Origin of the sequence: Pseudacidovorax intermedius, from assembly GCF_003350475.1 — a bacterium.
Lineage (GTDB): Bacteria > Pseudomonadota > Gammaproteobacteria > Burkholderiales > Burkholderiaceae_C > Xenophilus > Xenophilus intermedius.
In genome coordinates this window covers 57,159-112,671 of the sequence record NZ_QQAV01000003.1, presented here as the reverse complement: position 1 = coordinate 112,671, position 55,513 = coordinate 57,159, and the positions used below count along the sequence as shown (strand labels likewise).

The window sequence follows — 55,513 nt, the reverse complement described above, 5'->3', positions numbered from 1 at the left end:
GGGTGAAGGTGCGCTCCGGCTGGGCCGACGACGAAGCCCGTGTGAAAAGCTTCGGCTACGAGTGACGTGGCGACCAGCCGCCGGGTCGCGCATGAACCCGCCTTCGTGCTGCATCGCTACGACTGGAGCGAGTCCAGCCTGATCCTGGAGGTGTTCACGCGCCATCACGGGCGCATCGCGCTGGTGGCCAAGGGAGCCAAGCGGCCGAGTTCCAACTTCCGGCCGGTGCTGCTGCCGCTGCAGCCGCTGCAGCTTGCCTTCGGCGGCGATGCCGAGGTGCGCACGCTCAAGTCCGCCGAATGGATGGGCGGGCACGTCATGCCCACCGGCGATGCGCTGATGTCGGGCTACTACCTCAACGAGCTTCTGCTGCGCCTGCTGGCGCGCGAGGATGCGCACCCGGCGCTGTTCGACGCCTATGCGGCCGTGGTCCAGGTGCTGGGCACGCCGCACGATCCGGCCTCGCAGCAGGCGGTACAGGCCTCGGCCCTGCGAGCCTTCGAGCTGCTGCTGCTGCGCGAGATCGGCTTCCTGCCCGACCTCGATGTCCAGACCCTCACCCTGAGTCCGCTCACGCCGGGCGGCCGCTATCTGCTGGTGCCCGAGGCCGGGCTGCGCGAGGCCGACGAGGACGAGCCCGCCGCGCTCGCCGCCGAAGGCTGGCAATCGCTGCAGCGGGCACTGGCCGATCCGGCCCCCTTCACCCGCACGCTGCGTGCCGTGGCCGAGCTGTCGGCCGGCGCCAGCGGGGCGTTACGCGGCCAGCTGCGTCAACTGCTCCACTACCATTGCGGCGTCGCCCAGCTGCGCACCCGGCAGATGATGCGCGACCTGCAGGATCTGTGAAGCGCGCCCGGCCCAGGGTCGACGCACCCGCTTCGCAGGCCAAGCCGAAGGTCCATCCGTGAACACCGCCACTTCCTCCCGCACGGCACTGTCCGTCAACGTCAACAAGGTCGCGCTGCTGCGCAACACCCGCCACCTGGGCATTCCCAGCGTCACCCGCGCCGCCACACTGTGCCTGCAGGCCGGCGCGCACGGCATCACCGTGCATCCGCGGCCGGACGCCCGCCACATCCGCGCCGACGACGTGCACGAACTGCACGCGCTGCTGAAGCAGGACTGGCCAGGCGTGGAGTTCAACATCGAAGGCAACCCCTTCCACAACCTGATGGATTTCGTGCGCGAGCTGCGCCCGCACCAGGCCACCTTCGTGCCCGACAGCGAGGACCAGTTCACCAGCGACCACGGCTGGACCTTCCCGCAGGACGCCGAGCGCCTGCGCCCGCTGATCGCCGAGGCGAAAGCCCTCGGCGTGCGCGTGAGCCTGTTCATGGACCCGGTGCCCGAGATGATGGCTGCGGCCCGCGCCGTGGGAGCCGACCGTATCGAGCTCTACACCGAAGGCTATGCGGCCTCCCGCGGCCGGCCCGATGCCGACGCGGTGCTCGCCCGCTACGCCGCCGCCGCGCAGGCTGCGCAGGCCGCTGGCCTCGAGGTGAATGCCGGCCACGACCTGAGCCAGGACAACCTCGCCGACTTCCTGCGCGCCGTGCCGCAGGTCAAGGAGGTGTCCATCGGCCATGCCTTCGTCGCCGACGCGCTCGAAGCCGGTTACGACGCCACCACGCGCGCCTACCTGCGCTGCATCGACGCGGCTGCCTCGTGATCCACGGCATCGGCACCGACCTGTGCGACATCCGTCGCATCGAAGCCACCGTCGGCCGGCAGGGCGACCGTTTCGCCGAGCGCGTGCTGGGCGATGCCGAGCTCGCGATCTGGCGCCAGCGCAGCAGCCGCTGGCCGGCGCGCGGCATGCGTTACCTGGCCACCCGCTTCTCGGCCAAGGAAGCGTTCAGCAAGGCCATCGGGCTGGGCATGCGCATGCCCATGAGCTGGCGGCTGTGCGAAATCCTCAATGACCGCAGCGGCAAGCCGTACATCGCGCTGCATGACCCGCTCAAGAGCTGGTTCGAGGCCCAGGGCCTGAGCGCGCATGTGACCGTCACCGACGAGGCCGACTATGCGGCCAGCTTCGTGGTGGTCGAGAAGCGCGACTGAGCAGGCGTTGCGCGCTCCCGTGATCGGCGCCCGCCCGGCAGTCTGAAAGCGCCTGCCCGTCGCCCCGCCGTCTGTTCTCTGGGCATCGTGCCCGACCTGGACCCCATGACCGATTCCCCACTCATCATCGACGTCGCCGGCACCGCCCTTACGGCCGACGACCGGCGCCGCCTGCAACATCCGCTTGTGGGCGGCTGCATCTACTTCAGCCGCAACTTCGAGAGCCGGGCGCAGATCACGGCGCTCTCGGCCGAGATCCAGGCACTGCGGCCCGATTTGCTGATCGCGGTGGACCATGAGGGCGGCCGCGTGCAGCGCTTCCGCACGGATGGCTTCACGGCGCTGCCGTCGATGCGGTCGCTGGGCATGCAGTGGCAGTCGGGGGGAGACGGCCCGCAGCGCGCACTGAACGCGGCGGTCGCCCTCGGCCAGGTGCTGGCAGCGGAGCTGCGCGCCTGCGGCATCGGCTTCTCCTTCGCGCCGGTGCTGGACCTGGACCATGCCGACGCGGCGGCGGGCGATGCGCCGGCCTCGCGTAGCGCCGTCATCGGCAACCGCAGCTTCCACCGCGACCCCGCCGTCGTCGCAGCGCTCGCCCGGGCGGTGATGCACGGCCTGCGCGATGCCGGCATGGCGCATTGCGGCAAGCATTTCCCCGGTCACGGCTTCGCGGCGGCTGATTCGCACGTGGCCGTGCCGGTCGATCCGCGTGGCCTGGAGGAGATCCTGGCCGACGACGCCGCACCCTATCGCTGGCTCAGTGCGAGCCTGGCGGCGGTGATGCCGGCGCATGTCGTCTATCCCGCCGTCGATGCGCGGCCCGCGGGCTTCTCTTCCCGGTGGCTGCAGGAGGTGCTGCGCCAGCGCCTGGGCTTCACCGGCGCGGTTATCAGCGACGACCTCAGCATGGAAGGTGCTCGCCACCTCGAAGGCCGGCTGTTGACGCCCGCCCAGGCGGCGCTGCAGGCCCTGAAGGCCGGCTGCGACCTGGCGCTGCTGTGCAACCAGAGCCTGAACGGCGGCGCGGTGCTGGACGAATTCCTGGATGCGATGACGCAGGCGCGCGCGAGTGGCGAACTCGCGCCGTCGCCCGAACGCGAAGCTCGCCGTCGGGCCCTGCTGCCGCGCGGGGAGGCACTGGGCTGGGACGCGCTGATGGCCGATCCGGCCTACCGCCACGCCCGCGCGCTGCTGCCCGCCACCGTCTGAGAACGCGGCCCATGGCGACCACCATGCTGCAGGTGAAGGTCAAGCCCAACGCCCGGGCGAGCACGCTGGTGCAGCAGGAAGACGGCACTTGGCTGGCCCAGCTCAAGTCGCCGCCGGTGGACGGCAAGGCCAATGCCGAGCTGATCGCCCTGGTGGCGAAACAACTGGGCGTGGCCAAGGCTGCCGTCGACATCCACGCCGGCGCGGGTGGGCGGATGAAGCTGGTGAAGGTTGCCCGCACCTGACACGCCGGTTCGGCAGGACGCGATTCCGAGCCTAGGCACAAATTCCTGATTCTGGCTTTTAGTTTCGGAGGGAGTGCGAATCGCCGCACGGCACTGCTAGGCTCTTGCGCAGCCGTCGCGGGCATCCGGACTGCTAGTTTACATAGGACTGCAGTCCAGAACAAAAAGGGAGTGACAGTGAACGCAAGAGCCTGGTTGGCCGGGTGGGCCGTTGCCGCCGCATTGATGGCATGCGGAGGGGGTGGAAGCCAAGGAGGTGGTGGGGCCTTCATGCCTGTTTCAGGATCGAGCCCCGGCACTTCGGCCGATCCAGCCGGCGGCGACACGCCGCAGGCAACGGCCACTTTTCAGGTTCGCGGTCGGCTTGATGGCTGGGTCCCGCCTGGGCTGGTGCTGCAACTGAACGGCGCGGAAGAAGTGGTGCCCGAAGCGGACGGCACCTTTGCCTTCTCGACGGCGCTCCCCCGGGGAGGCCGCTATTCGGTTTCCGTCAAATCGCCGCCTGTCGATCCTGCGCGTCAATGCACGGTCGACGCTGGCACGGCGGCCGGCGAGGCGGGTCCGGAAGATCCCCGCACCACCGTGATCTGCAGCGGAATGGTCGCCCGCTTTGCTTACGTGGCGGTAAGCCACCAGAACGAATACCTGCTGCCGCAAAACGTCCAGGTGCGAAGTCATCCGATTGATCCGGCCACAGGCGCCTTAGGCACGGCCCCTGTCGCCGTCAACCTTGCAAGTCCCTTGGACGACGAGGCGGTCGATCCGGAGATCGCCGTACCTCATCCCGGTGGCCGCTGGGCTTACGTGATCCGCGGGGGCACCGTGACAAGCCAGGGCGGGGTTACGAGCACGGGCATCTCCGACGTATACCGGCGTGCGCTGCGGCAGGACGGCAGCATCTCTGAGCGTTCTGCGTCGTTGGTCCAATGGCGCGATGGCGCTGCGCCGTTCGTGGCCCGCAGGCTCATGATGCATCCTTCCGGTCGCTTTCTCTACAGCGCCGGTTACAGGCAGACCAATGCACCAGGAGCTGTTCCAACCTGGGCTGCGCTGCCGTTGCGGTTGTTGCGAGTGGACGCCAGCAATGGCGCAGTGAGCGAGGTCGACTCGACAACGATGCCTGCTGTGGCTGAACTCCGTTTTGATCCCAGTGGCCGCTTCGCCTTTGCCTTCTCGTCATTGGACCGATCCGTCCCCAGCTCGGCGTCACCCTTGTCGGTTACCGTCTACGCCGTCGATCTTCAGACCGGTTTACTTCGACGGACCGGGCGTTTCGACCTGGATTCCGACGCATTCGTATCTTTCACGCCGGACGGGCGATTCGCATACGGCACTACTGCGATGGCGACTGGGGGGAGCAATCCAACGACCACTTATGCGCTCAAGAGCTTCCGGGTGGACCCTGCGACAGGGGCGATCAGCGAGGTGAGTTCAGCGCGCCGTGCCTTGCCCACATTCAGCCGGCTGGCGGTCCATCCGCATGCGCACGTACTCTATGTTGGGCAGTTCGAAAACGTCGGTACGCCTGCGGCCGCTCCGGTCACACAGCGCTACGCGGTTGACCCCATCAATGGAACCTTAAGCCTGTTGGGGGCACCGCTCCCGCATGCGGTCCCGACGTTCGATGCATCGGGCCGGTTCGGCTATCTGTCCGACATCGACACGCGTACGCTGGGGCAGAGCTTGCGCGCCTATCTTGTCAACGCGACCACCGGGGCCACGTCATTGATGTCGGTGTTGCAAGTGGGTGGTCTCCCGGTTTCCGGGCAACAGTACCCCAATGGGCTTGACACCATGGGCGGCTTCTCGTTGGGCTACTGACGCGGGACTGGAAGAGGGCCGCCCGCGACCGCTCCGACGGGCTGGCTTGCCGCCACGCTCAGCCCTCGCGCCGCAGTGCCGGGAACAGGATCACGTCGCGGATGCTGGGCGAGTCGGTCAGCAGCATCATGAAGCGGTCGATGCCGATGCCGCAGCCGCCGGTGGGGGGCATGCCGTACTCCAGCGCGCGCACGAAGTCGTGGTCGAAATACATCGCCTCGTCGTCGCCGCTGTCCTTGGCGGCCACCTGGGCGTTGAAGCGGGCGGCCTGGTCCTCGGCGTCGTTCAGCTCCGAGAAGCCGTTGCCGAACTCGCGGCCGGTGATGTAGAGCTCGAAGCGCTCGGTCACCTCGGGCCGCTCGTCGTTGGCGCGGGCCAGGGGCGAGATTTCGGTCGGGTGCTCCATGATGAAGGTCGGCTGCCAGAGCTTTTCTTCGACCACTTCCTCGAAGTACAGCACCTGTAGGCTGGCCAGGGTGCGGCCGCTCAGGCGGTCCTTCTCCTCGCTCATGCCCAGCTTGCGCAGCGCGGCGATCAGCCAGTCGCGGCTGTCCACGTTGTCGCTTGCCTCGGTGTGCTTGACGATGGCTTCGCGGATGGTGAGGCGCTCGAAGGGCGCGGCCAGGTCCACCGGCTTGCCCTGGTAGGTCAGCTGCAGCGTGCCCACGGCCTTGGTGGCGGCGTCGCGGATCAGCGCTTCGGTGAAGTCCATCAGGTCGCGGTAGTTCCAGTAGGCCGCGTAGAACTCCATCATCGTGAACTCGGGGTTGTGACGGACCGAGATGCCTTCGTTGCGGAAGTTGCGGTTGATCTCGAACACGCGCTCGAAGCCGCCCACGATCAGGCGCTTGAGGTAGAGCTCCGGCGCGATGCGCAGGTACATCTCCTGGTCGAGCGCGTTGTGGTGCGTGACGAAGGGCTTGGCATTGGCACCGCCGGGAATGGGATGGAGCATGGGCGTCTCCACTTCCAGGAAGCCATGGCTCACCATGAATTCGCGGATGCCGCTCACGGCCTTGCTGCGGGCCGCGAAGCGCGTGCGGGCGGCCTCGTCGGTGATCAGATCGACGTAGCGCTGGCGGTACTTCTGCTCCTGGTCGCTCATGCCGTGGAACTTGTCGGGCAGCGGACGCAGGCTCTTGGTCAGCAGGCGCAGGCGGCTGACCTTGATCGACAGCTCGCCGGTCTTGGTCTTCATCAGCGTGCCTTCGGCGCCGACGATGTCGCCCAGGTCCCACTTCTTGAAGTCGGCGTAGGCCTCTTCGCCCAGGGCGTCGCGGGTGACGTAGAGCTGGATGCGGCCGGTGGCGTCCTGCAGGGTGGCGAAGCTGGCCTTGCCCATCACGCGCTTGAGCATCATGCGGCCGCCCACGCTGGCGGCCACGGGCGTGGCTTCGAGCGTCTCGGCGGGCGTCTCGCCATGGGCGGCGAGCAGGGCGTCGGCGCGGTCGGCGGGCTTGAAGTCGTTGGGGAAGGCGACGCCGCGGCCCTCGGCCTGGCCGGCCCGCAGCGCCTTCAGTTTCTCGCGTCGTTCGGCGATCAGCTGGTTGTCGTCAACGGAAGGGGCGGCAGCGGCCGGCGTGGTGTGGTCGGACATGGAGGGCGTCGTGCAGTTGGAGGCCGCCGCCGGGCGCGGGGGCGACCGGGGGGAGGGCGGCTGTCAGGGGAAGGGCGCCAGGGTCGCCGGGCCGGGGGCCCGGTGCAGCGCGGCCGGCGATTTTAGCGGGGCCGCGCTGCGCAACGCGGTGCGTGCGCCGCGGGAACGCAGCCTGCGTGCTCGCAGTGTGATGACGGGGGGATGCGGTCCGCGCCGTTCGCTCAGCGCTGGCCCGAGATGCGCGTCTGCGCCAGCAGGTCGCTCACCAGCTCCAGGCGAACCAGCGGACTGTCCAGGGCCAGCAGGCGCTGCCGCATCTCGGAGGGCAAGGGCAGCAGCTCGCACCAGCGGTTGGCCACCCAGGCGCAGTCGTCGTAGTCCGGCGGCTCGGCCAGGGGCAGCGGCCCGCCGCGCTGGCGCAGGGTCTCGGCGAACTGGCGCAGCCCATCGGCCACGCCGAGCAGGTCGTCCGGCACGGGCACGCGGGCTTCGGGCGGCAACACTTCGGTGCGCGCCGTCCACAGGCCGTTGGGTTGCTGCCGGCGCTCCAGGATGCGGAAGCGCTCGGTGCCCACGCATTCGATGACCAGCAGGCCGGACTGGGGCGACTCCAGGTGGCGGATGGTGGCCAGCGTGCCCAGGTCCGCGAAGACCTCGGGCGCCGCTGCGGCGGCTCGCACTTCCGCGCCCCGCATCAGCCCGACCACGCCGAAGGGCGTGCCGGCCTTGTGGCACTCGCCGATCATCTGCAGGTAGCGCAGCTCGAAGATCCGCAGCGGCAGCAGCCCGCCCGGAAAGAGCACGGTTCCGAGGGGGAAAAGCGGCAGGAAGGGGTTGGCTTCGGACATGATGGGCGCAGAAGTGCGTGGCTATCATCGCACTCCCTCCTTGCCCCCTGCGGCGTCTTTCTCTTCCTGACGATGCTCTACCAGATCCCTTCGTTCCTGCTGGACGTCATCGCCGGCCTGCTGGGCGGCGCCTGCCTGCTGCGCCTGTACATGCAGCTGCACCGCGTGCCCTTCGGCAATCCGCTGGGGCGTTTCGTCTTTGCATTGACCGACTGGATCGTGCTGCCCCTGCGCCGCATCTTGCCCGCAGCGGGCCGCTGGGACCTCGCCAGCCTGGTGGCGGCTTGGCTGATCGTCATGCTCAAGTACCTGCTGCTGATGCTGCTGGCCGGCGGGCTGCGGCCGGTGGCGCTGCCGCTGCTGTCGCTGTTCGGGCTGCTGCAGCTGGCGGTGTCGGGGCTGACGGCGCTGCTGATCGTCTATGCGGTGCTGTCATGGATCCCCGGCGCATCCCCCGTGCTGCACGACCTGGTGCAGCGCCTGGCCGAGCCGCTGGTGCGGCCCATCCGCCGCGTGGTGCCGTTGATCGGCGGCGTGGACCTGTCGCCGCTCGTGGCCATCGTGCTGCTGCAGATCGTGGCGATGGTGCTGGGCAATCTGCTGGTGGGCATCTACGGCATCGGGCGCTGAGGCACGGAGCCGGCGCCGAACCCCACAGGGCGGGCGCCGGGCAACTGCGCCTGAAGCCGCTCAGTAGACGTCGCGGCGCAGCCTGCCTTCCATGAGCAGTGCTTCTACCGCCGCGGAACCGAGCAGCTCGCGCAACGCGGCATCCACGCCCTGCGCCATGCCCGCCAGGCTGCCGCAGACATAGAGCACGGCGCCGTCGTCCACCCAGCGGCGCAACGCGTCGCCTGCATCCTTGAGTGCGTCCTGCACATGGCGGCCGGTGGGTGCCACGCGCGACCAGGCCAGGTCCACCCGCGGGAGCAGGCCGCGGGCCTGCCAGGCCTGCACGTCGTCGGCGAAGAAGGCGTCGTGGTCCGGATGCCGCTCGCCGAAGATAAGCCAGTTGCGCCCATGGCCGCGCCGCGCCCGCTCGCGCAGATGTCCGCGCAGGCCCGCAAAGCCCGAGCCGTTGCCGATGAAGATGCAGGGGCGGTCGTCGTCGATCAGCCGGAAGCCCGGGTTGTCGACCAGCCGCAGACGCAGCGGTGCGCTGGGCAGAGTCTGCACCGTGAGCCAGCTGGACATGAGGCCGAGGCGCCCGTCGTCCAGCACGCGCTGGCGCACCAGCAGGCTGAGGGTGCCGTCGTCCGGGATCGAGGCGACGGAATAGCGCCGGGGTGGCTCGCCGGCCGTAGGCGCTTCGATCTCCACCAGTGCGCCTGGCTGCCAGTCGGTCTCGGGGGGCAGGGCGATCTGTAGCTCGAACAGCGGCGAGCCGGCGCTCCCAGGATTCAGGTGCGTGCGCCGGCCCAACTCGGCCTCCAGCCAGCGGGGTGCGGCCAGGGCCGGGTCCGGCGTTGCGTCCTCGTCCAGCACGACGCCGAAGGCGGCGCCCACTTCGGCGCGCCAGCGCACGATGGCGGAGGCGTCCGCCTCGTCCATTTCCACCAGCGGGAACAGTGGTCGCGCGCCCAGGCGGCGCAGGTGGCTATCCAGCGCATGGCCGAAGCCGCAGAAGGTGCCGTATTGGCGGTTGCCCAGCGCCAGCAGGCCGAAGGCGGGGGCGGGCGCCAGCGGGGCGTTCATGATGGCCAGCCGCCGGGCGAAGGCGCGGGCCGCGTCGGGCGGCTCGCCATCGCCGTAGCTGCTGGCCACGACCAGCACGCGCGGGTGGCGGGCCAGATCAGCCGGGGCCAGCGCCTGCAGCGGCCTGACGGTGGCCGGCACGCCAGCGGCACCCAGGGCGGCCGCGGTCTGCCAGGCGAGCCGTTCGGCATGGCCCGTCTGGGTGGCGAAGGCGACCAGCAGCCCGCCGGCCTCGGGCGTGGCGCCGCCACCCGCCGCCGCCAGCGAGGCCCGCCGCGCCCGCCGTGCCGCCGCTGCCTCGCGCCGGCGGCGCAGGTACAGCAGCCAGCCGGTGATGGCGAAGAGCAGGAGCCCGGCGCTGGCCAGCACCATCACCACCCGGCCGAGCGGGCCCCAGAAACTGCCCATGTGCAGCGGATAGATGCTGTTGACCAGCCGCGCCGGCGCGCTCAGTTCCGCATAGCGGCGATGCTCGATGGGCTCGCCAGTGGCGGCGTCCAGGTAGAGCCGGTTGCGGGCGCGCTCGTGCTCGGCGTCGCGGCGCAGGTAGGTGGCTTCGACGCGTGGATTGGCCCGTGCCGGCAGCCGCAGCGTCACCAGCTGCCAATTGCCGTTCGATGCGCGCAGGAAGCCCTGCCAGAGCCGGTCCAGATCGGGCGCGGCGCGGGGTGGCGCGGGCGTGGGGCCCGGCGCGGACGCCGCGCCGCCAGCCGCGCCCATGGCACGGCCGGCCGGGTTGCCGCCGCTGCGCTGCATGCGCGCCGCCTGTCCTTCGCCCACGGCGCCGTCCACCGCCGCACGCACGGCATCGAAGCCCCAGTAGACGCCCGTCAGCCCCGACACCAGGTAGCACAGCAGCGCCAGCGTGCCCGCCACCGCATGCAGGTTCCACAGCAGCGCGCGGCCGCGCAGGCGCAGGTCCACGCGCAGCCAGGCGCGCCAGTCCAGCGTCCGACGCGGCCAGCGCAGCACCAGGCCCGAGATGGCCAGCAACAACAGCGAGGCCGCGAGCACGCCCGTCACCGGCTTGCCGATGTCGCGCGGCAGCAGCAGCCAGCGGTGTAGCGATTCGACGGTCTCAAAGAATTCGTCGCCCCGCGGCTCGGGCAGCGGCTCGGCGGTCCACGGGTCCAGCCAGTGCTGGGCGCCGCGGCGCTGGCCGGGCGCCGGCGCGAAGCCGATGCGCACGGGCCAACCGGTCTGCTTGCGCAGGGTGAGTGTCTGCACCTGCACCTTCGGGTCACGCGCCTGCACGGCGGCGACCAGTGCTGCGGGGGTGAGCGGGGCCGCGCCGGGCGTGGGCGGCTGGCGCTGGAACAGCGCGGGGTTCAGCGCTTCAACAATCTCCGCCCGGTAGGCCAGCAGCGCGCCGCTGCTGCCGATGACCGCCAACACCGTGCCGGCCGTGATGCCGGCCAGCCAGTGGAGCTGGAACAGGGCTTGGCGCCAGGTCCAGGGCATGTCAGCCTCTCACCGCGCTCACAGGTCGACCTTCATCGAGGCCTTCACGGTGCGCGGCGTGCCGACGGCCAGACGCGTGCCGGCTGCGGACCAATAGCGCCTGTCGCCGGCGTTCTCCACGTTCAGCTGGAACTGGGTGCGCCTGCCGAAGAGCTGGGTCACATAGCGCGCGCCGACGTCGAACAGCGTGTAGCCGCCGATGAAGCCCTGGTTCAGGTCGTCGATGGGCCGGCGGCCCGTGTAGTAGGCGCCGCCATTGATCGAGAGGCCGGGCACGCCGGCGATGTCGTACGACAGGAACAGGCTGGCCGTCTTGCGTGCCGTGTTCTCGGGCAACTTGCCGTTGTACTGGGCGTTGATGTCGCGGAAGGCCGCGTTCAGCCATTGGCCGGAGGCCTGCCAGGCCAACTGCTTCGTGAGCTGACCCTGGGCCGACAGCTCCAGGCCCCGGTAGACCTGCCGTCCGTCGCCCACGAACGTGTTGGCACTGTTCGTGTAGCTGCCGGGCCGGTCGATGTCGAACACGGCGGCCGAGAACATCGTGCCGTTGGGCGCCTGCCAGCGCAGGCCCAGTTCCTTCTGCTTGCTCACGCCGGGGGCGAGGCGCTGGTTCTGGTTGGCGGTACCGGCGGGGGCAGTGTCGCCTTCCTCCACGCCCTGGGAATAGGAGCCGTAGATGGCCAGGTCGGGCGTGAACTTGTAGGTCAGTGCCAATAGCGGCGAGGTCTCGTCCACGTCGTAGCTGGTCACCGGCAGCGTGGTGCTGGCGCCCTGCACGCTCTGGTAGCGGGTATGGCGCACGCCGGCCACCAACTGCCACTCGGGCGAGAGCACGATGCGGTCCAGCGCGTACAGGCCCAGGTCGCTGCTGTCCTGGAAGCCGGTCGTGGGCACCACCGTGCGGTTGCTGAGCGCGAGCGGTCCGATCGGCACCGGGTTGTACAGGTTCTGCACCGTGTTGGCGTTGCCATAGTTGCGGCTATAGATCGGCGCCTGGCTCTTGTCGGCGCGGGCGACGCCCAGCGTCAGTTCGTGCTGGACGTCACCGGTCTGGAAGGTGCCGAAGAGTTCGGTGCGCAGCAGCTGCGAGGTCTGCTCGAGGTGCTGCACGTTGCCGGTGATGCGCCCGCGGCCGGTGCTGACGTTGTAGTTGCTGACGGTGCCGAGCCCGCGGTCGCGCTCGGCGTCCGAGCGGCCCGCTTCCACCATCAGCGCCCAGTCGCTGTTGATCGAATAGTCGGCGCGCAGCTGCTGGTTGGTGACTTCGGCGACGAAGGGCGCGAAGGTCGGGCCGAGCAGCTTGGTGGGGTCCGGTAGCGCGGGCAGCGTGATCACGCCATTCACCGCTGCCGGCCGGCCGATGCCGGCCTGCTCGACGACGCGCTTCTGGTAGTGCTCGACGTCGGCCTTGATCGTCAGCTGCGAGTTCACGCGCCAGTCGAAGGCGAGCGACTGCATCTGCCGGTTGCCGTCCACGCCGCCGATGGCCGAGCCGAGGCTGCCGCCTGCGGCATTGATGCGCACGCCGAACTGATCGCCTTCGCCGAAGCGGCGGCCGATGTCCACGAGGCCCTGCGCCTCGCCGTGGTTGTCGAGGCGCACGCCCACGCTCGTCACCGGCGTGGCCCCGGCCCGCTTGGTCACGAAGTTGACGATGCCAGCCGGCGAGGTGAAGCCGTAGTACAGCGCCGAGGCGCCCTTGAGCACCTCGACCCGCTCCTTGTTCTCCATCGGGATCTCGGAGATGTTGGGAATGGCCAGCGAGCCGTTGAGCCGGTAGTTGGTGCGGTTCTCGACCCCGATCCCGCGGATCACCAGCTGGTCGAAGGTGTCGCCGCCGTTCTGCTGGCGCGTGACGCCGGCGGTGTTGCGCAGCACGTCGTAGACGCTGTCGGCCGCCTGCAGCTCGATGACGGCGCTGGTGACGGCATTCACGGTGGCCGGAACGTCCATCAGCTGTCCGCCGCGGAAGGTGCCGGCCTCCACCGTGTTGGCGACGAAGCCGTTGCTGCGGTCGGCGCGCACGTCCACGGTGTCCAGGGTGGTCTGGGCCACGGCGCAGGGCAGCGGCAGCGCCAGGGCGGCGGCGACAGGGAGCAGTCTTCTCATGAGCAGGCGTGCCGGCGAGCGGCCACAAAAAAGCGCGCCGATGCGCGCTGTTGGCGAACTGGTGAAAACCCTATTCTGCCTTGCTAATGAGAACTTTTCTCATATTCGTGGTGGTTGTGGCAACCGCACCACGGCCCGGCCGCTCCGGGCCGGGCGCCCGAGGGCGATCAGCCGACCGCGTCGGCCGGCTGGCGCGTGAGCATGGCCAGCACGCTGGCGATGGTCTTGCGCAGTTCGCGGCGGTCGCTGATGAAGTCGACGGCGCCCTTTTCCTGCAGGAACTCGGCGCGCTGGAAGCCCGCGGGCAGCTTCACTCGCACGGTGGACTCGATCACGCGCGGGCCGGCGAAGCCGATCAGCGCCTTGGGCTCGGCGATCACCACGTCGCCCACGAAGGCGAAGCCGGCCGAGACGCCGCCCATGGTCGGGTCGGTCAGCACGCTGATGTACGGTAGCCCCTTCTTGGCCAGGCGCGTGAGCGCCGCATTGGTCTTGGCCATCTGCATCAGCGACAGCAGGCCTTCCTGCATGCGGGCGCCGCCGGTGGCGGTGAAGCAGATGAAGGGCACCTTCTGCTCGATGGCGGTCTCGACGCCGCGCACGAAGCGCTCGCCGACCACCGAGCCCATGGAGCCGCCCATGAACTCGAACTCGAAGCAGGCGGCGACCACGCCGATGTTGAGCACCGAGCCGCCCATCACCACCAGGGCGTCGGTCTCGCCGGTGGACTCCAGCGCTTCCTTCAGGCGCTCGGGGTACTTGCGGCTGTCCTTGAACTTGAGGGCATCGACCGGCAGTACTTCCTGGCCCAGCTCGTAGCGGCCCTCGGCATCGAGGAAGGCGTCGAGCCGCGCGCGGGCGCCGATGCGGTGGTGGTGGCTGCAACTGGGGCAGACGTTCTGGTTCTGCTCCAGGTCGGTCTTGTAGAGCACCGTCTCGCAGCTCGGGCACTTGATCCACAGGCCCTCGGGCATCTGGCGCCGTGCACCGGGGTCGGTGGGCGCGATCTTGGGGGGGAGGAGTTTTTCGAGCCAGCTCATGGTGTGCGTCCGAGTTCTGTGCAAGGAGGCGGACGGGGCGGCCAAGCCGCCTGTCCGCGGCGCCTGCCGGGCGCGGTGGCCGGGCAGGGCGGGGAACGAGGGGACGGATTATCCCGCTTTCGGCCCGGGGGCCGGCAGCGCATCCAGTGCGGCGCGGATGCCGCGCAGGAAATCGCCGGCCGCGGCCAGTGCCGCTTCGCGCGGCTGGCCTTCCAGCAGTTGGATGATCCGCGTGCCGATCACCACCGCGTCGGCCGTGCGGCCCACGGCCTGTGCCGTCTGCGCGTCGCGGATGCCGAAGCCCACGCCCACCGGCACCGTCACGTGCTGGCGGATGCGCGGCAGCATCTGCTCGACGGCACTAGTGTCCAGGTGGCCGGCACCGGTCACGCCCTTGAGCGAGACGTAGTAGACATAGCCGCTGGCCACCCGCGCCACCTGCGCCATGCGGGCGTCGGTGCTGGTGGGGGCCAGCAGGAAGATCAGGTCCAGCCCGTGCGCGCGCAGGTCGGCGGCGAAGGCCTCGCACTCTTCTGGCGGGTAATCGACGATCAGCACGCCGTCCACGCCCGCCGCCGCCGCGTCGCGCACGAAGGCGCCGGCGCCATGCTTGAGGTCGTAGCGCTCCACCGGGTTGGCATAGCCCATCAGCACGACGGGCGTCGTCGTGTCCTGGCCGCGGAACTCGGCCACCATGGCCAGCACCTGCGCCATGCCGACGCCGATGGCCAGTGCGGCCTCGCCGGCCTTCTGGATCACGGGGCCGTCGGCCATGGGGTCGGAGAAGGGCACGCCCAGCTCGATCACGTCGGCGCCAGCGGCGACCATGGCGTGCATCAGCGCGGGCGTGATGTCGGCCTGCGGGAAGCCGGCGGTCACATAAGGAATCAGCGCCTTGCGGCCTTCGCCCGCCAGACGCGTGAAGGTGGATGCGATGCGGCGGCTGTCCGGCGTGGTGTTCGCGGCGCTCATGGCTTGCCCCCCTTGACCGACAGGCCGCGCATGGAGGGCCGGTCGTAGAAGTCGACGCCTGCCAGGTCGGCCACGGTGCCGATGTCCTTGTCGCCCCTGCCGGAGAGGTTGACCAGGATGGACTGGTCGGGCCGCATGGTCTTGGCGAGCTTCATGGCGTAGGCCACCGCGTGGCTCGATTCGAGCGCCGGGATGATGCCCTCGGTGCGGCACAGGTGGTGGAAGGCGGCCAGCGCCTCGCCGTCGGTCACGCCCACGTATTCGGCGCGGCGGATGTCGGCCAGGTAGGCATGCTCGGGGCCCACGCCGGGGTAGTCCAGGCCGGCGCTGACGCTGTGCGTCTCGGTGATCTGGCCGTCCTCGTTCTGCAGGATGTAGGTGCGGTTGCCGTGCAGCACGCCCGGGCTGCCGCGCTGGATCGAGGCCGAATGCTTGCCGCTGTCCAGGCCCTCGCCAGCGGCTTCCACGCCCACCAGCTTCACCTGCCCGTAGGGGATGTAGGGATGGAAGATGCCCATGGCATTGCTGCCGCCGCCCACGCAGGCCACCACCACATCGGGCTGGCTGCCTTCGCCAGGGAGCATCGACGGCATCTGCTCGATGCATTCCTTGCCGATCACGCTCTGGAAGTCGCGCACCATGGCCGGATAGGGATGTGGGCCCGCCACCGTGCCGATGATGTAGAAGGTGTTCTCCACGTTCGTCACCCAGTCGCGCATAGCCTCGTTGAGCGCGTCCTTGAGCGTGCGGCTGCCGGATTCGACCGGCACTACCGTGGCGCCCAGCAGGTTCATGCGGTAGACGTTGGGGCTCTGGCGCTTGACGTCCTCGCTGCCCATGTAGACCACGCATTCCAGCCCGTAGCGGGCACAGATGGTGGCCGTGGCCACGCCGTGCTGGCCGGCGCCGGTCTCGGCGATGACGCGCGGTTTGCCCATGCGGCGTGCCAGCATGGCCTGGCCGATCACGTTGTTGATCTTGTGTGCGCCGGTGTGGTTGAGGTCTTCGCGCTTGAGATAGATCTGCGCGCCGCCCAGCTCGCGGCTGGTGCGGGCGGCGTGGTAGATGGGGGAGGGCCGCCCGACGAAGTGCTTCAGCTCGTAGGCGAACTCGGCCAGGAACTCCGGGTCTTCGCGGTAGCGGTCGTAGGCCTCGCGCAGTTCGGCGATGGCATGGGTCAGCGTCTCGCTGACGAAGCTGCCGCCATAGGGGCCGAAGTGGCCGGCGGCGTCGGGCAGGGCATAGGTGTGTGTGTTCATGGCGATCGTGATGATGGCGCCGGTGCACAGGTGGGCACCGGCAGAACGAGGAGGTCTTCTTGGCAGCCGTCAGGACGCGCAGTGTCCTGGGGGTGCAGCCGGCGGGCCCGAAGGCCCCGGCTCAGCGGGCGAGTAGCGCGTCGGCCGCGCGGACGGCGGCGACGAACTCGCGGATCTTGTCGCCGTCCTTGATGCCCTTGGCCGTCTCGACGCCCGAGCTCACATCAACCGACAGCGACCGGCAGCGCGGGCGCAGCAGCGCAATGCCATCGCCCACGTTTGCAGGTGCGAGCCCACCACTCAAGACGAGGTGAGCGTCGACGGCGGTTGGAAGGAGTGACCAATCGAAGACCTTGCCGGCACCGCCATAGCCGTCGACATGGGCGTCGAGCAGGATGGCGCTGGCCTGGGAATAGGAAGCCGCGTAGTTTAAGAGGTCGAAGCCGGCCCCTGCCGCGCCCAGGGGGATGCGGGCGGCGCGCAGCCAGCGGTGGCCTCCCTCGGCGGTGGACTGTCCGCACAGTTCGGGTGTCTCGTCGCCATGGAACTGGGCCATGGAACCTGGCACCGCCACCAGCCCGGCCTGCACCCGATCCGGCGCTTCATTGACGAAGAGCAGCACCGGCACCACGAAAGGCGGCAGCCGGCGCGCCAACTCGGCGGCGCGCTCCACGGTCACGGCCCGCGGGCTTTTGGCGTAGAGCACGAAGCCCACCGCATCGGCGCCCGCGTCCACGGCCGCATCCACGTCCTGCTCGCGCGTGAGGCCGCATATCTTGATGCGGGTGCGGAAGGTGGCGGACGAAGGGGTCATGGCGTGTGCAGACAGAGGAACAGGGCGCGTGACGGGGCGAGAGGGCGGGGACTGCCTGACGCTGTTCAGGGCAGGGCCTCGCAGGCACCAGGCTCCACGCCCATGGTGACCTCGGGCGGAAGTCCCCATGCGGCGTCGTAGAGGGGGCCGAGGAAGTACAGCCCGTCGGCCGCGAAGGTGGGCGCCGCTGCCTGCCGGCTGCGCGCGTCGCGTACCTCGCGCAGCCAGTCGGGTGTGGCATGGCCCTGGCCCACGCGCACCAGGCAGCCCATGATGTTGCGGATCATGTGGTGCAGGAAGGCGTCGGCCTCGAAGTCGAAATGCCAGCGGCAGCGCTCGGCCGCGCCGACCCGCGTGATGGCGATGCGCCGGACGGTCTTGACCGGCGACTTGGCCTGGCAGGCCGAGGCGCGGAAGGAACTGAAGTCGTGCTCGCCCAGCAGGTGCGCGGCGGCGGTGCGCATGGCCTCGCCATCCAGCGCATGCATCGACCAGCCCACCTTGCCCGCGTCCAGGCTGGGTCGCACCGGTGACTGGGACACCACATAACGGTAGCGCCGCCCCCGCGCCGCGGCGCGGCAGTGGAAGCTGTCGGGCACCGGCTGCGCCCACTGCACGGCGATGTCCTCCGGCAGAAAGCGGTTGGGCCCGCGCACCCAGGAGAAGGGCACGCGCTCGACGTCGGTGTCGAAGTGCACCACCTGCATCCAGCCATGCACGCCCGCGTCGGTGCGGCCGGCGCACAGCGTGCCGATGCGCTGCTGCGCAAAGCGTTCGAGCGCCCGTTCGAGCTGGTCCTGCACCGTGCGGCCGGAAGGCTGGCTTTGCCAGCCGTCGTAGGCGCGGCCATCGTAGCGGACGCCGAGCGCGAGCCTCATGCGCGCGACGCGCCTGCAGCGGGCAGGCAGGCGAGGAAGATCGGAGGACAGGACGGCAGCGCGGACATGGCAGAAAAAGGAAGGCCGGACCGGCCCCCTGGCTGGGTGGCACGGCGCGTGCCCTGGAGTATCAGCGCAGTTCGGCCAGCAGGCGGCGTGCGTCGTCCTGCAGGGCGCCGTCGCTTTCGGCGATCAACTCCTCCAGCAGCATGCGGGCGCCTTCCGGATCGCCCAGCGCGTGCAACTCGCGCGCGAGCGACAGCTTGACGGCGTCGGCGCTTTCCCCGGGGCCAGGGTCGATGCCCGTGGGAATGTGAAGCGGCAGGTCCATGGGCTGCGTGTCGGCCGTGTTGAGCGCGGCATGGAAGTCGCGGCTGAAGATGTCCGAGCCTTCCATGGACAGCGGCGCATGCAGCGTGGCAGGCTGGGTGCGCACCTCGTCGCCGACATGGCGGAACCCTGCCATCGGCTCCAGTTCGGCCGGGGCGGTGTCGAAGTCGTTGCCCAGATCGCCGACCGGGGCCGAACGCAGGGGCGCCGGAATGGTGGGCTCGTCCGCCGCACCGCGAAGTCCCGAGGCCGGCCCGCCGGGGACCGGACGCGGGTCATCGGCCAGCGCCGACGGGAACAGCGACGACACCGAGGGCGTCGTGGGCGCCGGGGCGGCCGCCGGCGCGCGTGCGGGCGGCAGGTCCAGATTCAGGTCGAAATCCAGAGGCGCGACCGAAGGCACGAACGCCTGGGGCTTCGGCTCCTCCGGGGAGGCGGACATGGCGCCGGCCGCGCTGGTGGATGCGGCGATGCCGGCGGCGCTCATGGCAGGCGTCAGGCCTGCAGGCATGGCTGCTGCGGGCGCGTCGGCCGCATGGGCGCTCTGGTAGAGCGCGTTGGACGGGTCGAGGCTGCGGCCCAATTCCTGCGCGCGATGCCAGTCGGACCCCATGCCGCCCGTCCGCGCCTGCAACTCGAGCGCCAGTTGCTCGAAAGCGCGGGCGTCGCGGCGGCGGGCGTAGATCTCCAGCAGCTTGAGCTGGATGCTGGTGCGTTCCGGCGACGTGCGCAGCGCTTCCTTGAGGATCTCCTCGGCCTGGAGGTCGCGTCCGTAGGCGAGGTACACGTCGGCCTCCGCCACCGGGTCCACATCGCCTGCATCGAGCTGGCTGGGCGAATAGTTGAGCGAGGAGGCGCCGCTGTGGTCCTCCCTGGTGTCGACCGTCGCGCCACCGGAGCCGCCGAAGTAGGAGTCCTTCTGCAGGCTTTCGGGGAACAGGCTCTCGGCCGCGTCCTTCTTCTGCTGCTGGCGCCGGCGAGCCAGCAGGGCGAGCAGCAACAGCAGCAGGACGATGCCGCCACCCGCCAGCATCAGCGGATTGGCCAGCAGCGAATCCAACAGGCCTTGTTCTTCCTGCGCGGCGGAGGGGGCAGGCGGGACCGGTGCGGGAGATGCCGTTGCGGAGGCCGGTGCCGCGGGCAGCGCCACGGCGGCCCCGCCGGACGCGGCGGCTTGCGGCGCCGGCGCTGCGGGCGTCGACGAGGCGGCCCCTGTGGTGGAAGGCGCCGTCACGCCTGGTGCGCCTGTACCGCCCGCCGTTCCCTCGGAGGGCGCCGCGGTCCGAGGGGCGGAGGGCCCGGCAGGTGCGGCCTGTGCGGGTGCCGCCGTGCCTGCGGACGCGCCGCCCGATGCGCCTTGCAGCCGGTTGAGCTCCTCGATGTTGCGGGAGAGTTCGGCGACCCGGCTGCTGGCTTCCTTCGCCTGGCGCTGCTGTGCCAGGCGCTCCTCGGCCGAGGCCTGGCCCGGCGCCGCGCCCCGCGAGATGGTCAGCCGGTCTGCGGATGCGCCCGCGGCCGATCGGTCCTGCACGCGCGCCTGGAGGCCGCCCGACGCCTGCCGGTCCGCCCCTTCCACGTTCATCGACGGCGCGTTGGTGGCCAGGCGCTGCCGGTAGCTGTTGAAGTCGCGGCTCTGGGCCACGATGGTGCGGCGGGCCTCTTCCGGCGGTGTGGCCCGGGCCGCGTCGGCCGAAGGCATCTGCAGCACGGCGCCGGCGCGCAGCCGGTTGACGTTGCCGTTGATGAAGGCGCTGGGGTTGGCGCGCAGCATGGCCAGCAGCATCTGGTCGAGCGAGACATCGGCCGGCTTGGCGGCCGCGGCCAGGCGGCCGGCGGTGTCGCCCGCGCGCACGGTGATGGCGCTTGCAGCCCCTGGCGGGGCCGCTGCCGGAGCGGGCGCTGCCACGGCTTCCACCGGGGTGGCTGCCGGCCGTTCGGCCTTTGCGGCCCGGGGGGTGGGTGCGGGCGTGATCGGGCGGTCGATGGCCACGCCGGACGATGGCGCGGGCGCCCGGCCCTGCGGCGGATCGATCAGGGCGGTGTAGTCCCGGACCAGTCGCCCGCTGGGCGAATTGGCTTCGATCAGGATGTCCACGAACGGGTCGTTCATTGGACGGACACCCTCCAGGCGGACTACGTAGCCGCCGTCCGCGCGCCGCTGGAGCGTCGTGCGCACGCCCTGGAGCGTATCGGCGAACGTCAAGCCGGCATTCTGGAAAGTCTGAGGTGCAGCCAGGCGGACCTGCAGGTTCGTCGCCTCGGCCTGGGTGACATCGGTGACCTGGACTTCGGCCCGAAGGGGCTCGCCCAGCGCCGACAGCACATTCAACGCGCCCAGCGTCAGCGCCTGCGACTGGGTCGACCACAAGCCGAACGCCGCCACCACGGCCCAGCCCAGTGGAGAAATGCGGAAACGGCGAACGGCCGCCGAAGCGGCCGTGTCGCGGCCGGCGGCCTGCGCAGGCGGCGAGAGTCTGGTCATGCTGTCGCGGGCCATGCCCGAAAAATGTAAGTAGACGTTAACACCCGCGCTGCCCAAAAACAAGGCGAAGGGCACCGCTCGGTTGGGGCGCCGGCCGTCTCATCCAGATCATGCGTTGCCCCGGGGCAACGCATGATGAGGAGTGTTAAGCGTCCAGCAGGATGCGCAGCATGCGGCGCAACGGTTCCGCCGCGCCCCAGAGCAGCTGGTCGCCGATGGTAAAGGCGCCCAGGTACTCGGGCCCCATGGCCATCTTGCGCAGCCGGCCGACCGGGATCGTCATGGTGCCGGTCACGGCCACGGGCGTCAGGTCCTTGAGGGTGGCTTCGCGCGTGTTGGGCACCACCTTCACCCAGGCGTTGTCGGCAGCGATCATGGCCTCGATGTCGGCCAGCGGCACGTCCTTCTTGAGCTTGAAGGTCAGCGCCTGGCTGTGGCAGCGCATGGCGCCCACGCGCACGCAGAAGCCGTCGACCGGCACGGCGGGGCTGCCGAAGCCCTCGCCCTGGCCGAGGATCTTGTTCGTCTCGGCCATGCCCTTCCATTCTTCCTTGGACATGCCGTTGCCCAGGTCCTTGTCGATCCAGGGGATCAGCGAGCCGCCCAGGGGCACGCCGAAGTTGGCCGTCTCTTCGCCCGACAGGCTGCGCTGCTTGGCGATGACCTGGCGGTCGATCTCGAGGATGGCGCTCTTGGGGTCGTCCAGCAGGGCCTTCACTTCCGAGTAGAGCGTGCCGTACTGCGTGAGCAGCTCGCGCATGTGCTGCGCACCGCCGCCCGATGCGGCCTGGTAGGTCTGCGTGCTCATCCACTCGACCAAACCGGCCTTGTAGAGCGCGCCCACGCCCATCAGCATGCAGCTGACGGTGCAGTTGCCGCCGATCCAGTTGCGGCCACCGTCGGACAGCGCGTTCTTGATGACCGGCATGTTGACCGGATCAAGCACGATGACGGCGTCGTCCTTCATGCGCAGGGTGGAGGCGGCGTCGATCCAGTGGCCGTTCCAGCCGGCGGCGCGCAGCTTGGGGAAGACTTCGGTGGTGTAGTCGCCGCCCTGGGCCGTGATGATGATCTCGCAGCGCTTGAGCTGCGCGATATCGAAGGCGTCCTGCAGCGTGGTCTCGTTCTTGGCCATGGCGGGCGCCTTGCCGCCGGCGTTCGAGGTGGAGAAGAACAGCGGCTCGATCAGGTCGAAATCGTTCTCGGCCACCATGCGGTCCATCAGGACCGAGCCGACCATGCCGCGCCAGCCGACCAAACCTACCAACTTGCTCATGTCAAAAGCCCTTTCAGAGTCATACAAAGAAGACCGCGGCGAAGGGGCTGGCCCGCCTGGCTCGTCCGGGGCCAGGGGGAAGGCACGCGCGACGAACCAGGCTGGGTCAGCCCTTAATGGTCGTCGTGGTTTTGGTGATGGATGCGCGCGCGGTGCTGGCCAGGGCGGCAGGCACGGTGTTCAGGGCGAACGGGCGGGCGACAAACATGGAGAGCGATTGTAGCGCGCATCGGTATCCTCCTACATGCAAAACGGCCCAATAGGGCCGTTTTGCAGGGGATGTCCCGTGCGCCCGAGGGCGCGGCGATCAGGTCAGCGCCTTCAGCACGGCATCGCCCATTTCCCGGGTGCCGACCTTGGTCGTGCCTTCGCTCCAGATGTCGGGCGTGCGCAGGCCCTGCGCCAGCACGGCCTTGACGGCGGCCTCGATGCGCTGAGCGGCCTCTTCCTGGTTGAGGGAGAAGCGCAGCATCATCGCGGCGCTCAGGATGGTGGCCAGCGGATTGGCCACGCCCTTGCCGGCAATGTCGGGGGCGCTGCCGTGGCTGGGTTCGTACAGGCCCTGGTTGCTGTCATTCAGGCTGGCCGAGGGCAGCATGCCGATGGAGCCGGTCAGCATCGAGGCCTCGTCCGAAAGGATGTCGCCGAACATATTGCCGGTCACGATCACGTCGAAGGCCTTGGGCTTCTTCACGAGCTGCATGGCCGCATTGTCGACGTACATGTGCTCCAGCTCGATGTCGGGGTAGTCCTTGTGCACCTCGGTGACCACGTCCTTCCAGAATTGGAAGGTCTCCAGCACGTTGGCCTTGTCCACGCTGGTCACGCGCTTGTTGCGCTTGCGGGCGGCCTCGAAGGCCACGCGGGCGATGCGCTCGATCTCCGGGCGCGAGTAGCGCATGGTGTCGAAGGCCTCGTCAGCGCCGGGAAAGTGCCCGTCGGTGGCGACGCGCTTGCCGCGCGGCTGGCCGAAGTAGATGTCGCCGGTCAGCTCGCGGATGATCAGGATGTCCAGGCCCGCGACCAGCTCGGGCTTGAGGCTGGAGGCATGCGTCAGCTGCTCGTAGCAGATGGCGGGGCGGAAGTTGGCGAACAGGCCCAGGTTCTTGCGCAGGCCCAGGATGGCCTGCTCGGGACGCAGCGGGCGGTCCAGCTTGTCGTACTTCCAGTCGCCGACGGCGCCGAAGAGCACGGCATCGGCCTCCTTGGCCAGCTTGAGCGTGGCCTCGGGCAGCGGATGGCCGTGGGCCTCGTAGGCGGCGCCGCCGACCAGGGCGGTCTCCATCTCCAACGTCAGGTCCAGCGCGTCCAGGACGCGCACGGCCTCCGCGACGATTTCGGTGCCGATGCCGTCGCCGGGCAGAACTGCGATCTTCATAAGTGGTGCTTCTGTTGGGGTGAAAAGGTCAGGCCAGCATTTGATGTGCAAGCCAGGGCTTGGCCGCCAGCCGCTCGGCCTCGAAGGCCTTGATCTTGTCCTTGTGGCGCAGCGTCAGGCCGATGTCGTCCAGGCCGTTCATCAGGCAGTAGCGGCGGAAGGGCTGGACCTCGAAGGGCAGCTCTTCGCCATCGGGCTTGACGACGACCTGGCGGTCCAGGTCCACGGTCAGCTCATAACCCGGAAAGGCGAACACCTCGTCGAAGAGCTTGGCCACGGTCACCTCGGGCAGCACGAGGGGCAGCAGGCCGTTCTTGAAGCTGTTGTTGAAGAAGATGTCGGCGAAGCTCGGCGCGATGATGGCGCGGAAGCCGTACTGGTCCAGCGCCCAGGGCGCATGCTCGCGGCTGGAGCCGCAGCCGAAGTTCTTGCGGGCCAGCAGCACGGAGGCGCCCTGATAGCGCGGCTGATTCAGCACGAAGTCGGGGTTGGGCTTGCGGCTGGCCGGGTCCATGCCGGGCTCGCCATGGTCCAGGTAGCGCCATTCGTCGAACAGGTTGGGGCCGAAGCCGGTGCGTTTGATCGACTTGAGGAACTGCTTGGGGATGATGGCGTCGGTGTCGACGTTCTCGCGGTCCATCGGGGCGACGAGGCCCTGGTGCACGGTGAATTTCTGCATGGTGTCTGCTCCCTGGCTCAGGCGATGGTGCGGATGTCGACGAAGTGGCCGCGGATGGCGGCGGCGGCGGCCATGGCCGGGCTCACGAGGTGGGTGCGTCCGCCCGCGCCCTGACGGCCTTCGAAGTTGCGGTTGCTGGTGGAGGCACAGCGCTCGCCCGGCTCCAGCCGGTCGGCGTTCATGGCCAGGCACATCGAGCAGCCGGGCTCGCGCCATTCGAAACCCGCGGCCTTGAACACCTCGTGCAGGCCTTCGCGCTCGGCCTGTTCCTTCACCAGGCCGGAGCCGGGCACCACCATGGCCACCTTGATGTTCTTGGCGACTTTCTGGCCCAGCTTCCTGACCACGGTGGCGGCCTCGCGCATGTCCTCGATGCGGCTGTTGGTGCAGCTGCCGATGAAAACCTTGTCGACGAAGATGTCGTTCATCGCCTTGTTGGGCTCCAGGCCCATGTAGGCCAGCGCGCGCTCGATGGCGCCGCGCTTGTTGGCGTCCTTTTCCTTGTCCGGGTCGGGCACGCGGCCGTCGATGGGCAGCACCATCTCGGGCGAGGTACCCCAGGTGACCTGCGGCTTGATCTCGGCGGCATCGAGTTCGACCACGGTGTCGAACTTCGCGTCGGGGTCGGAATGCAGCGTCTTCCAGTAGGCGACGGCCTGGTCCCACTCCACGCCGGTGGGCGCGAGCGGGCGGTTCTTCACGTAGTCGATGGTCTTCTGGTCCACCGCCACCAGGCCGGCGCGCGCGCCGCCTTCGATGGCCATGTTGCAGACCGTCATGCGGCCTTCCATCGACAGGTCGCGGATGGCGGAGCCGGCGAACTCGATGGTGTAGCCCGTGCCGCCAGCCGTACCGATCTTGCCGATGATGGCCAGCACGATGTCCTTGGCCGTACAGCCCAGGGGCAGCTTGCCCTCGACCTTCACCAGCATGTTCCTGGCCTTCTTGGCCAGCAGGGTCTGCGTGGCCATCACATGCTCGACCTCGCTGGTGCCGATGCCGTGGGCCAGCGCGCCGAAGGCGCCGTGGGTGGAGGTGTGGCTGTCGCCGCAGACCACCGTCATGCCCGGCAGCGTGGCGCCGTTCTCGGGGCCGATCACGTGCACGATGCCCTGGCGCTTGGACAGGAAGGGGAAGAACGCTGCGGCCCCGAATTCCTCGATGTTGGTGTTCAGCGTGGTGACCTGTTCCTTGCTGATCGGATCGGCGATGCCGTCGTAGCCGCGCTCCCAGCCGGTGGTGGGCGTGTTGTGGTCGGCCGTGGCCACCACCGAGCTCACGCGCCACAGCTTGCGGCCGGTCTGGCGCAGGCCTTCGAAGGCCTGCGGGCTGGTCACTTCGTGCACCAGGTGACGGTCGATGTAGAGGACGGCGGTGCCGTCTTCCTCGGTGTGGACGACGTGCTCGTCCCAGATCTTGTCGTAGAGCGTGCGGGCCATGGGTCTCGTCTTTCGTGGGAAATCGTTGAAGCGGTTCGGGTTCAGGTCGCAGTAGAAGCGGTCTGGGTTTCGGCGGGGGCGGGTGGCTGCAGGTGCTGCACCAGGGTGCGGGCGGCCACCGGCAGCGTGGAAAAGTCGCGGGCCACCAGGCGGATCTCGCGGTGAGCCCAGTCGTCGCTGAGGTCCACGGCTGCCAGCCGGCTGCCGATGCCGGCGTGCATCAGCTCGAAGGCGCGACGCGGCATCACGCCCACGCCCAGGCCGTTGTCGATCATGCGGCACATGGCGTCCAGCCCGGTGACGTGGATGCGCAGGCGAACGCTGCGGCCTTCCGCCGTGGCCGCCTGGTGCATCGCCCGGTAGATGGAGCTGTGGGTGTGCAGGCCCACATGGTCCTCGTTGAGCGTCTCGGCGAAGGCGACCGACGCCTGCGCGGCCAGCGGGTGGTGCCGAGGCAGCACCAAGGCCAGCTGGTCGCGGCGGTAGGGCAGGGTCTGCAGGTCGAGGGCGTCGTCCTCGGACACATGGCAGATGCCCAGGTCCGCCGCGCCAGCCTGCACGGCGCGCACCACCTCGTGGCTCAGGTGTTCCTCGAGGTCGATCTTGATGCCGTCGTGCAGGCGGCTGAAGGCGCCCAGGTCTTCGGGCAGGTACTGCACGATGGCGGAGATGTTGGCATGCACCCGCACATGGCCGCGCACGCCTTCGGCGTACTCGGAGAGCTCGCCCTGCATCTTCTCCAGGCTGTAGAGCATGGCGCGGGCGTGGTGCAGCAGGCTCTCGCCCGCGGGCGTCAGGTCCACGCCGCGGGCATGGCGGTAGAGCAGGCTGATGCCGAGCGTGGATTCGAGGTCGGACAGCCGCTTGCTGATGGCCGACGCGGCGATGAACTCGCGCTCGGCGGCGCGGCCGATGCTGCCCAGTTCGCACACGGCCACGAACAGCTGCAGCGACGTCAGGTCGATGCGGCGCGCAAAACTGCGTTCAAGGGTGAGCGGGGCAGGCGAGGTCATCACGATCCACGAGGGGAGGCGTGATTTTCCCTGGATTTCCTCGGTTGGACCATCGTGGATCGCGACGGCTCGGCTGGCCGTTGGCGAGCACACGGCCGGCAAGGCTCGGCCCCAACGAGAAACGGCCCGGAATGGGCCGTCTGTCGTGGAAGAGCGGCGGACGCCGCCCTAAATCACTGACGCTTCTTTGCAGAGTCTTCGATCTTTTCGCCCGCCTTCTGGACGTCCTGGCCCGCACCCTTGAAGGTGTTGCAGCCGGCCAGCGGCACGGAGACGGCGAAAGTGATGGCGAGCAGGGCAGCGAGTTTCTTCATGGGACGTTTCCTTCCTCTTCGTGGACGATGTGGATGTCGGAGGTCACCCTCCGCAGCGCAATGTGACGACGAAGAAGTCAGTCGGATGTCAGTCAAGACGCAAAAAGGCCGCCCGAAGGCGGCCTTTGCACTGCAGGCGGGCGCCTTGCGGCGCGTGCATGCGGACAGCGATCAACGTTGGGCGATGGGCTTTACGTCGCGCTTGTCGGAGCCGCTGAACAGCTGGCGGGGACGGCCGATCTTGTACTCGGGGTCGCTGATCATCTCGTTCAGCTGGGCGATCCAGCCCACGGTGCGGGCCAGCGCGAAGATGCCGGTGAACAGGTTGACCGGGATGCCGATGGCGCGCTGCACGATGCCGGAGTAGAAGTCGACGTTCGGGTAGAGCTTGCGCTGCACGAAGTAGTCGTCTTCCAGGGCGATCTTTTCCAGCTGCTTGGCCAGGGCGAACAGCGGGTCCTTCTCCAGGCCGAGCTCGGACAGGACCTCGTTGCAGGTTTCTTGCATCAGCTTGGCGCGCGGGTCGTAGTTCTTGTACACGCGGTGGCCGAAGCCCATCAGCTTGACGCCGGAGTTCTTGTCCTTGACCTTCTCCATGAACTCGCCGACCTTGGAGACGCCGCCATTGCGCTGGATGTCTTCCAGCATGTTCAGGCAGGCCTCGTTGGCCCCGCCGTGGGCAGGGCCCCACAGGCAGGCCACGCCGGCCGCGATGGCGGCGAACGGGTTGGTGCCCGAACTGCCGCACAGGCGCACGGTGGAGGTCGACGCGTTCTGCTCGTGGTCCGCGTGCAGGATGAAGATGCGGTCGATGGCGCGCTCGATGACCGGGTTGACCTTGTACTCTTCGCACGGCGTGCCAAACATCATGCGCAGGAAGTTGCCCGAGTAGCTCAGGTCGTTCTTCGGATACATGTACGGCTGGCCGGTGCCGTACTTGTAGGCCATGGCGACCAGCGTGGGCATCTTGGCGATCAGGCGGATGGCCGCGATCTCGCGATGCTCGGGGTTATTGATGTCGGTGCTGTCGTGATAGAAGGCCGACAGGGCGCCCACCAGACCGGTCAGCACGGCCATCGGGTGCGCGTCGCGGCGGAAGCCACGCAGGAAGAACTGCATCTGCTCGTTCACCATCGTGTGGTGCGTGACCGTGTTCGTGAACTCGGTCTTCTGGGCTTCGTTGGGCAGTTCGCCGTTGAGCAGCAGGTAGCAGGTTTCCAGGAAGTCGCAGTTCACGGCGAGCTGCTCGATGGGGTAGCCGCGGTACAGCAGCTCGCCCTTGTCGCCGTCGATGTACGTGATGGCCGACTGGCACGACGCCGTGGACAGGAAGCCCGGGTCGTAGGTGAACATGCCTGTCTGCGCGTACAGCTTGCGGATGTCGATGACGTCCGGACCGACCGTGCCCTTGTAGATCGGCAGATCGATGGCTTGGCCGCCATTGCTGAACGCGAGCGTGGCCTTGATGTCGGAGGCTTTCATGTCGACTTTCTCTTGAGAAGGTGGAGGAAATGGGAGAGGGGTGGCGAAGGATCGGATGGAGCGGCTCAGGCCGCGAGCCGGTCGCCGGGGGGGCGCATCAGCTCCAGCACCGCCGCCACCTCGGCCCCGGCCCATGCGGGCTCGGGCTCCTTTCGGCGCAGCAGAAGGTCGAGCAGGTCGTTGTCCGCCAGGTCCATCAGGGTTTCGATCGCCTGGGCCTGCGCCCGGGTCAGGCCAGCGCCATGCCGCTCGAAGAAGCGGGTGATGAAGATGTCGTTCTCCAGCAACCCGCGTCGGCAACGCCACTGCAGCCGGGCCAGGGCGCGCTCGTCGAGTCGTTCGTCGGATGCGCCCGGGGCTGGCTGCAGTTGCGGCATGGCGTGTCGTCTCCGTTGCTTCGTTCGGCCAGGATCAGATGGCGCGGCGCACCATCAGCTCCTTGATCTTGCCGATGGCCTTGGTGGGGTTCAGGTGCTTGGGGCACACGTCCACGCAGTTCATGATCGTGTGGCAGCGGAACAGGCGGTACGGATCTTCGAGGTTGTCGAGCCGCTCGCCAGTGGCTTCGTCACGGCTGTCGGCGATGAAGCGGTAGGCCTGCAGCAGGCCGGCCGGGCCGACGAACTTGTCGGGGTTCCACCAGAAGCTCGGGCAGCTGGTGGAGCAGCTCGCGCACAGGATGCACTCGTAGAGGCCGTTGAGCTCTTCACGCTCCTCGGGCGACTGCAGCCGCTCGCGCTCGGGGGCCAGGCCCTCGGTGATCAGGTACGGCTTGATCGAGTGGTACTGCTTGAAGAACTGGGTCATGTCCACGATCAGGTCGCGGATGACCGGCAGGCCCGGCAGCGGCTTGAGCACGATGGTGCCCTTGAGCGTGTTCATGTTGGTCAGACACGCCAGGCCGTTCTTGCCGTTGATGTTCATCGCATCCGAGCCGCAGACGCCTTCGCGGCAGGAGCGGCGGAAGGCGATGCTCGGATCCTGGGCCTTGAGCTTCACCAGGGCGTCCAGCAGCATGCGCTCGTGGCCGTCGAGCTCGATCTCGACGGTCTGCATGTAGGGCTTGGCGTCCTTGTCCGGGTCGTAGCGGTAGATCTGGAATGTGCGCTTCATGTCGGTGTCTCGTGGGGTTGCGGCGATGTCAGAACGTGCGGACCTTCGGCGGCACGCTGTCGACGGTCAGCGGCTTGAGGTTGACCGGCTTGTAGGTCAGGTTGTTGCCCGCGCTGTGCCACAGCGTGTGCTTCATCCATTCCTTGTCGTTGCGGCCCAGCGGGAACTCCGGATGGTCGGCCGGGTGCTCGTAGTCGTCCACCGTATGGGCGCCGCGGCATTCCTTGCGGGCAGCGGCCGAGACCATCGTGGCCTGGGCCACTTCGATCAGGTTGTCGACTTCAAGTGCTTCCATGCGCGCGGTGTTCCACACCATGGACTTGTCCTTCAGCGTCACCGAAGGCACACGGCTGCGCAGGTCGGCCACCTTGACCACGCCTTCGTCCATGCTGGCCTGGGTGCGGAACACGCCGGCGTGCTGCTGCATGGTGGCGCGGATGTCGTTGGCGATGTCCTGCGCATAGATGCCGTCATTCGAATCCTGCAGCTGGTTCAGGCGGGCCAGGGTGCGGTCGGCGCCGTCTGCGGGCAGCGGCTTGTGCTCGCCGCTGTTCTTGACGAAGTCGACGATGTGCTTGCCGGCCGACTTGCCGAAGACCAGCAGGTCCAGCAGGGAGTTGGTGCCCAGGCGGTTGGCGCCGTGCACCGACACGCAGGAGCATTCGCCCACGGCGTACAGGCCACCCACGACCTGGTTGTGCACGTCGCCGTTCTGCACCACCACCTGGCCATTGATGTTGGTCGGGATGCCGCCCATCTGGTAGTGGATGGTGGGCACGACCGGGATGGGCTCCTTGGTGATGTCCACGTTGGCGAAGTTGTGGCCGATCTCTTCCACCGAGGGCAGGCGCTTGCGGATGGTGTCGGCGCCCAGGTGGTCGAGCTTCATCAGGATGTAGTCCTTGTTGGGACCGCAACCGCGACCTTCCTTGATTTCCTGGTCCATCGAGCGCGAGACGAAGTCGCGCGGGGCCAGGTCCTTCAGGGTGGGCGCATAGCGCTCCATGAAGCGCTCGCCATTGCTGTTGAGCAGGATCGCGCCTTCACCGCGGCAGCCTTCGGTCAGCAGCACGCCCGCGCCGGCCACGCCGGTGGGGTGGAACTGCCAGAATTCCATGTCCTGCAGCGGGATGCCGGCGCGTGCCGCCATGCCCAGGCCGTCACCGGTGTTGATGAAGGCATTGGTGGAGGCCGCGAAGATGCGGCCCGCGCCGCCGGTGGCCAGCAGCACGGCCTTGGCCTGCAGCACGAACAGGTCGCCGGTTTCGAGCTCGATGGCCGTGACGCCCACCACGTCGCCGTCGGCGTCGCGGATCAGGTCCAGGGCCATCCATTCGACGAAGAAGTTCGTCTTGGCCTTCACGTTCTGCTGGTACAGCGTGTGCAGCATGGCGTGGCCGGTGCGGTCGGCCGCGGCGCAGGCGCGCTGCACGGGCTTCTCGCCGTAGTTGGCGGTGTGGCCGCCGAAGGGGCGCTGGTAGATCGTGCCGTCCGGGTTGCGGTCGAAGGGCATGCCGAAGTGCTCGAGCTCGATCACGACCTTCGGTGCTTCACGGCACATGAACTCGATGGCGTCCTGGTCGCCCAGCCAGTCGGAGCCCTTGATGGTGTCGTAGAAGTGATAGTGCCAGTTGTCCTCGGACATGTTGCCGAGCGACGCCGACACGCCGCCCTGCGCCGCCACGGTGTGCGAGCGGGTCGGGAAGACCTTGGACAGCGAGGCCACGTTCAGGCCGGCGCGCGAGAGTTCGAGCGCGGCACGCATGCCGGAGCCGCCGGCGCCGACGATGACGACGTCGAACTTGCGCGTCGCGATTTTTGCTTTGGTGTACGACATGGGCTCAGATCCTCCAGAGCACTTGAATCGCCCAGCCGGCACAACCCACGAGCCAGACGATGGTGAAGATTTGCATGAACAGACGGATGCCGACGGGCTGGACGTAGTCCATCCACACGTCGCGCATGCCCACCCATACGTGCCAGAGGAGCGCGGCGATCACTGCGAAGGTCAGGACCTTCATCCATTGAGGGGCAAAGATGCCTGCCCACTGGTCGTAGCCGACGGGGCCGCGGGTGAGGAGAACCTGCGCCAGGACGACGATGGTGAAGACCGCCATCAGCGCGCCGGTGACGCGTTGCGAGAGCCAGTCGCGCAGGCCGTAGTGCGCGCCGACGACGGTGCGCTTGGAGCCGTAATTCACTGCCATGGTGTTGTGTGCCTTCTTCTTGTGATCAGTACAGGCCGAACAGCTTGGCGCCGAGCGCCAGCGTCAGGAGGATGCTGATGGCCAGGACGACGATGGCGGAGGTCTTGCCGAACTCCTTGGTCACGGCCTCATGGCTCACGTCCATCCACAGGTGTCGCAGGCCGGCGCAGAAGTGGTGCAGGTAGCCCCAGATCAGGGCCAGGGCCACCAGCTTCAGGAACCACCCCGGCAAAAAACCAAGGCCGCTGTCGAAGGCGGCCTTGAAGCGGGCATAGGAGATTTCCGAAGAGACGGAGGTGTCGAACATCCAGATGATGAACGGCATCAACAGGAACATCAGCACGCCGCTGACACGGTGGAGGATGGACACGATGCCCGCCGGCGGAAGCCGGTAGCCCGTGAGATCCGTGACCACGTTGATGTTGCGGAATTCGCGGCGCGGCGGCCTGGTCTTGGAAGCTAGCTCTGTCATGGGGAGGTTCTTTCTGGGAGGTCGATAGGGCGACTCGTGTCAGGACGTTTATGCAGGCAACTCAAAATTCTATTGCAATGCACCATGTTGCATGGGCTGTCTCTGAAGCTTTCTGTCGCCTTGCTTCGTTGCTATATTTTTTGAAGCAACATCGTTTCTGCCCATCAGTGTCGGAGGGGGCCGCCGGCTAGCCGAGGTCATTGCGATAGTGGTGCGTGTCGGTGCGGTACAGGCCGCGGCGCAGCTCCATCGGCGCATCGTGATACGTGTGGGCGATGCGTTCCACCGAGAGCAGCGGCGTCTGCAGTGTCACCTGAAGCAGCGAAGCCTGCTCCGCATCGGGGAGAACGGCGCGCAGCTTTTCCTCTGCCCGCACCATGCGGACGCCGAACTCGGTCTCGAACATCTCGTACATGGGGCCGCGCCACTCGGCCAGGCGTTCCGCCGTGAGCCCCTTGAAGGGCGTGCCGGGCAGCCAGAGGTCTTCGAGGATCGTGGGAACGCCGGCATAGGCCAGCACCCGGCGCACCTGCAGCGCGGCGTCTCCCGCGCGCAAGGCCAGCGCCCGCGCCACCTCGGCGCTCGCGCGCACCCTTCGGCAGTCCACGATGGTGCGTTCGGCAGGCCCCTCGCTGGTGGGGCTGCCCTGGTCGGGCACCAGCTTGAGGAAGCGGTATTGCACCTGCTGCTCTGCATGAGTGGCGACGAAGGTGCCCTTGCCCTGCCGGCGGACCAGCAGGTTGTCGGCCGCCAGTTCGTCGATGGCCTTGCGCACCGTGCCCTGGCTCACGCGAAAGCGGGCGGCGAGTTCGATCTCGCTGGGGATGGGCTCGCCCGGCTTCCATTCCCCGGCCTGCAGACTCTGCAGGATCAATGCCCGGATCTGCTGGTACAGCGGGCTGAAGGAGGGGGTGCCGGCGTCCGCGGCGGGTGGGGAGGACATGAATGGGGTGGGCAGGGCGGCATCGCGAAGCGTGCCAAGTCCCACATCTTATATAAGACATAAGACGTGCGCCATGGAATCGGCCTAGAATGCGCGGTTGTTTCCTGCCCCGGGTCGATTGGCGGTGCCGGTCGACGTGCAGATGCCTGCAGGCAGGGCTCGCACGGCACGTTCCGTTTCCTTTCTCTTCGTCTGGAGTCTTCCCATGAGCAAAAAGCCCGTTCGCGTCGCCGTCACCGGCGCCGCCGGCCAAATCGGTTACGCCCTCCTGTTCCGCATCGCCTCGGGCGAGATGCTCGGCAAGGACCAGCCGGTCATCCTGCAGCTGCTGGAGATCCCCGACGAGAAGGCCCAGAAGGCGCTCAAGGGCGTGATCATGGAACTGGAAGACTGTGCCTTCCCGCTGCTGGCTGGCGTGATCCCCACCGGCGATCCGGAAGTCGCCTTCAAGGACGCCGACTACGCCCTGCTGGTGGGTGCGCGCCCCCGCGGTCCTGGCATGGAGCGCGCCGACCTGCTGGCCGCCAACGCCCAGATCTTCACCGCCCAAGGCAAGGCCCTGGACAAGGTCGCCAGCCGCGACGTCAAGGTGCTGGTGGTCGGCAACCCCGCCAACACCAACGCCTACATCGCCATGAAGAGCGCGCCCAGCCTGCCGCGCGAGAACTTCACCGCCATGCTGCGCCTGGACCACAACCGCGCCGCCAGCCAGATCGCCGCCAAGACCGGCGGCCAGGTCGGCGAGATCGAGAAGCTGACCGTGTGGGGCAACCATTCGCCCACCATGTACGCCGACTACCGTTTCGCCACCATCGGCGGCAAGTCGGTCAAGGACGCCATCAACGACCAGGTCTGGAACGCCGACGTGTTCCTGCCCACCGTGGGCAAGCGCGGCGCCGCCATCATCGATGCGCGCGGTCTGTCGTCGGCCGCCTCGGCCGCCAACGCCGCCATCGACCACATGCGCGACTGGGCCCTGGGCTCGCAGGGCAAGTGGGTCACCATGGGCGTGCCCTCCAACGGCGAATACGGCATTCCCAAGGACGTGATCTTCGGCTTCCCGGTCACCACCGAGAACGGCAAGTACAAGATCGTCGAAGGCCTCGAAATCGACGCTTTCTCGCAGGAGCGCATCAACAAGACCCTGGCCGAACTGCAGGGCGAGCAGGACGGCGTCAAGCACCTGCTCTGAGGCCTTCCGAGGCCACGCGCGTTCCGGCCGGCTCGGCCGGGCGCGCGGCGGGAAGGGGTTCCAGTCGCCTCGCGAACCTTCTTTCCGACGGCCCGGGAACGCGGGGCCCGTTTTCCAACTCTTTCTCAGACATCATGGATTGGGATCCCGCGCTGTACCGCCGCTACGAGGATGAGCGGACCCGCCCGGCCGCCGAGTTGCTGGCCCGGGTGCCATTGGCGTCGGCGCGGCGGGTGGTCGACCTGGGCTGCGGGCCGGGCAATTCCACCGAGCTGCTGGTGCGGCGCTTCCCGGCTGCCGAGGTGATCGGCGTCGACAACGCCGAGGCCATGATCGTCGCCGCGCGCCAGCGCTTGCCGCAGTCCCGCTTCGAACTGGGTGACATCGGCACTTGGCAGCCTGCAGGCGATGCCCCCGATCTCATCTATGCCAATGCCGCCCTGCAGTGGGTGCCGGGCCACGAGGAGCTGCTGCCGCGGCTCTTTTCGTTGCTGGCACCGGGCGGCGTGCTGGCCATCCAGATGCCCGACAACCGCCAGGAGCCCACGCATCGTCTGATGCGCGAGCTGGCCGGTCGTGCGCCCTGGGCCGCGCACATCGGCGATGCCGACCGTGTGAGAACCGAATTGCTGACGATCGGCGGCTACTACGACCTGCTCGCGCCCGGGGCGGCCGACGTGGACGTCTGGCACACGGTCTATCAGCACCGCATGGCTTCGGCGGGCGCCATCGTCGAATGGGTCAGCGGCACCGGACTGCGGCCGTTTCTCGATCCGCTTCCGGCAGAGCTGCGTGCCAGCTACCTGAAGGCCTACGAGCAGGGCGTCGACGCCGCCTATCCGGTGCGCTCCGACGGCCGCCGTCTGCTGGCTTTCCCGCGCATGTTCATCGTGGCGCGCCGTCCCGCATGAGTGCCGATTCCATCGCCGTACGACGCTCGGCCCACCCGGCGGAGGTGCTGCTCGGCGCCCAGGCCGGCGCCGTCGCGCTGCCGGTGTGCGACCACTACAGCGGCGTCGAGGCCCGCATGCGTAAGAGCCTGGCGCTGCAGGCCGAGATGGCGGCCGAGTTCGGGGCCTGCGTCTTCGACGTCACGCTCGACTGCGAGGACGGCGCTCCCGTCGGTGGCGAAGCGGACCATGCCCGGCTCGTCGTCGAATTGGCCCGCAACGCAGCTGAGGGCATGCGCGTGGGCGCTCGGGTTCATCCGGTCGACCACCCCGCGTTCGAGGCCGATGTCGACACCATTGCCGGCCAGGCCGGCGATCGCCTGGCCTACCTGATGGTCCCGAAGGTGGAGCGGCCGGCCGACGTGGTGCGCGCCGTGGCCGCTCTGGATGCAACCGGCGCCACCAGCTTGCCCCTGCACGTGCTCATCGAGTCGCCGCTGGCGGTGCACCATGCCTTCGACATCGCGGCGCATCCTCGGGTGCAGTCGCTCAGTTTCGGCCTGATGGACTTCGTCTCGGCCCATGCCGGTGCCATCCCGGCGGAGGGCATGGGCGCGCAGGGCCAGTTCTCGCACCCGCTGGTCGTCCGCGCCAAGCTGGCCATCGCGAGTGCCGCGCACGCCTTTGGCAAGGTCCCGTCCCATTGCGTCGTGACCGAGTTCAACGATGCGCAGGCCATGAAGAGCGCCGCGCGCCGGGCGGCGCGGGAGTTCGGCTACACGCGGATGTGGAGCATCCATCCGAACCAGATCCGTCCCATCCTCGAGGCCTTCGCGCCGGACCAGGATCAGATTCAAATTGCTACACAAATAATAGCTTCAGCACAAGAAGCAGATTGGGCGCCCATCAGCTTTGATGGCACATTGCACGACCGCGCGAGCTACCGCCACTTCTGGCAGGTGCTGATGCGCGCACACGCCACCGGACGCACGTTGCCGGACCAAGCCGCCGGCTGGTTTGCGACGGACGACGCGTCCACCTGAACTCCGCCATCCAAGGAAGGTTCCTCTCACCATGAACAAGACCCTCGCGTTCATCACCGCTGCTGCGCTCGCGCTGCCGCTTTCCGCGCTGGCCCAGACCAGCGGTACCGCCGACAAGGCCGCCACCAAGGCCAAGCCTGCCGCCAAGGCCGCGTCCAAGGACAAGGTCGTGCACGTCAAGGGCAAACAGCACCTCAAGGCCAGCGCCGTCAAGGCGGTGGAAGAGACCACGCCCGTCGCCGACGATGCGGTGCTCACCGACAACGACATCGAAGTCGCCAAGCGCGTCTTCACCGGCAAGATCCAGTGCGAACTGGGTGCCGACGTGACCGTCACGGCCGACGAAGCCAAGCCCGGCTTCTTCACCGTCAGCACCAAGGGCGCCAAGTACCGCATGCACCCGGTCGAAAGCCGCACCGGCGCCATCCGCCTGGAAGACAGCCGCGCGGGCGCCATGTGGCTGCAGCTGGGCAACAAGTCCATGCTGATGAACCAGAAGCAGGGCGTGCGCATGGCCGATGAATGCCAGGCGGCCGCGCAGGTGGCCTTTGCCGAAGAGATGAAGAAGAACCCGCCCAAGGCGCTGTTCGAAGGCGCCGACGCGCCCAAGAAATAACCCACAGCCTGACTGGCCACCGGCGCGGCTCTTGCTTGAAGCCCAGCGCCGTGGCCACCGTCGGCGCGCAGGCCCTGGGAGGGCTCGAACCCCTGCGGCTGCCGGCGTTAATGGATGCTGTCCGAACGTTTTCCGGAGAAAAGAAAGATGTTGCAAGCCTACGTTGACCATGTCGCCGAGCGCGCCGCGCTGGGCATCCCCCCGCTTCCCCTGTCGGCCAAGCAGACCAGCGAAGTCATCGAACTTCTGAAGTCCGCCACCGCCAAGGATGGCGAATTCCTTCTGAACCTGCTGACCTATCGCGTGCCTGCCGGCGTGGACGACGCGGCCAAGGTCAAGGCCAGCTACCTCGCGGCTATCGCCCATGGCACCGAGAAGAACGCGCTCATCGGTCGTGCGCACGCCACCGAGCTGCTGGGCACCATGCTGGGCGGCTACAACATCGGCCCGCTGATCGACCTGCTCAAGGACGCCGAAGTCGGCGCCGTGGCGGCCGAAGGCCTCAAGAAGACGCTGCTGATGTTCGACCAGTTTCACGACGTCAAGGAACTGGCCGATGCCGGCAACGCCAACGCCAAGGCGGTGCTGCAGAGCTGGGCCGACGCGGAGTGGTTCACCAGCCGCCCGGAAGTGCCCCAGAGCATCACCTTCACGGTCTTCAAGGTGCCCGGCGAGACCAACACCGACGACCTGTCGCCGGCCCCCGACGCCACCACCCGCCCCGACATTCCGATGCACGCCCTGGCGATGCTGAAGAACAAGCGCGAGGGCGCGCCCTTCGAGCCCGAGGAAGACGGCAAGCGCGGCCCGGTCAAGTTCATCCAGGACCTGGTGGCCCGCGGCCTGCCCGTGGCCTATGTGGGTGACGTGGTCGGCACCGGTTCGTCGCGCAAGTCGGCGACCAACAGCGTGCTGTGGTGGACCGGCGAGGACATCCCCTACATCCCGAACAAGAAGTTCGGCGGCATCTGCCTGGGCACGAAGATCGCCCCGATCTTCTACAACACCATGGAAGACGCCGGCTCCCTGCCCATCGAGCTGGACGTGAGCCAGATGAACATGGGCGACACCGTCGAACTGCGCCCCTACGAAGGCAAGGCGCTGAAGGACGGTCAGGTCATCGCCGAGTTCCAGGTCAAGAGCGACGTGCTGTTCGACGAAGTGCGCGCTGGTGGCCGCATTCCGCTGATCATCGGCCGAGGCCTGACGGCCAAGGCGCGCGAGGCCCTGGGCCTGCCGACCTCTACGCTGTTCCGCCTGCCCAAGGCACCGGTCGACACCGGCAAGGGCTTCTCGCTGGCCCAGAAGATGGTCGGCCGCGCCTGCGGCCTGCCCGAAGGCCAGGGCATCCGCCCGGGCACCTACTGCGAGCCCAAGATGACTTCGGTCGGCTCCCAGGACACGACCGGCCCGATGACCCGCGACGAGCTGAAGGACCTGGCCTGCTTGGGCTTCTCGGCCGACCTGGTCATGCAGTCCTTCTGCCACACGGCCGCCTACCCCAAGAAGGTGGACGTGAAGATGCACCACGAACTGCCGGACTTCATCAGCACCCGCGGCGGCATCTCGCTGCGCCCGGGCGACGGCGTGATCCACAGCTGGCTCAATCGCCTGCTGACGCCCGATACCGTCGGCACCGGCGGCGATTCGCACACGCGCTTCCCGATCGGCATCAGCTTCCCGGCCGGCTCCGGCCTGGTCGCCTTCGCGGCCGCCACCGGCGTGATGCCGCTGGACATGCCCGAGTCGGTGCTGGTGCGCTTCAAGGGCAAGATGCAGCCCGGCGTCACGCTGCGCGACCTGGTCAACGCCATTCCGCTCTACGCCATCAAACAGGGCCTGCTGACGGTCGAGAAGAAGGGCAAGAAGAACATCTTCTCCGGCCGCATCCTCGAAATCGAGGGCCTGCCCGAGCTGAAGGTGGAGCAGGCCTTCGAGCTGTCCGACGCCAGCGCCGAGCGCTCGGCCGCCGGTTGCACGGTGCACCTGAACAAGGAACCGATCATCGAGTACATCAACAGCAACATCACGCTGATGAAGTGGATGATTGCCGAGGGCTACCAGGACGCCCGCACGCTGCAGCGCCGCATCGATGCGCAGGAAGCCTGGCTGAAGGATCCGCAGCTGCTCAAGGCCGATGCCGATGCCGAGTACGCCGCCGTGATCGAGATCGACCTGGCCGACATCCACGAGCCCATCGTGGCCTGCCCGAACGACCCGGACGACGTGAAGACGCTGTCCGACGTCGCCGGCGCCAAGATCGATGAGGTGTTCATCGGCTCGTGCATGACCAACATCGGCCACTTCCGCGCGGCTTCCAAGCTGCTGGAAGGCAAGCGCGACATCCCGGTCAAGCTGTGGATCGCACCGCCGACCAAGATGGACGCGCAGCAGCTGACGGAGGAAGGTCACTACGGCGTGTTCGGCAATGCCGGTGCACGCACCGAAATGCCGGGCTGCTCGTTGTGCATGGGTAACCAGGCGCAGGTGCGCGAAGGCGCGACGGTGATGTCCACCAGCACCCGCAACTTCCCCAACCGGCTGGGCAAGAACACCAACGTGTACCTGGGTTCGGCGGAACTGGCCTCCATCTGCTCCAAACTCGGCCGCATCCCGACCAAGGACGAGTACATGGCGGACATTGGCGTCATCAACCAGAACGGCGACAAGATCTACCAGTACCTGAACTTCGACAAGATCGAGGACTACAAGGAAGTGGCCGACGGCGTCGCTGCCTGATACTGATCGCCGGCTTTACTTAGCCGGCGCATCGCCAATGCAAGGGCCCGCCTTTCGGCGGGCCCTTTTTCGTTCGGCCGGGGGGCCGCGCAACTGCAGCATCGCGGTCGTTCCGTCAAAGCCCCGGTGCGCCGCGCAGAGGCGCGGTAGTGGGATCAGAGGTCCAGCTTCTTGTGCTCGCCCATCGACGGCGGCGCCTTGCCTCCCATGGCAGCGCGCGCGATCTTGAGCAGCTGCGTGACCTTGCTCTCGGTCACATCCCAGTACTCGGCTGCTTCGATGCCCACGGCCAGCAGGCCCAGGTTGGGATCGTCGACGCCCTTGGGGAACCAGGCCTCGGCGACCTTGTTGAAGAGCTCGCGCTTCATGGTCTCGTCATTCGAGAGCACGGCCCGGCCGGCCACCGACACATAGCTGTCGTCGTCCGGATTGGCGTAGGCCACGTTCACGACCGGATCGTTGGCGACATGGCGGGCAATCTCGCCATCGAGCGGGATGAAGAAGTACAGCGTGGCGTTCTCGTCCACCGAGCGGTTCTGCGTGGTCAGCGGGTGGCTGTGCAGCAGGCCATCGCCGTGGCGGTGCGTGAGCATGCCGAAACGCGTGTCCTTGATCAGCTCCCAGAGCTTGGCATGGTCGTCGGTGTGAGTCATGGCGAACTTCCTTTTCCTTCTGATGGGTGGGTGAGGCGGCGCGTCATGTGAACGCGTGCCAAGCACCGTAGAAGCCCTCCTTGGGGGCGCCTGACGCCTGCAGGCGCGTCCGCCTGTCAGCGCATGCCGACCCCGTTCGACGGCGATGCGTCGGTGGCCAGGGCGGCGAGCGCCGCCGAGGTGGCCGCGTCGGCCGGGAAGAAGGATTCGACGGCCAGGTCCTGAAGCGTGATGTCCACTGGTGTACCGAAGACGGTGGTGGTGCTGATGAGATTGAGCACCGCCCCGCCGTGGCGAAGGCACAAGGGGACGGCGATACCGGCGAGATCGCCATCGGTCGCGGCCCCATCGCGGGTCGCCGGCAGGGCGTAGCCGGACAAATCCTGGTGCAGCGCCTGCAGCACCGGATCGCCGGTGGCACCGATCTGCTGGGCCAGGCGCTCCAGCAGGTGCGCCCGCCAGGCGCGCAGGTTGGTGATGCGCGGCGCCAGGCCCTGGGGATGCAGGCTCAGGCGCAGCACGTTGACCGGCGCTGCCAGCAGAAAGGGCGCGACGCCTTTGAGCAGCCGCGGTACGAGCGCATTGGCCGCGACCAGTTGCCAGTGGCGGTCCACGGCCAGTGCGGGGTAGGGCTCGTGGGCCTGCAGCAGACGGTCGACGGCCTGGCGGGCCATGGCCAGGGCGGGGTCGTCGATGGGCCGTTCGCGGTACATCGGCGCATAGCCGGCGGACACCAGCCATCGGTTGCGTTCGCGCAGGGGCACTGAGAGCCGCTCGGCCAGCCGCAGCACCATGTCGCGGCTGGGCAGGGCGCGGCCGGTTTCGACACAGCTGAGGTGGCGCGTGGAGATGTCGGCGTCGTGGGCCAGGTCGAGCTGGCTCATTCGCCTCTGCTGGCGCCAGTGGCGCAGATGGGCGCCGAAGGACGCGTCGCTGCCCGGCGGCGGGGAGGAGTCGGGGTGGGGACTGGCGGACATGCGGCCATTCTGGCGGTCCCCTGCGCGGCCGGACCATGACCCGCCAGGTCATGGCCGCGGTGCAGCGGCGGCGGGAGGATGCGTTCGACGGGGTGCCCCCGGCCCCCGTCGATTCCATCCACCCTGCAAGGAGTTGCCATGTCCCCGATCCTGACCTCGCCCCGTTTTCTTTCCCGCGTGATGGCGCTGGATGCCGCGTCCTGCCTGCTCACGGGCGCCATCCAGTGCGCAGCGACCGCGCCGCTGTCCGCGCTGACCGGCCTGCCTTCGGCGCTGCTTGGCTACAGCGGCCTGTTCCTGCTGGTCTATGCCGCCGCGGCGGCGTGGATGGCCAGCCGCGCTGTGTCGCCCCGCGTCCTCATTGCCCTGGTGGCCATCGGCAATCTTGGCTGGGCCCTGGGATGCCTGGTCCTGCTTGCCGGGGGCCGCCTGCAGCCTACGGCGCTCGGCGCGGCCTGGTTGGGGTTGCAGGCCGTGGTGGTGCTGGCACTGGCTGCTGCGCAATGGGCCGGCCTGCGCGCCACGTCGCCCCGCTGCCGGCCCGTGATGCAAGCCTGAGCGCCTCGGTAGGAGGGGCACCCCGCTGACGTCCAGTGCCTTCAAAGCCTGCTATCTTGCTCGTTGGTTCGAACAAGAAGGATGCTTTCCATGGCCGACGCTGCTCCTGCCCACGTCTTTGCTTCCGCCCTCAAGACCTTCAAGACGGCCTCTGGCCGACAAGGCAAATATTGGTCGCTGCCCGAGCTGACCAAGAGATTCCCCAATATCGCCAAGCTGCCGGTGTCGATCCGCATCGTGCTGGAGTCGGTGCTGCGCAACTGCGATGGCCAGAAGGTCGCCGCGGAGCATGTGGAGCAACTGGCCAACTGGCAGCCCACTGCCGAGCGCACGGAGGAGATTCCCTTCGTCGTGACGCGTGTGGTGCTGCAGGACTTCACCGGCGTGCCGCTGTTGGCCGACCTGGCCGCCATGCGCAGCACCGCCAAGCGCCTCGACAAGTCGCCCAAGACCATCGAGCCGCTGGTTCCCGTGGACCTGGTGGTCGACCACTCGGTGATGGTGGACCATTACGGCACGCCTCAGGCGCTGGACCTGAACATGAAGCTGGAGTTCTCCCGCAATAAGGAGCGCTACCAGTTCATGAAATGGGGCATGCAGGCCTTCGACACCTTCGGCGTCACGCCGCCGGGCTTCGGCATCGTGCACCAGGTGAATCTGGAGTACCTGGCGCGGGGCGTCTACAAGGCGGCCGACGACAAGGCCGACGTCCCCACCTGGTACCCGGATTCGCTGGTGGGCACCGACAGCCACACGACCATGATCAACGGCGTGGGCGTGGTCGGATGGGGCGTGGGCGGCATCGAGGCCGAGGCTGCCATGCTGGGCCAGCCCGTGTACTTCCTGACGCCCGACGTGGTGGGCTTCGAGCTCACCGGCCAGCTGCGCGAAGGCGTCACGGCCACCGACCTGGTGCTCTACGTCACGCAGATCCTGCGGCAGGAGAAGGTGGTCGGCAAGTTCGTCGAATTCTTCGGCCCGGGCGCCGCGTCCATCCCGGTGCCGGACCGCGCGACGATCGGCAACATGGCGCCCGAATACGGCGCCACCATGGGCTTCTTCCCGGTGGACGAGAAGACCATCGCCTACTTCCGCGGCACCGGCCGCACGGACGAGGAAATCGAGCGCCTGGAGGCCTACTACAAGGCCCAGGGCCTGTTCGGCATGCCCGCCCCGGGCGCGCTGAACTACACCAAGACCGTCAAGCTGGACCTGTCGACCGTCACGCCCAGCCTGGCCGGCCCCAAGCGCCCGCAGGACCGCATCGACCTGGGCCACCTGTCCGGCCGCTTCACCGAGCTCTACAGCAAGCCCAACGAGGCCAACGGCTTCAACCAGCCGGCCGACAAGCTGGCGGTGCGCCACGACATCGCGCTCGACGGCAAGAAGGTCTCCATCGGCAACGGCGACGTGCTGATCGCCGCCATCACCTCCTGCACCAACACCTCCAACCCTAGCGTGCTGCTGGCGGCCGGCCTGCTGGCCAAGAAGGCGGTGGAGGCGGGCCTGACGGTCAAGCCGCACGTCAAGACCTCGCTGGCGCCCGGCTCGCGCATCGTGACCGACTACCTGCAGAAGACGAAGCTGCTGCCCTATCTGGAGAAGCTGGGCTTCTACCTGGCCGGCTACGGCTGCACCACCTGCATCGGCAATGCCGGCGACCTGGCGCCGGAGATCAACGACGTCATCACCGGCAACGACCTGGTGTGCGCGGCCGTGCTGTCGGGCAACCGCAATTTCGAGGCGCGCATCCACCCGAACCTGAAGGCCAATTTCCTGGCCTCGCCGCCGCTGGTGGTGGCCTTCGCCATCGCCGGCAATGTGACGGTGGACCTGATGACCCAGCCCGTGGGCAAGGGCACGGGCGGCAAGGACGTGTACCTGGGCGACATCTGGCCCAGCGCCTCCGAGGTGGACGAGCTGCTGCGCTTCGCCATGGACGCGCAGGCCTTCCGCCGCAACTACGAGCAGATCGCCGCCAACCCGGGCGAGCTGTGGAACAGCATCAAGGGCGTGCAGGGCGAGGTCTACGACTGGCCGACGTCCACCTATATCGCCGAGCCCCCCTTCTTCGAGGGCTTCGGCATGCAGCCGAAGGCGACGGAGGCGGGCGTGACCGGCGCGCGCGTGATGGCGCTCTTCGGCGACTCGATCACCACCGACCACATCTCGCCGGCCGGTTCCATCAAGGAAAGCTCGCCCGCCGGCCAGTGGCTCAAGGCGCACGGCGTGGGCAAGGCCGACTTCAACAGCTACGGCTCGCGCCGCGGCAACCACGAGGTGATGATGCGCGGCACCTTCGCCAACGTACGCATCAAGAACCTGATGCTGCCGGCCGGCGCCGACGGCTCGCGGGAGGAGGGCGGCCTGACGCTGTTCCAGCCGGGCGGCGAAAAGATGTACATCTACGACGCCGCAATGAAGTACATCGAACAGGGCGTGCCGACGGTGATCTTCGCCGGCGAGGAATACGGCACCGGCTCCAGCCGCGACTGGGCCGCCAAGGGCACGCAGCTGCTGGGCATCAAGGCCGTGGTGGCCCGCAGCTTCGAGCGCATCCACCGCGCCAACCTGGTCGGCATGGGCGTGCTGCCGCTGCAGTTCCTGGGCAGCGATTCCTGGCAGGGGCTCAACCTCAAGGGTGACGAGAAGATCGACGTGGTCATCCCTGGCGAACTCAAGCCCCAGCGCGAGGACGTCAAGCTGGTGATCGAGCGCGCCAACGGGAGCCGCCAGGAAGTGACCGTGCGCCTGCGCATCGACACGCCCATCGAGGTCGAGTACTACAAGCACGGCGGCATCCTGCCCTTCGTGCTGCGGCAACTGCTGCAGGGCTGAAGCGCCCGGCCGCTGCGTCCGATTGGACGCGGTCCCGGTGCCAGCAAGGCCGCGGAACGGTGAGCGCCGGTCCGCGGCCTTTGTTTTGCGCGGCCGGCTTCGGCCAGCATTGCCGAATGGCAACACGGTTTCTGATCTCGGGGGTCCTGCTTGCAATTGAAAATTGTTAGCATCTAGCTTTTGCCAGAGAGAGCTTCGCCTTGCGGCGGGGCCCATTGCTTCCGTGTCCACCTCTGCCTCGCGCGCACCGGCCGCCTTTCTGCCGCTCGACCAACTGCCCGACCGCCAATGGGCGACCGTGATGGATGTTGCTCGCGGCGAAGCCGCGGACGACCGCGACCTGGCGCTGCGCCTGACCGAAATCGGCTTCGTCCCCGGCGAGCGCGTCTGCGTGGTGGCCAGTGGTCACCCCGGCCGTGAGCCGCTGGCCGTGCGCCTGGGTCACACCACCTTCGCCCTGCGTCGCTATGAGGCCGCACTGATCCACGTCGTACCCGCGGAGGCCGCCCATGGCTGAGGCGAGCATCGCGTTCCAGTCGCCGAACCCGCCGCGCCGCGTCGCGCTGCTGGGCAATCCCAACTGCGGCAAGACGGCCCTGTTCAATCTGTTGACGGGCAGCCGCCAGAAGGTGGCCAACTATGCCGGCGTGACCGTCGAGCGCAAGGAAGGCGAACTGCGCACCCCCGGTGGCCGCCACGTGGCGGTGCTCGACCTGCCGGGTGCCTACAGCCTCAATGCCCTGTCGGCCGACGAGGCGGTGACGCGCGACGTGGTCACGGGCCGTCGCGACCAACTGCCCGACCTGCTGGTCTGCGTGACCGACGCCACCAACCTGCGGCTGAACCTGCGGCTGGTGCTTGAAGCCAAGCGCCTGGGCGTGCCGATGGTGGTGGCGCTGAACATGACCGACATGGCCGAGCGCCAGGGCATCCGGGTGGACACCGACATCCTGTCGCGCGAGCTGGGCATCCCGGTGATCCGCACCGTGGGCGTGCGCCGGCACGGCGCCACCGAGCTGCTGGCTGCGCTCGACGCGCCGGTGCCGGCCGCGTCGCCGCTGCCCTGGGAAGCACCGTCCATGGACGACGTGCTGGCCTCGCACAGGGAGGTGCGCCGCATCCTCGACCTCGCGGTGCAGACGCCGCAGGGCAGCCTGGCCACCAGCGACCGCATCGACCGCGTGGTGCTGCATCCTGTGTGGGGCATGCTGGTGCTGGCCGTGACGCTGTTCCTGATGTTCCAGGCGGTGTTCAGCTGGGCGGCGGTGCCCATGGACGCCATCAAGGCCGGCACCGACGCAATCGGTGGCTGGGTGCAAGAAGTGATGGCCGAAGGCCCGCTGCGCAGCCTTCTGGTCGATGGCGTGGTGGCGGGCGTGGGCGGCGTGCTGGTCTTCCTGCCGCAGATCCTGATCCTGTTCCTCTTCATCCTGGCGCTGGAGGACTCGGGCTACCTGCCGCGTGCGGCCTTCCTGCTGGACCGGGTGATGGGCACCGTGGGCCTGTCGGGCCGCTCCTTCATTCCGCTGCTGTCCAGCTTCGCCTGCGCCATCCCCGGCATCATGGCCACGCGCACCATCAGCAACTGGCGCGACCGGCTGACCACCATCCTGATCGCGCCGCTGATGACCTGCTCGGCCCGGCTGCCGGTGTATGCGCTGCTGATCGGCGCCTTCATCCCGCAGCGCGAGGTGCTGGGCATCTTCAACCTGCAGGGCGTGGTGCTGTTCCTGCTGTATGTCTTCGGCATCGTCTCGGCCATGGCCGTGGCCTGGGTGCTCAAGCGCCTGCGCACGCAGCAGGGCCATTCGCCGCTGCTGATGGAACTGCCGGCCTACCGCTGGCCCAACCTGCGCAACCTGTTGCTGGGCCTGTGGGAGCGGGCATGGATCTTCCTGCGCCGCGTGGGCACCATCATCCTCACGCTGACCATCCTGCTGTGGTTCCTGTCGAGCTATCCGGCGCCGCCCGCTGGCGCCACAGGCCCGGCCATCGAGTACAGCTTCGCCGGCCGGCTGGGCCAGTTGCTGGAGTACATCTTTGCGCCCATCGGCTTCAACTGGCAGATCTCCATCGCCCTCGTGCCCGGCATGGCCGCCCGCGAGGTGGCGGTGGGGGCGCTGGGCACGGTGTACGCGCTCTCGGCTTCCGGCGAAGAGGTGGCGGGCGCGTTGGAGCCGCTGATCGCCGGCAGCTGGTCGCTGGCGACCGCCCTGTCGTTGCTGGTGTGGTTCGTGTTCGCGCCGCAGTGCATCTCGACGCTGGCCACCGTGAAGCGCGAGACCAACAGCTGGAAGCAGGTCTTCATCATGACCGGCTATCTGTTCGGGCTGGCCTACGTGGCCTGCTTCATCACCTACCGCGTCGCGCTGGCCCTGGGGGCCGGCTGACGCTCCTTTGTTGCGGAGATCGCTGCCATGCAAAACGCCGTCGTTGCCCTGATCGTCCTCGTGGCCGCCGTCTATGCCGCCTGGCACTGGATGCCGGCCGGCTGGCGGCGCTCGCTCGCGCCGCGCATGGCGCGCTGGATGGCGCGCAGCGGCCTAGTGCGCGAGGAGCGCGAGGCGAAGGTGGCCCGCTCTCTGGGCCAGGCGGGCGGCTGCGGTTCCTGCGACAGCTGCGGCACCTGCGGCCCGACGCCGGTCGGGGGCCGCGACGGCGCCTCGTCCTCGGCACGCCGCTGATCCAGCGCAGCCCGGCCGGCGCGGTCGGGCCGAGAATCGTGGACTTTTTGGGATCCACGAGCGCATGCGCATCCATTCCCTCATCGTCGGCGGAGGCATCGGCGGCCTGGCCGCCGCCCTGGCCCTGGCGCGGGCCGGCCGCACGGCAGACCTGATGGAGCAGGCGCCCGCCTTCAGCGAGGTGGGCGCGGGCATCCAGCTGGGACCGAACGTCGTCCGGAGGCTGCGCGCTCTGGGGCTGGGCGAGGCATTGAATGGCATCGTGGCCCATCCCGAGCGGCTGTGCGTGTCATCTGCGCTGAACGGCGGCCGCATCGCCACCATGCCCCTTGCAGGCGCCATGGAGCAGCGCTACGGCGCGCCGTACTTCACGGTCCATCGCGCCGATCTGCACGGCCTGCTGCTGGAGGCCGTGCGCGCGCAGGCCGAGGGCGCCGTGATGCTCAGCACGGGCGCGCGCATCGAGCGCCTGTCCACCCGCGGCGACGAATTCGTCTGCGCCGCCACCGACGATGGCCGCGCCTGGGAAGGCGATGCGCTCGTCGGCGCCGATGGCGTGTGGGGCCGTGTCCGTCCTCACATCTGGCCCGATGCAGCACCGGCCCGGCCGACCGGGCACATGGCCTTTCGAGCGCTCCTGAAGCAGGACATCTTGCCCGCGGCACTGCGCAGCCGGCAGGTGGATGTCTGGCTGGCGCCGCGACTGCATGCCGTGGCCTATCCGGTGCGCGGCGGCGAATGGCTCAATCTGGTGGTGCTGGTCGAATCAGCGCCGGACGAGGCCGCTGCCGATGCGCGCGATTGGGACCAGGCCGCCAGCCGCGCTGCACTCGACCGTGCCACCGGCCATGTCGGCCAGCCGCTGCGGGCGCTGCTCGATGCCGTTCCGGCGTGGCGAGCCTGGACGTTGTGCGACCGGACGCCGCTGACCGGTCCGCAGGAGATGGTCGACGGGCGCGTGGCGCTGCTGGGCGATGCGGCGCACCCGATGCTGCCCTACCTGGCGCAGGGTGCCGGCATGGCGATCGAGGACGCCGTGGCGCTGGCTCAGCAGCTCGGTGGCTGCACGCCAGCCCAGGTGCCTCAGGCCCTGGTGCGCTATGCGCAGGCGCGCTGGGCGCGTGATGCGCAGGTCCAGGCCCGCGCGCGGCGCAATGGGCGGATATTCCATCTGGGTGGCCCGGCACGCTGGGGCCGTGACATGGCGATGCGCTTGGCCGGTCCGGCCCTGATGGATCAGCCCTGGCTGTACGCCGGATGAGGCGCCGTGCGGGCCCGCAAGGTCACCCGCGACCGAATGAATCTGGCCAAGCGTCAAGCATCGAACGGCCGCGGAGCAGGCCACGCCAGGGCACCCGAGGAACTGGCTTCGCCAGGCTTCTGAGTGCGCCCCCCTCCAAGCCGAAGGCGACAGAGAGGGGGGAGCCGCGAAGCGGCATGGGGGGGCTCAAAGTTCTGTTCTCAGCGCCCAGAGTTCCGGGAACAGCACCACGTCCAGCATCTTGCGCAGGTAACTCACGCCACCGGTGCCGCCGGTGCCGCGCTTGAAGCCGATCACCCGTTCCACCGTCGTCACGTGGCGGAAGCGCCAGAGGCGGAACGCATCCTCGATGTCGGTGAGCTTTTCGCCCAGCTGGTACAGGTCCCAGTGCGCCTTCGGATCGCGGTAGACCGTGAGCCAGGCCTGCTTGACGCCTTCGCTGGCGGCATAGGGCTGCGTCCAGTCGCGCTCTAGCTTGTCGGCCGGAATGGCGATGCCTTCGCGGGCCATCAGCCGCAGCGTCTCGTCGTACAGCGAAGGCCGGCGCCATGCCGCGTCCACCATCGACAGCAGGTGCGGGCGATGGGCATGCGGCTTGAGCATGGCGGCATTCTTGTTGCCCAGCGCGAACTCGATGCAGCGGTACTGGGCGCTCTGAAAGCCGCTGGAGTTGGCCAGGTAGGGCCGCATGGCGGTGTACTCGGGCGGCGTCATGGTCGAGAGCACGGTCCAGGCGCCCACCAGCTGCTCCATGATGCGCGTGACCCGCGCCAGCATCTTGAAGGCCTCGGGCTTGGTGTTCTCGCTTGGGTTGGCGATGGCGGCGGTGGCGGCCGTCAACTCGTGCAGCATCAGCTTCATCCACAGCTCGCTGGTCTGGTGCTGCACGATGAACAGCATCTCGTCATGCGCGGGCGACAGCGGATGCTGGGCGCCCAGGATCTCGTCCAGATGCAGGTAGTCGCCGTAGCTCATCGACTGGCTGAAGTCGAGCTGGGCTTTTTCTTCGTGGACGATCTGTTCGGGCAGCGCTCCGCCCTCCGCCTGGCCGGCGGATGTCGAGGAATTCATCGCAAGGCTCCTGGGGAGGGTGGGTTCAGTCCAGCACGGCGGCCATGGCCTGGGCGACGTAGGCCACGTTCTTGGTCGACAGGCCGGCGATGCACATTCGGCCCGAGCGCACCAGGTACACCGCATGCTCTTCGCGCAGGCGGTCCACCTGCTCGGGCGTGAGGCCGGTATAGCTGAACATGCCGCGCTGGGTCAGGAAGTAGCCGAAGTCGCGACCGGGCAGGCGGTCGGCCAGCGTGGCATGCAGGGCCTCGCGCATGGCCTTGATGCGGCCCCGCATCTCGGCGAGCTCGGCGTCCCACTGGGCGTAGAGCTCGGGCGTGCTCAGTACGCGCGTCACGATGCGCGCGCCGTGCGTCGGCGGGCTGGAATAGTTGGCGCGCACCGAACTCTTGAGCTGGCCCAGCACCCGGCCGGCTTCCTCGGCCGAGCCGCACACCACCGACAGGCCGCCGCAGCGCTCGCCATACAGCGAGAAGCTCTTGGAGAAGGAGTTGGCCAGGAAGAAGCGCACGCCCGCATCGGCCAGCGCGCGCGGCGCGAAGGCGTCCTCGACCAGACCGTCGCCGAAGCCCTGGTAGGCCATGTCCACATAGGGAATCAGGCCGCGCTCGGCGATCACGGGGATCAGCTGCTTCCACTGGTCCTGCGACAGGTCGACGCCTGTCGGGTTGTGGCAGCTGGCGTGCATCAGCACGATGCTGCGGGCGGGCAGCGTCTTGAAGGCCGCCAGCATGTCCTCGAAGCGCAGGCCGCCGGTGGCCGGGTCGTAGTAGGGGTACAGGTTCACCTGGAAGCCGGCGCCCTCGAACATGGCGCGGTGGTTCTCCCAGGTCGGGTCGCTGACCCACACCTGCGAATCGCCGAAGTAGCGCTTGAGGAAGTCGCCGCCCACCTTCAGGCCGCCGGAGCCGCCGATGGTCTGGATGGTGGCAACGCGGCCGCTGGTGACGGCCTCGTGCGTGGGGCCGAAGGCCAGCTTTTGCACCGCGGCGCGGTAGTCGGCCATGCCTTCCATGGGCAGGTAGGAGCGCGGGCCGATTTCCTGCAGCAGCGCGGTCTCGGCGGTGCGCACGGCCTTCATCACGGGCAGGCGGCCATCGTCGTCGAAATAGATGCCGATGCTCAGCGACACCTTGTTGGGACGCATGTCGCTCTGGAACTCCTCCATCAGCGAGAGGATCGGGTCACCGGGGTAGGCAGGAATGTGTTCGAACATGTGTGGCTTTCGGTGGTGCGGTCCGTGGGCGGATGGCGGAACGGACGATGCAAGCTGCGGGCCGGGCGGGCTGCCGCGCTCGAGGGTCGAGCGGCGTAGGACAGGGCGCTGCGGAGCGAAGCGGGGAAGTTATCACCGTCAAAAAATGCGTTGTGTCGCTTATTTCCAACGGTGACCATAAAATAAACGTCGTTTTATGTATGGAACATCTGGAGCTGTGATGAAGCAAGTGATCGATGTGGGTTTGCCGGCGCTCAAGCAACCTTTTTCGTGGGCCGTGAAGGCCACGGGCGCCATGCTCTTCACCGCGCATGGGCCCGTTCGCACCGACGGCACCATCGACACCGGGACCATCGAGGCGCAGACGCGCCTGACCTTCGAGAACCTCCGGCGCGCCGTGCAGGCGGCCGGCGGCACCATGGCCGATGTGACGCAGGTGCTGATCTACATGACCGACGTGGCCGACATGCCTGCCATCGACGCGGTCTACCGCGAGTTCTTCGAGGCGCCGTATCCCAACCGCTCCAGCGCGGCCGTCGCAGCGCTGGTGGTGCCGGGCATGAAGATCGAGATCGTCGCCTACGCCATGGTGCCGGCCTGAGCCTGAGCCGGGCACCGCGCTGCCGCGTGTTCGCAGGCCCTCAGTCCAGCGCGCGCAGCACGGCGCGCACGGGCGAGGCATCCGCCTCCACCAGCTTGAGCGGCAGCGCGATCAGTTCGTAGTCGCCTTCGGGCACGGCGTCGAGCACGAGGTTTTCCAAGACGCGCATGTCGTGGCGGCGGATGGTCTGGTGGCTGGGCAGGGCCTTGCTGTCGGCGGGGTCGATGCTGGCGGTGTCGATGCCGATGAGCCGTACGCCCAGCGCGGCCAGGCGTTCGACCGTCTCGGGCGCGTAGGCCGGCAGCGCCGGGTCCCATCGGTCCACCGGCGCCTTGTCGTAGGTGCGCACCAGCACCCGCGGTGGAAGGTGGTCGTCGATGGCATGGGCGATGTGCTTCCATTCGACGAGCGGCGCGACGCCAATGGCGTGGATCACCCGGCAGGGCCCCAGGAAGGCGTCCAGATCGACGTCTCCGATGGTGGCGCCATCGGCTGCGTAGTGCAGCGGCGCGTCGGCATGGGCGCCCACGTGCGGCGACATCGTGATCTGGCTGACGTTGACCGGGCAGCCCGGTCCCAGCGTCGCGGCCCATTGCTGGGCATAGGGTGTGTCGCCGGGAAACACCGGTGCGCCGACGTAGACGGGAGGGGAAATGTCCCAGAGACGGGGAGAGGTGGCAGACATGGCCCGGACCATAGCGCTGGCGCGGCGGGCGTGGTGTCGGTTATTCCCAACGCGGGCAAAGGGGCGGCCTGCCTGCGGGCCCCATGCGCCAGGGGCCGGCCTCAGCCTTCGAGGGCAGGCAAGCCGTGCCGTGCGCGTGCCTTCTCGCAGCCGTAGCTGCCGGCTTCCAGTTCGCGGCAAGGATTCGGCCGCCACTCGTAGATGCCGCAGCCCACGGACTGGCCGACCTTGCCGGTGAGGGCGGCACAGCGGATCGGCACATGGTCCGTGCCCCGCATCCGGCAGGTGGCGCCATTGACTTCCACCGTCAGGCCGGCAGGGACCGTGCCGCCCATGTCGTCCAGTTCGTAGATGCTGAAGTCGACGCGGTAGCTGGCGCAGCAGGCGCCGCAGCTCTGGCAGGGGCTCATGGAGGCGGCGGGGCAGCGTCAGCCGATGCGGCCGAGCAGCAGGTACTCCATCAGTGCCTTCTGTACATGCATGCGGTTCTCAGCCTCGTCCCAGACCACCGATTGGGGACCGTCGATGACATCGCCCGTGACCTCCTCGCCGCGGTGGGCGGGCAGGCAGTGCATGAAGAGGGCGTCGGGCTGGGCCACGGCCATCATGGCCTCGTCCACGCACCAGTCGGCAAAGGCCTGGCGGCGCTGCTCGTTCTCGGCCTCGTAGCCCATGCTGGTCCACACGTCGGTGGTCACCAGATGGGCGTCGCGACAGGCGTCCATCGGGTCCTTGAAGACCTTGTAGCTGTCGCCGGAGCGGATGCCGGCGACGGCCTGGTCCACCTCGTAGCCGCTGGGCGTGCTCACATGCACTGCAAAGCCGAGGATCTCGGCCGCCTGCAGCCAGGTGTTGGCCATGTTGTTGCCGTCGCCCACCCAGGCCACGGTCTTGCCGCGCAGCGCCTCGGGGTCCGGCGTGCCGTCGGCGCCGAGACCGCGGTGCTCCAGGTAGGTGAACAGGTCGGCCAAGATCTGGCAGGGATGGAATTCGTTGGTCAGGCCGTTGATGACCGGCACGCGCGAGTTGGCGGCGAAGCGTTCGATCTTCTCCTGCTCGTAGGTGCGGATCATGACCAGGTCGGTCATACGGCTGATGACCTTGGCGCTGTCCTCGATGGGCTCGGCGCGACCCAATTGGCTGTCGCCGGTGGTCAGGTGCACGACGCTGCCGCCGAGCTGGTACATGCCGGCCTCGAAGCTCACGCGGGTGCGGGTGCTGGCCTTCTCGAAGATCATGGCCAGTGTGCGATCCGCCAGCGTGTGGTGCTTCTCGTAGGTCTTGAACTTCTTCTTGATGAGCGCCGCGCGTCGGAACAGGTACGCGTACTCGTCGGCCGTGAAGTCGCTGAACTGGAGGTAGTGGCGGATCGCAGGAAGGCTCATGGGCTTATTGTGCCGGCTCGGCCAGGAAGGCCTTCACGATGGGGGCGAGGAGGGCGACGATCTCGTCGGCTTCGGCCACGGTGAGGACGAGCGGCGGCACCAGGCGGATCACGCTGTCTGCCGTCACCGACAGTAGGAGGCCGGCGTCGCAGGCGCGGGTCAGCACGGCGCCGGCGGGCCGGTCGAGTTCGATGCCGAGCATCAGGCCCTGGCCGCGTACCTCCTTCACGCCGGCCACGCCTTCGAAGGCGGCCTGCAGCGCGGCCTTGAGGTGCGCACCGACATCGGCGGCGTTCTGCAGCAGGCCGTCCTTCTCCATGATGCGCAGCGTCTCGATGCCGGCGCGCATGGCCAGCGGGTTGCCGCCGAAGGTGGTGCCGTGGTTGCCCGGCTGGAAGATGTTCGCGGCCTTGGGGCCGGCCACCACCGCGCCCACCGGCACGCCCGAACCCAGGCCCTTGGCCAGCGACATCACGTCCGGCACGATGCCGGCCCACTGGTGGGCGAACCACTTGCCGGTGCGGCCGATGCCGGTCTGGATCTCGTCGATCATCATCAGCCAGTCGTTGGTGTCGCACAGGGCCCGCACCTGCTGCAGGTAGTCCCAGCGCATCGGGTGGATGCCGCCTTCGCCCTGGATGGTCTCGAACATCACGGCCACCACGTTGGGGTTGCCTTCGGTCGCCTTCTTCAGCGCCTCGATGTCGTTGAGCGGCACGCGGATGAAGCCCTCGACCAGCGGGCCGAAGCCTTTCTGGATCTTCGGGTTGCCGGTGGCCGACAGCGTGGCCAGGCTGCGGCCGTGGAAGGCATGCTCGTACACCACGATCTCCGGCCGCTCGATGCCCTTGTCGTGGCCGAACTTGCGCGCCAGCTTGATGGCGGCCTCGTTGGCCTCCAGCCCGGTGCAGCAGAAGAAGGCGTTGGTCATGCCCGACAGCGCCGTCAGGCGCTCGGCCAGCACTTCCTGGCCGGGCACGTAGTAGTAGTTGGAGGTGTGGATCAGCTGGGTGAGCTGTTCCTGCAGCGCCGGCACGAGTTCGGGATGGTTGTGGCCCAGCGTGTTGACGGCGATGCCGCCCAGGCCGTCCAGGTAGGCCTTGCCGTTGACGTCCCACACGCGGCAGCCCTGGCCGCGCACCAGGGCGATGGGCAGCCGGCCATAGGTGTTCATGACGTGGGGCGAGGTGGGGGCGGCAGTGGCGCTCATGGGTTCTCCTGAAAGTGAAGAAATTCTAGGTGGGGGGCATGACGCCTTCGTTGAGGATTGCGCATCACTGCCATGCGCCGCGATCCCCATCGGATGCATGTCCCGCGGAGGTCGCGCGCGGGACACGCTGGGTAGAATCCCTTGTGCGGCGCAACACGCCTGCGCCGAACACGAGAACAATGGTTTCCCCCTCTGCCAAAGAAGTCTTCATCCAGGGCGTCACGAGCCAGGGTCGCACGTTCCGGCCCAGCGACTGGGCCGAGCGGCTGGCCGGCGTGATGAGCCAGTTCCGCCCCGGCGGTGCCCGCCTCGGGGGGCATCTCAGCTATTCGCCCTGGTGCGTGCCGACGGTTATCAATGGCGTCAAGTGCGTGGTCGTCCACCGCGACCTCCAGGAGTCCGAGCCGATGGCCTGGGATTTCGTCATGAACTTCGCCAAGGACAACGACCTCCAGGTGGCCGAGGCCTGCCTGGTACCGGACGGGAAGCCGGCCAAGGGCTGATTGCCTCGCCCGTTTGCCGCTTCGGGCCTGCCGGATCCAGAAACGAAAAACCGCCCGAAGGCGGTTTTTCGTTTTTCGCTGCAGCGCACCCGATCAAACGGCGGACCGCCTGTCGGCAGTCCGGGCTGACCTGAATTCCGTCAGGCGGCGGCCGCCGGGGCGGCAGTGGCCAGGGCCTTGACCTTGGCGGCCAGGCGGCTCTTGTCGCGCGCGGCCTTGTTCTTGTGGAAGATGCCCTTGTCGGCGATGGT

At 68.3% G+C, this 55,513-nt stretch carries 53 protein-coding genes (2 of these 53 only partly in view); 21 read left to right on the top strand and 32 right to left on the bottom strand.

Features of this window, described 5'->3' with window-relative positions:
• From era to DFR41_RS09980, 7 genes are all read left to right on the top strand, one after another.
• Nucleotides 1-65 carry the final stretch of a GTPase Era gene (gene era, locus DFR41_RS10010; RefSeq protein ID WP_114802856.1) on the top strand. The gene continues 922 nt to the left of window position 1, outside the view, so the window shows 65 of its 987 coding nt (coding positions 923-987); its start codon lies off the left edge, out of view; it ends in the stop codon at nt 63-65.
• Between the two features lies 1 nt (nt 66).
• Nucleotides 67-846: a DNA repair protein RecO gene (gene recO / locus DFR41_RS10005; protein ID WP_017758932.1), complete on the top strand. Its 780-nt coding sequence runs from the start codon at nt 67-69 to the stop codon at nt 844-846.
• A gap of 58 nt (nt 847-904) precedes the next feature.
• Nucleotides 905-1,669 (top strand): pyridoxine 5'-phosphate synthase, encoded by a 765-nt coding sequence (locus DFR41_RS10000; protein ID WP_017758931.1) that lies wholly within the window; start codon nt 905-907, stop codon nt 1,667-1,669.
• Nucleotides 1,666-2,061: a holo-ACP synthase gene (gene acpS, locus DFR41_RS09995; RefSeq protein WP_017758930.1), complete on the top strand. Its 396-nt coding sequence runs from the start codon at nt 1,666-1,668 to the stop codon at nt 2,059-2,061. The genes DFR41_RS10000 and acpS overlap by 4 nt, the downstream gene beginning before the upstream one ends.
• Before the next feature lie 105 nt (nt 2,062-2,166).
• On the top strand, nt 2,167-3,270 hold the full coding sequence (gene nagZ, locus DFR41_RS09990) for a beta-N-acetylhexosaminidase (protein ID WP_017758929.1): 1,104 nt from the start codon (nt 2,167-2,169) through the stop codon (nt 3,268-3,270).
• 11 nt (nt 3,271-3,281) lie between these two features.
• Entirely contained in the window at nt 3,282-3,515 is a 234-nt protein-coding gene (locus tag DFR41_RS09985; RefSeq protein ID WP_017758928.1) for a DUF167 domain-containing protein, read from the top strand.
• Nucleotides 3,516-3,785: 270 nt separating this feature from the next.
• Nucleotides 3,786-5,336 (top strand): lactonase family protein, encoded by a 1,551-nt coding sequence (locus DFR41_RS09980; protein ID WP_147284332.1) that lies wholly within the window; start codon nt 3,786-3,788, stop codon nt 5,334-5,336.
• A 58-nt stretch (nt 5,337-5,394) separates the two neighbouring features.
• Here DFR41_RS09980 and lysS read toward each other — a convergent pair whose 3' ends face one another.
• Nucleotides 5,395-6,933 (bottom strand): lysine--tRNA ligase, encoded by a 1,539-nt coding sequence (lysS, locus tag DFR41_RS09975; protein WP_114802591.1) that lies wholly within the window; start codon nt 6,931-6,933, stop codon nt 5,395-5,397.
• Nucleotides 6,934-7,154: 221 nt separating this feature from the next.
• A complete protein-coding gene (locus tag DFR41_RS09970) occupies nt 7,155-7,781 on the bottom strand; it encodes an LON peptidase substrate-binding domain-containing protein (protein WP_017761348.1) in 627 nt (208 codons plus the stop codon).
• Between the two features lie 72 nt (nt 7,782-7,853).
• Between DFR41_RS09970 and DFR41_RS09965 the strand changes: the two genes are divergently transcribed.
• On the top strand, nt 7,854-8,411 hold the full coding sequence (locus DFR41_RS09965; protein WP_114802590.1) for a YggT family protein: 558 nt from the start codon (nt 7,854-7,856) through the stop codon (nt 8,409-8,411).
• 60 nt (nt 8,412-8,471) lie between these two features.
• Here the strand turns inward: DFR41_RS09965 and DFR41_RS09960 are convergent, their stop codons facing one another.
• The 21 genes from DFR41_RS09960 to DFR41_RS09860 all read right to left on the bottom strand — a co-directional run bounded on the left by DFR41_RS09960 (nt 8,472) and on the right by DFR41_RS09860 (nt 33,137).
• Nucleotides 8,472-10,937, bottom strand: a complete 2,466-nt coding sequence (locus DFR41_RS09960) for a PepSY domain-containing protein (RefSeq protein ID WP_114802589.1) — start codon at nt 10,935-10,937, stop codon at nt 8,472-8,474.
• Between the two features lie 18 nt (nt 10,938-10,955).
• On the bottom strand, nt 10,956-13,046 hold the full coding sequence (locus DFR41_RS09955) for a TonB-dependent siderophore receptor (RefSeq protein WP_114802588.1): 2,091 nt from the start codon (nt 13,044-13,046) through the stop codon (nt 10,956-10,958).
• A 167-nt stretch (nt 13,047-13,213) separates the two neighbouring features.
• Nucleotides 13,214-14,086, bottom strand: a complete 873-nt coding sequence (gene accD / locus DFR41_RS09950; RefSeq protein WP_017761322.1) for an acetyl-CoA carboxylase, carboxyltransferase subunit beta — start codon at nt 14,084-14,086, stop codon at nt 13,214-13,216.
• Between the two features lie 108 nt (nt 14,087-14,194).
• Nucleotides 14,195-15,058 carry a tryptophan synthase subunit alpha gene (gene trpA / locus DFR41_RS09945; RefSeq protein ID WP_114802587.1) on the bottom strand — a complete coding sequence of 288 codons (864 nt, stop codon included), beginning with the start codon at nt 15,056-15,058 and terminating at the stop codon, nt 14,195-14,197.
• Entirely contained in the window at nt 15,055-16,317 is a 1,263-nt protein-coding gene (gene trpB / locus DFR41_RS09940) for a tryptophan synthase subunit beta (protein ID WP_114802586.1), read from the bottom strand. The genes trpA and trpB overlap by 4 nt, the downstream gene beginning before the upstream one ends.
• Before the next feature lie 121 nt (nt 16,318-16,438).
• Nucleotides 16,439-17,131, bottom strand: coding sequence for a phosphoribosylanthranilate isomerase (locus DFR41_RS09935; protein ID WP_114802585.1), 693 nt, complete (start codon nt 17,129-17,131; stop codon nt 16,439-16,441).
• Nucleotides 17,132-17,196: 65 nt separating this feature from the next.
• Nucleotides 17,197-18,009 (bottom strand): tRNA pseudouridine(38-40) synthase TruA, encoded by an 813-nt coding sequence (truA, locus tag DFR41_RS09930; protein WP_114802584.1) that lies wholly within the window; start codon nt 18,007-18,009, stop codon nt 17,197-17,199.
• Between the two features lie 130 nt (nt 18,010-18,139).
• Nucleotides 18,140-20,821, bottom strand: coding sequence for a motility hub landmark protein FimV (locus DFR41_RS09925; RefSeq protein ID WP_114802855.1), 2,682 nt, complete (start codon nt 20,819-20,821; stop codon nt 18,140-18,142).
• A 145-nt stretch (nt 20,822-20,966) separates the two neighbouring features.
• Nucleotides 20,967-22,097 carry an aspartate-semialdehyde dehydrogenase gene (gene asd, locus DFR41_RS09920; protein ID WP_114802583.1) on the bottom strand — a complete coding sequence of 377 codons (1,131 nt, stop codon included), beginning with the start codon at nt 22,095-22,097 and terminating at the stop codon, nt 20,967-20,969.
• A 307-nt stretch (nt 22,098-22,404) separates the two neighbouring features.
• Entirely contained in the window at nt 22,405-23,475 is a 1,071-nt protein-coding gene (gene leuB / locus DFR41_RS09915) for a 3-isopropylmalate dehydrogenase (protein WP_114802582.1), read from the bottom strand.
• 28 nt (nt 23,476-23,503) lie between these two features.
• Nucleotides 23,504-24,154 carry a 3-isopropylmalate dehydratase small subunit gene (gene leuD / locus DFR41_RS09910; protein WP_114802581.1) on the bottom strand — a complete coding sequence of 217 codons (651 nt, stop codon included), beginning with the start codon at nt 24,152-24,154 and terminating at the stop codon, nt 23,504-23,506.
• Nucleotides 24,155-24,171: 17 nt separating this feature from the next.
• Nucleotides 24,172-25,593: a 3-isopropylmalate dehydratase large subunit gene (leuC, locus tag DFR41_RS09905; protein ID WP_017761515.1), complete on the bottom strand. Its 1,422-nt coding sequence runs from the start codon at nt 25,591-25,593 to the stop codon at nt 24,172-24,174.
• A gap of 41 nt (nt 25,594-25,634) precedes the next feature.
• Complete coding sequence (locus DFR41_RS09900; protein WP_043118584.1) at nt 25,635-26,606, bottom strand: LysR family transcriptional regulator; 972 nt, start codon at nt 26,604-26,606, stop codon at nt 25,635-25,637.
• A 173-nt stretch (nt 26,607-26,779) separates the two neighbouring features.
• Nucleotides 26,780-26,920 carry an entericidin A/B family lipoprotein gene (locus DFR41_RS09895; RefSeq protein ID WP_114802580.1) on the bottom strand — a complete coding sequence of 47 codons (141 nt, stop codon included), beginning with the start codon at nt 26,918-26,920 and terminating at the stop codon, nt 26,780-26,782.
• Nucleotides 26,921-27,091: 171 nt separating this feature from the next.
• On the bottom strand, nt 27,092-28,402 hold the full coding sequence (locus DFR41_RS09890) for a citrate synthase (RefSeq protein WP_017761518.1): 1,311 nt from the start codon (nt 28,400-28,402) through the stop codon (nt 27,092-27,094).
• Between the two features lie 65 nt (nt 28,403-28,467).
• On the bottom strand, nt 28,468-28,779 hold the full coding sequence (locus DFR41_RS09885) for an FAD assembly factor SdhE (protein ID WP_017761519.1): 312 nt from the start codon (nt 28,777-28,779) through the stop codon (nt 28,468-28,470).
• Nucleotides 28,780-28,813: 34 nt separating this feature from the next.
• Nucleotides 28,814-29,515: a succinate dehydrogenase iron-sulfur subunit gene (locus DFR41_RS09880; protein ID WP_017761520.1), complete on the bottom strand. Its 702-nt coding sequence runs from the start codon at nt 29,513-29,515 to the stop codon at nt 28,814-28,816.
• 28 nt (nt 29,516-29,543) lie between these two features.
• Entirely contained in the window at nt 29,544-31,352 is a 1,809-nt protein-coding gene (gene sdhA / locus DFR41_RS09875; protein WP_017761521.1) for a succinate dehydrogenase flavoprotein subunit, read from the bottom strand.
• Nucleotides 31,353-31,356: 4 nt separating this feature from the next.
• Nucleotides 31,357-31,722 (bottom strand): succinate dehydrogenase, hydrophobic membrane anchor protein, encoded by a 366-nt coding sequence (gene sdhD, locus DFR41_RS09870; protein WP_017761522.1) that lies wholly within the window; start codon nt 31,720-31,722, stop codon nt 31,357-31,359.
• A gap of 25 nt (nt 31,723-31,747) precedes the next feature.
• Entirely contained in the window at nt 31,748-32,194 is a 447-nt protein-coding gene (sdhC, locus tag DFR41_RS09865) for a succinate dehydrogenase, cytochrome b556 subunit (protein WP_017761523.1), read from the bottom strand.
• 187 nt (nt 32,195-32,381) lie between these two features.
• Entirely contained in the window at nt 32,382-33,137 is a 756-nt protein-coding gene (locus DFR41_RS09860) for a GntR family transcriptional regulator (RefSeq protein ID WP_114802854.1), read from the bottom strand.
• Between the two features lie 205 nt (nt 33,138-33,342).
• On the opposite strand from DFR41_RS09860, the gene DFR41_RS09855 reads away from it, so the two are divergent.
• From DFR41_RS09855 to DFR41_RS09835, 5 genes are all read left to right on the top strand, one after another.
• Complete coding sequence (locus DFR41_RS09855) at nt 33,343-34,329, top strand: malate dehydrogenase (protein WP_058644257.1); 987 nt, start codon at nt 33,343-33,345, stop codon at nt 34,327-34,329.
• Between the two features lie 131 nt (nt 34,330-34,460).
• Nucleotides 34,461-35,240, top strand: a complete 780-nt coding sequence (gene tam, locus DFR41_RS09850) for a trans-aconitate 2-methyltransferase (RefSeq protein ID WP_043118591.1) — start codon at nt 34,461-34,463, stop codon at nt 35,238-35,240.
• Nucleotides 35,237-36,262 (top strand): HpcH/HpaI aldolase/citrate lyase family protein, encoded by a 1,026-nt coding sequence (locus tag DFR41_RS09845; RefSeq protein WP_017761126.1) that lies wholly within the window; start codon nt 35,237-35,239, stop codon nt 36,260-36,262. Before tam ends, DFR41_RS09845 begins: the two co-directional genes overlap by 4 nt.
• 31 nt (nt 36,263-36,293) lie before the next feature.
• The gene (locus DFR41_RS09840; RefSeq protein ID WP_017761125.1) at nt 36,294-36,878 is read left to right on the top strand and encodes a hypothetical protein; all 585 of its coding nucleotides are present in this window, start codon (nt 36,294-36,296) and stop codon (nt 36,876-36,878) included.
• A gap of 147 nt (nt 36,879-37,025) precedes the next feature.
• A complete protein-coding gene (locus DFR41_RS09835) occupies nt 37,026-39,617 on the top strand; it encodes a bifunctional aconitate hydratase 2/2-methylisocitrate dehydratase (RefSeq protein WP_114802579.1) in 2,592 nt (863 codons plus the stop codon).
• A gap of 155 nt (nt 39,618-39,772) precedes the next feature.
• On the opposite strand, the gene DFR41_RS09830 is transcribed toward DFR41_RS09835, so the two are convergent.
• Nucleotides 39,773-40,270: a pyridoxamine 5'-phosphate oxidase family protein gene (locus DFR41_RS09830; protein ID WP_017761123.1), complete on the bottom strand. Its 498-nt coding sequence runs from the start codon at nt 40,268-40,270 to the stop codon at nt 39,773-39,775.
• A 116-nt stretch (nt 40,271-40,386) separates the two neighbouring features.
• Nucleotides 40,387-41,247 carry a helix-turn-helix domain-containing protein gene (locus DFR41_RS09825; protein WP_114802578.1) on the bottom strand — a complete coding sequence of 287 codons (861 nt, stop codon included), beginning with the start codon at nt 41,245-41,247 and terminating at the stop codon, nt 40,387-40,389.
• 138 nt (nt 41,248-41,385) lie between these two features.
• Between DFR41_RS09825 and DFR41_RS09820 the strand changes: the two genes are divergently transcribed.
• From DFR41_RS09820 to DFR41_RS09795, 6 genes are all read left to right on the top strand, one after another.
• Nucleotides 41,386-41,805, top strand: a complete 420-nt coding sequence (locus DFR41_RS09820) for a hypothetical protein (RefSeq protein WP_114802577.1) — start codon at nt 41,386-41,388, stop codon at nt 41,803-41,805.
• A gap of 90 nt (nt 41,806-41,895) precedes the next feature.
• Complete coding sequence (gene acnA / locus DFR41_RS09815) at nt 41,896-44,643, top strand: aconitate hydratase AcnA (protein WP_017761120.1); 2,748 nt, start codon at nt 41,896-41,898, stop codon at nt 44,641-44,643.
• Between the two features lie 223 nt (nt 44,644-44,866).
• Complete coding sequence (locus DFR41_RS09810) at nt 44,867-45,160, top strand: FeoA family protein (protein WP_017761119.1); 294 nt, start codon at nt 44,867-44,869, stop codon at nt 45,158-45,160.
• Nucleotides 45,153-47,033 carry a ferrous iron transport protein B gene (gene feoB / locus DFR41_RS09805; RefSeq protein WP_114802576.1) on the top strand — a complete coding sequence of 627 codons (1,881 nt, stop codon included), beginning with the start codon at nt 45,153-45,155 and terminating at the stop codon, nt 47,031-47,033. The genes DFR41_RS09810 and feoB overlap by 8 nt, the downstream gene beginning before the upstream one ends.
• Nucleotides 47,034-47,060: 27 nt before the next feature.
• Nucleotides 47,061-47,327, top strand: coding sequence for a DUF6587 family protein (locus tag DFR41_RS09800; protein ID WP_114802575.1), 267 nt, complete (start codon nt 47,061-47,063; stop codon nt 47,325-47,327).
• Between the two features lie 64 nt (nt 47,328-47,391).
• A complete protein-coding gene (locus DFR41_RS09795) occupies nt 47,392-48,588 on the top strand; it encodes an FAD-dependent monooxygenase (protein ID WP_114802574.1) in 1,197 nt (398 codons plus the stop codon).
• A 186-nt stretch (nt 48,589-48,774) separates the two neighbouring features.
• Here the strand turns inward: DFR41_RS09795 and kynA are convergent, their stop codons facing one another.
• Together kynA and DFR41_RS09785 are read right to left on the bottom strand one after the other, a co-directional pair.
• Nucleotides 48,775-49,659, bottom strand: coding sequence for a tryptophan 2,3-dioxygenase (gene kynA / locus DFR41_RS09790; RefSeq protein WP_114802573.1), 885 nt, complete (start codon nt 49,657-49,659; stop codon nt 48,775-48,777).
• A 25-nt stretch (nt 49,660-49,684) separates the two neighbouring features.
• Nucleotides 49,685-50,878, bottom strand: a complete 1,194-nt coding sequence (locus DFR41_RS09785; RefSeq protein ID WP_114802572.1) for an amino acid aminotransferase — start codon at nt 50,876-50,878, stop codon at nt 49,685-49,687.
• 220 nt (nt 50,879-51,098) lie between these two features.
• Between DFR41_RS09785 and DFR41_RS09780 the strand changes: the two genes are divergently transcribed.
• Nucleotides 51,099-51,479: a RidA family protein gene (locus DFR41_RS09780; protein WP_017761821.1), complete on the top strand. Its 381-nt coding sequence runs from the start codon at nt 51,099-51,101 to the stop codon at nt 51,477-51,479.
• Between the two features lie 40 nt (nt 51,480-51,519).
• Here the strand turns inward: DFR41_RS09780 and kynB are convergent, their stop codons facing one another.
• The 4 genes from kynB to DFR41_RS09760 form a co-directional block, all read right to left on the bottom strand.
• Nucleotides 51,520-52,164: an arylformamidase gene (gene kynB, locus DFR41_RS09775; RefSeq protein ID WP_043118023.1), complete on the bottom strand. Its 645-nt coding sequence runs from the start codon at nt 52,162-52,164 to the stop codon at nt 51,520-51,522.
• A gap of 101 nt (nt 52,165-52,265) precedes the next feature.
• Nucleotides 52,266-52,574, bottom strand: a complete 309-nt coding sequence (locus DFR41_RS09770; RefSeq protein ID WP_017761819.1) for a YkgJ family cysteine cluster protein — start codon at nt 52,572-52,574, stop codon at nt 52,266-52,268.
• 18 nt (nt 52,575-52,592) lie between these two features.
• Nucleotides 52,593-53,549 (bottom strand): ornithine carbamoyltransferase, encoded by a 957-nt coding sequence (gene argF / locus DFR41_RS09765; protein ID WP_017761818.1) that lies wholly within the window; start codon nt 53,547-53,549, stop codon nt 52,593-52,595.
• 4 nt (nt 53,550-53,553) lie between these two features.
• A complete protein-coding gene (locus tag DFR41_RS09760) occupies nt 53,554-54,759 on the bottom strand; it encodes an aspartate aminotransferase family protein (protein ID WP_114802571.1) in 1,206 nt (401 codons plus the stop codon).
• Between the two features lie 179 nt (nt 54,760-54,938).
• Between DFR41_RS09760 and DFR41_RS09755 the strand changes: the two genes are divergently transcribed.
• Nucleotides 54,939-55,262 carry a DUF3579 domain-containing protein gene (locus DFR41_RS09755; protein WP_017761816.1) on the top strand — a complete coding sequence of 108 codons (324 nt, stop codon included), beginning with the start codon at nt 54,939-54,941 and terminating at the stop codon, nt 55,260-55,262.
• Between the two features lie 140 nt (nt 55,263-55,402).
• Here the strand turns inward: DFR41_RS09755 and rpsT are convergent, their stop codons facing one another.
• Nucleotides 55,403-55,513 carry the 3' end of a 30S ribosomal protein S20 gene (gene rpsT / locus DFR41_RS09750; RefSeq protein WP_017761815.1) on the bottom strand. Its footprint extends 204 nt past the window's final position, so only the last 111 of its 315 coding nucleotides appear in the window; its start codon lies off the right edge, out of view; its stop codon occupies nt 55,403-55,405.

What these genes read in the sequence shown, in the direction of transcription:
- nagZ (WP_017758929.1), top strand. Translation starts at nt 2,167, where the DNA reads ATGACCGATTCCCCACTCATCATCGACGTCGCCGGCACCGCCCTTACG.
- DFR41_RS09985 (WP_017758928.1), top strand. Translation starts at nt 3,282, where the DNA reads ATGGCGACCACCATGCTGCAGGTGAAGGTCAAGCCCAACGCCCGGGCG.
- DFR41_RS09980 (WP_147284332.1), top strand. Translation starts at nt 3,786, where the DNA reads ATGCCTGTTTCAGGATCGAGCCCCGGCACTTCGGCCGATCCAGCCGGC.
- lysS (WP_114802591.1), bottom strand. Translation starts at nt 6,933, where the DNA reads ATGTCCGACCACACCACGCCGGCCGCTGCCGCCCCTTCCGTTGACGAC.
- DFR41_RS09970 (WP_017761348.1), bottom strand. Translation starts at nt 7,781, where the DNA reads ATGTCCGAAGCCAACCCCTTCCTGCCGCTTTTCCCCCTCGGAACCGTG.
- DFR41_RS09965 (WP_114802590.1), top strand. Translation starts at nt 7,854, where the DNA reads ATGCTCTACCAGATCCCTTCGTTCCTGCTGGACGTCATCGCCGGCCTG.
- DFR41_RS09960 (WP_114802589.1), bottom strand. Translation starts at nt 10,937, where the DNA reads ATGCCCTGGACCTGGCGCCAAGCCCTGTTCCAGCTCCACTGGCTGGCC.
- DFR41_RS09955 (WP_114802588.1), bottom strand. Translation starts at nt 13,046, where the DNA reads ATGAGAAGACTGCTCCCTGTCGCCGCCGCCCTGGCGCTGCCGCTGCCC.
- accD (WP_017761322.1), bottom strand. Translation starts at nt 14,086, where the DNA reads ATGAGCTGGCTCGAAAAACTCCTCCCCCCCAAGATCGCGCCCACCGAC.
- trpA (WP_114802587.1), bottom strand. Translation starts at nt 15,058, where the DNA reads ATGAGCGCCGCGAACACCACGCCGGACAGCCGCCGCATCGCATCCACC.
- trpB (WP_114802586.1), bottom strand. Translation starts at nt 16,317, where the DNA reads ATGAACACACACACCTATGCCCTGCCCGACGCCGCCGGCCACTTCGGC.
- DFR41_RS09935 (WP_114802585.1), bottom strand. Translation starts at nt 17,131, where the DNA reads ATGACCCCTTCGTCCGCCACCTTCCGCACCCGCATCAAGATATGCGGC.
- truA (WP_114802584.1), bottom strand. Translation starts at nt 18,009, where the DNA reads ATGAGGCTCGCGCTCGGCGTCCGCTACGATGGCCGCGCCTACGACGGC.
- DFR41_RS09925 (WP_114802855.1), bottom strand. Translation starts at nt 20,821, where the DNA reads ATGACCAGACTCTCGCCGCCTGCGCAGGCCGCCGGCCGCGACACGGCC.
- asd (WP_114802583.1), bottom strand. Translation starts at nt 22,097, where the DNA reads ATGAGCAAGTTGGTAGGTTTGGTCGGCTGGCGCGGCATGGTCGGCTCG.
- leuB (WP_114802582.1), bottom strand. Translation starts at nt 23,475, where the DNA reads ATGAAGATCGCAGTTCTGCCCGGCGACGGCATCGGCACCGAAATCGTC.
- leuD (WP_114802581.1), bottom strand. Translation starts at nt 24,154, where the DNA reads ATGCAGAAATTCACCGTGCACCAGGGCCTCGTCGCCCCGATGGACCGC.
- leuC (WP_017761515.1), bottom strand. Translation starts at nt 25,593, where the DNA reads ATGGCCCGCACGCTCTACGACAAGATCTGGGACGAGCACGTCGTCCAC.
- DFR41_RS09900 (WP_043118584.1), bottom strand. Translation starts at nt 26,606, where the DNA reads ATGACCTCGCCTGCCCCGCTCACCCTTGAACGCAGTTTTGCGCGCCGC.
- DFR41_RS09895 (WP_114802580.1), bottom strand. Translation starts at nt 26,920, where the DNA reads ATGAAGAAACTCGCTGCCCTGCTCGCCATCACTTTCGCCGTCTCCGTG.
- DFR41_RS09890 (WP_017761518.1), bottom strand. Translation starts at nt 28,402, where the DNA reads ATGAAAGCCTCCGACATCAAGGCCACGCTCGCGTTCAGCAATGGCGGC.
- DFR41_RS09885 (WP_017761519.1), bottom strand. Translation starts at nt 28,779, where the DNA reads ATGCCGCAACTGCAGCCAGCCCCGGGCGCATCCGACGAACGACTCGAC.
- DFR41_RS09880 (WP_017761520.1), bottom strand. Translation starts at nt 29,515, where the DNA reads ATGAAGCGCACATTCCAGATCTACCGCTACGACCCGGACAAGGACGCC.
- sdhA (WP_017761521.1), bottom strand. Translation starts at nt 31,352, where the DNA reads ATGTCGTACACCAAAGCAAAAATCGCGACGCGCAAGTTCGACGTCGTC.
- sdhD (WP_017761522.1), bottom strand. Translation starts at nt 31,722, where the DNA reads ATGGCAGTGAATTACGGCTCCAAGCGCACCGTCGTCGGCGCGCACTAC.
- sdhC (WP_017761523.1), bottom strand. Translation starts at nt 32,194, where the DNA reads ATGACAGAGCTAGCTTCCAAGACCAGGCCGCCGCGCCGCGAATTCCGC.
- DFR41_RS09860 (WP_114802854.1), bottom strand. Translation starts at nt 33,137, where the DNA reads ATGTCCTCCCCACCCGCCGCGGACGCCGGCACCCCCTCCTTCAGCCCG.
- DFR41_RS09855 (WP_058644257.1), top strand. Translation starts at nt 33,343, where the DNA reads ATGAGCAAAAAGCCCGTTCGCGTCGCCGTCACCGGCGCCGCCGGCCAA.
- DFR41_RS09845 (WP_017761126.1), top strand. Translation starts at nt 35,237, where the DNA reads ATGAGTGCCGATTCCATCGCCGTACGACGCTCGGCCCACCCGGCGGAG.
- DFR41_RS09840 (WP_017761125.1), top strand. Translation starts at nt 36,294, where the DNA reads ATGAACAAGACCCTCGCGTTCATCACCGCTGCTGCGCTCGCGCTGCCG.
- DFR41_RS09835 (WP_114802579.1), top strand. Translation starts at nt 37,026, where the DNA reads ATGTTGCAAGCCTACGTTGACCATGTCGCCGAGCGCGCCGCGCTGGGC.
- DFR41_RS09830 (WP_017761123.1), bottom strand. Translation starts at nt 40,270, where the DNA reads ATGACTCACACCGACGACCATGCCAAGCTCTGGGAGCTGATCAAGGAC.
- DFR41_RS09825 (WP_114802578.1), bottom strand. Translation starts at nt 41,247, where the DNA reads ATGTCCGCCAGTCCCCACCCCGACTCCTCCCCGCCGCCGGGCAGCGAC.
- DFR41_RS09820 (WP_114802577.1), top strand. Translation starts at nt 41,386, where the DNA reads ATGTCCCCGATCCTGACCTCGCCCCGTTTTCTTTCCCGCGTGATGGCG.
- acnA (WP_017761120.1), top strand. Translation starts at nt 41,896, where the DNA reads ATGGCCGACGCTGCTCCTGCCCACGTCTTTGCTTCCGCCCTCAAGACC.
- feoB (WP_114802576.1), top strand. Translation starts at nt 45,153, where the DNA reads ATGGCTGAGGCGAGCATCGCGTTCCAGTCGCCGAACCCGCCGCGCCGC.
- DFR41_RS09800 (WP_114802575.1), top strand. Translation starts at nt 47,061, where the DNA reads ATGCAAAACGCCGTCGTTGCCCTGATCGTCCTCGTGGCCGCCGTCTAT.
- DFR41_RS09795 (WP_114802574.1), top strand. Translation starts at nt 47,392, where the DNA reads ATGCGCATCCATTCCCTCATCGTCGGCGGAGGCATCGGCGGCCTGGCC.
- kynA (WP_114802573.1), bottom strand. Translation starts at nt 49,659, where the DNA reads ATGAATTCCTCGACATCCGCCGGCCAGGCGGAGGGCGGAGCGCTGCCC.
- DFR41_RS09785 (WP_114802572.1), bottom strand. Translation starts at nt 50,878, where the DNA reads ATGTTCGAACACATTCCTGCCTACCCCGGTGACCCGATCCTCTCGCTG.
- DFR41_RS09780 (WP_017761821.1), top strand. Translation starts at nt 51,099, where the DNA reads ATGAAGCAAGTGATCGATGTGGGTTTGCCGGCGCTCAAGCAACCTTTT.
- kynB (WP_043118023.1), bottom strand. Translation starts at nt 52,164, where the DNA reads ATGTCTGCCACCTCTCCCCGTCTCTGGGACATTTCCCCTCCCGTCTAC.
- DFR41_RS09770 (WP_017761819.1), bottom strand. Translation starts at nt 52,574, where the DNA reads ATGAGCCCCTGCCAGAGCTGCGGCGCCTGCTGCGCCAGCTACCGCGTC.
- argF (WP_017761818.1), bottom strand. Translation starts at nt 53,549, where the DNA reads ATGAGCCTTCCTGCGATCCGCCACTACCTCCAGTTCAGCGACTTCACG.
- DFR41_RS09760 (WP_114802571.1), bottom strand. Translation starts at nt 54,759, where the DNA reads ATGAGCGCCACTGCCGCCCCCACCTCGCCCCACGTCATGAACACCTAT.
- DFR41_RS09755 (WP_017761816.1), top strand. Translation starts at nt 54,939, where the DNA reads ATGGTTTCCCCCTCTGCCAAAGAAGTCTTCATCCAGGGCGTCACGAGC.